Raw genomic sequence first — 57671 nt, 5'->3', positions numbered from 1 at the left:
CACTGTCGCACCGGATCATCGATCCGGCGCCTGAAGCGGCGCTCCTGCTCTTCCTCGCTGACGGTCAGGAAGTATTTCAGCAGAATGACCCCGCTTTCGACGATCGCGGCCTCGAAGCGGGGCGCCAGTTCAAGAAAGCGCAGCGCTTTCTTTTCGCTGGTGAACCCCATGACACGATCGACGCCGGCGCGGTTGTACCAGCTGCGGTCGAATATGACGATTTCGCCGGCCGCAGGCAGATGCGCGATATAGCGCTGCATATAGATCTGGGATTTTTCGCGGTCGGTCGGCGCAGGCAACGCCACGACACGAAAGACCCGCGGGCTGACCTTTTCTGTAATACGCTTGATCATCCCGCCTTTGCCGGCGGCGTCGCGCCCCTCGAAGATGATGACCACCCTCGCGCCGGCTTTCTTGATCCAGGCTTGCAAATGGGCCAATTCCACCTGCAGCCGTCCGATCTCCTTGTCGTAATCCCATGATTTCTTTTTTTTCTTATTGTCCTTTACGACGCGGCCTGCCCCTCCATCCGTCTGTGCGGGCTCGTAATTCTCGTCCATTTTTCTCCCTCCCTTGCGGCTAAGATGATTTGCCGGCCGACATAGCGGCGTCGGTCTCGCCGACAGTTCCGATCAGCGCTCTCAGCGCTTCCTCTCGACCGTTGAAAAGATTCTGGACGCCGATCGCTTTGATGACGCCTGCGCGGTCGAGGATGCCGCGGCTCTCTTCACTCAGGTCGGCTATTGCAAAGACGATATTGCGCTTTGCCAGGACCTCGGCCACCGCATCGAGCGCAGCTGCACCGGTGCTGTCGATATGTGTGACGGCGCTGGCATCGAGCACGAGGCATCTGGTTTCGGCAGGAAGTGCCTTCGCGACCGAGGTCAGCCGCATGCGGACATAGTCGGCGTTGTAAAACAGAATGCTGCCCTGGATAGCGAAGACGGCTGCGCCCTCGACAGGGCGAGCTTCCGGAAAGCGTGCGAGATCGAAAAAGCCGTGCCGTCCTTCGATACGGCCAAGCAGGCCGTCGCGGGGAAACATCGTCTGACGCAGGAGATAGACGAGTGTGGCCGCAACGGCGACAATGACGCCGTTGAGAACACCGAAGCTGATGGCGCCCCACATGGCGATCAGCGCAAAGATGAATTCCATGCGGCTGATGCGCCAGATCTTCTTCAATTCATGAATATCGATGAGGCTGATCGCCGCCGTGGCAAGAATTGCGGCGAGCGCGGGAATGGGAAGGATCCGCAGCGCGCTGTGAAGGAAGACGAGCGCGGCAATGAGGGTCGCAGCCGATACCAGTCCGGCGAGTTGAGAGACGCCGCCGGTCGACAGGTTTATCGCGGTTCGCGAATCCGAGACGCTGACCGGAAACGAGCCGAACAGGCCAGGCGCCAGGTTGGCGGCGCCAAGTCCGATCAACTCCTGATTGGCGTCGACCTCCTCGCCGGTTCGCGACCCGAAGCTCCTTGCCGCGACGATGCCGGCGCCGAAGCTGACCAGGAAGATCGCGGCCGAACCGAGCACGATCTTGTCGAGAGGCATCTGTTGCAATGCAGGCAGGGACAGGCTCGGCAGTCCGCTCGGGATATCGCCGACAACTGCGATGCCGCGGCCTTGGAAATCGAAGATCGCCGAGAGGACGACCGAGAGGACGACCACCAGAACGGGGCCCGGCACTTTGAACCGGAAGGCGCGGACGATCCACAGCAAGGCGAACATGGCGAGGCCGAGGAGGAGCGAAGGCCAGTGGATCAGGCTGCTCTTGGCGAGCATTTCGACCAGCGGCGGGATCAATCCGTCCGACTGGATCTTCACCCCTGTGAAGCGGCCGATCTGTCCGACAAGGATCGAGAGCGACACGCCGGCGAAGAATCCCACCAGAATGGGCCGCGAGAGAAAGCTTGCGAGAACACCGAGCCTCAGCATTTTCGCCGCGATGCAGCAGGCGCCGACGCCAAGCGCAAGAGCCGAGGCGATGGCGATCCTGTCGACACCTGCGGTGCCGGGTTCGGCAGCGATGATGGCGCCCATGGCGGCCGCCAGCACCGTCATGGTGGCGGCATCCGGCCCGACGACCAAAATCCGCGATGGACCAAAGATCGCATAGGCGATCGGCGCGACGATGCTGGCATAAATCCCCGTCTCCGGCGGCAGGCCGGCAATGGCGGGATAAGCGATGGCGCTCGGCAAGCCGACCGCGGCAATCGACAGCCCGGCCGGAATGTCACTGCGGAGCCAGTCTCTGTTGAAACCGGCCAAGCCCCGCAACATCGGAAGACTTCCTATCACCGCGGGCTCCTTATCCTTTGCCGCCGGCCCTGCCCTCCCGTCCTCGGAACACATCAGTGATGGCGCAGGCGGCAGCGGCATCCGCTTTAGTGTTCGAGGAACACGTAGTTCATCCAGCTGCTCATGCGCAGCAGCACCTTGCGTAGAACGGCGACATGGTGCCAATGATGGGTGTAGACCGCGACGTCCGCGACCACGCCGCCCGGCAGTTGATAGTCCTCGGTGCTTTCGAGCAGCTCGATCCGCGCCAGCGTTTGTCCGGGCGAGACGCGTTCGGGCGATTGCGGGTCGATCAGCGCACCGCTCGGCTGCAGTTGGCCTTGGGCCATAACATCGATCACCTCTCCCACCCGCGCCTTGAATATCTTGCCGGGCACGGCCTTGAAGGAGACCTCCGCCTCATCGCCGACACGGACGCGCTGCAGCGAATTCTGGATGAAGGCTGCCGCCAGCATGCGGTCCTGGCTGTCGATGAAGACCATGACCGGCCGCAGCGGCAGAGGATTGGCCATCATTCCGGGTCGGAGGAACACCTGGGTGACATAGCCGTCGCTCGGCGCCCGCACGACCGTCTGGTCCAGCTCGTACTGGGCATTGTTCAACTCGGCCTGCAGCCTTGCAACCGTCGGGTTCGTTCCGTTGATCTCGGACTCGTAGGCGAGTTTTGCCTGCACCGCTTGCGCGCGGGCCGTGTCAACCGTCGCCTCCGACGTCAGGTAGATGCCGCGCCGGTTTTCGACCTCGAGTTCGGAAAAGACCGCACCCCTGCCGCTTGACTTTGCATTCTCGTTCGACTGCTGGAATTTTTCGAAGGCCTGCAAGGACCTGTCCCTGGAGGCTTCGGCGCCGGTGACCGCCGCATTGGCAGCGTCCATGGCCGCTTTCAACTGCAGGACCGACTGCTCGGCTTCGGCGAGCGCGGCCTTCTTCTGATCGACCGAAAACTGATAGGGACGGGGATCGATGCGAAAGAGGATGTCGCCCTTCTTCAAGGGCGCATTCGGCGTCACCGGCACCTCGACGACCTGGCCTCCGACGACCGGAATGACGGGCGCCGAGGTGAAATAGATGCGCCCGTCGCCCGAATAGGGATGATTGTAGCTCATCAGCAGCAGCAACGCGGAGATCAGAAATATCCCGCCGAGGACGGCCGTCGCCAGCGTCCACTGGTTCACCGGGATCCTGAATATCTTGAAGATCGTCCAGCAGATCGCGGCATAGGTCAGAATCAGGAGCAGATCCATCAGGCGGTTTCCTTCTCCGGCGTCTGCGCCTCGAGCTCGGCGATCCGGGCATGCAGACGCGCAATTTCGGCATTCGCTTCGACTTCCGCCGACAGCTTTCCATCCTGCCGGATGCCCCAGCCGCGGTCTTCGCGGTAAAGCGTTGCCCAGATGAACAGGAACGGCCAGATCGCATGAAGCGTGAAGAGGCTGACCCAACCCGCAACATGGATGGCATCCTGATGCGGATGGTTGCGCGCCTTGGCCATCAGATGCGGAATGTCGTGAATGGCAATCACCGCATAGAAAAGCGTGACCACGACGAAGACCAATACGCCCAAGGCAAAATAGTCGAGAAACACGACCCCTCCCTTCCGGCTTGGGCCTGACCCGAGCCGTTGATCGCAAGCGAAGATGGAATAATAGGCCCGTTTCGGCCCAAAGGCCCGTAGCATCGCGTAAGCTCTATCGAGGCGTTGGCAAGGCGATCCGCCCGACGAGATCGCCCGCGGCAAAGGGAAAGGCGCGGGATCGGCAGGTGCATCCAATCGCACGTCTCATGTGCCACATGCGAAGAGCCGTTTGGGAGCCGGATAACGTAGGATCGCGTATTTTACGTCTGCAGACGGCTCGGCTGTTATATAGTTTTTGCATCTGCTGAGCGCAGTTCGGCGGGGGGCGAAGATGGCGTCGGGAGAAAGTGGTTCGACAGATTCGTCCGCCCTTGAAGCGGCAGCGGCTTATTTCCCCGACCAGGCGAAGCTGGTGCAGCGGCTTTTCGACGCCAACGAGGCCTTTCAAAGCATGTGCGAGGATCTCGCTGCCGCGGCGCAGGCATTGGCGCATGTCGAACAGCTGCCCGACGGGGTCAAGGAACTGCGGCGGCTGGAATATGCAGGCCTGGTCGATGCCCTTTTGAAAGAGATGCGGGAGGCGATGTCGCAATCAAAAGTTGTGATGCTCCGGAAACCGCCCGTCGCCGGCCCGAAATCTCCGTGAACGTGTCCGTCATCCGACTGATTCAAGGCCAACTGATTCAAGGGAGGTGCATGTGCGATGAAAGCAATTACCCGCAAACTGCTTGGTGGATTGTCGGCTCTGGCGCTCATTGCGCTGCAGCCGGCCTTGCCCGCGCGAGCACAGGCTGCCGCGCCGGCCGCCGCCCCTGCCCCGGCAGCCGCCGAGCAGCCGGCCTCTGCCCTCCTCTCCGAAGACGAGCTTGAAGTGCTGGTCGCGCGGATCGCGCTCTATCCCGACGAGCTGGTCGCGGCGATTTCGGCCGCCTCGCTCTTTCCCCTGCAGATCATCGAAGCGCAGCGTTTTCTCGAAGCGAAAAAGAAGAATGCCGATCTCAAGCCCAAAAGCGATTGGGACGGCAGCGTCGTTTCGCTGCTCAACTACCCCGACATTGTCAAGATGATGAGCGAGGATCTCGATTGGACCCAATCGCTCGCCGATGCGCTCGCCAATCAACAGAAGGACGTGCTGATCGCCATCCAGCAGCTGCGCGACGAGGCGGTGGCAAAGAACATCATCAAGACCGATGACAAGGTGACGGTTGTCACCGAAAACGACAACATCATCATCCGGCCGACTGACCCCGAGAAGATCTATATCCCGCAATATCCGCCGGAAATGCTCTATGAACCGGACTATGCCGCTGAACCGATCTCCTATTATCCGGATTATTACGACAACTATTACTATCCGGGCGCGGGGTTCTTTGCCGCTGCGGTCACCGGGCTCACCTGGGCGGCCATCGTCAACTGGGACGACTGGGGTGTATGGGGCGGTCGCTGGGACGGCGATATCGACATCGATTGCAACAATTGCCTGAACAATCGCAACTTCAACGGAAAAATGAAGTGGAATGACGTCGACTGGGCGAATGTCGACCGCAGCAAGCTGAGCATCGGCAAGGATCAGCTGGGCAAGCTGGACCGGTCGGCGATCAAGTCAGGACTTCAGGCCGACAATCGCAACCAGCTGCGCAACCAGGCCGCGGACAGGCAGGCCGGCCAGAGGCCCGGCGATCGCGGAACGGCCGCTCGCGCAGACGATATCCGGAAAAGCACGGCGCAGGGGCTGAAGGCCAAACCGCAGGCGGACAGGCCGACGGCGGCCAATCGTCAGAATGCGTCCCGGCCGGAGACCCGTCCCAATCAATCGGCCAATCGCCCCTCGGGCAAACCGGCCCAGAAATCCGTCAAGAAGCCCAGCAAGCCGCAAATGGCTGCCAGGCCCGACAACCGCGGACGCCAGCCGAGCGCGCTCGGCAATGTCCAGTCCGGCCGCCAGCAGACCGTCGCCTCGAAACGAGGTGCGCAAAGCATGGGCGCTCACCGCCCGGCCGCCCGTCCCGTTCAACACTCGCGCCCGATGCCCTCTCGCGGCGGCGGTGGTGGCCGCGGTGGCGGTGGTGGCGGCAGAGGCCGGCGATGACACCCTTTCCGAGCCCATGGAGTTCCATCATGAGACGCCAATCGATCGTAATCCCGCTCATGCTTGCGACCGCGCTTTGCGCAATGCCCGCGACGCCGGCGCTTTCGCAGGGTCAGACGGATCTCACCGAATACAAGACAGCAAAACCGTCTCCGAAATTCGACAGCCCGACACTTGCACTCGATCGACTGAAGTCGGTGCTTGCTTCCAACAATATAGGCGAACTTGCCAATCTGCTCGGTCTGGACGCCGAGAGGCTGCGCGCCAACAACGAGGCGATGATCGCTTATGCATTGATCCGGGAAGGCGCCGGGCGACAGTTGATCCTCAAAGACGCCGAGGGTGCGAAAATCGTTGTGATCGGCGATCGGCTCTGGCCGCTGCCGTTCCCGTTGACGGAGGATAAAGACGGGAAATGGTCCTTCGACACGCAGCGCGGCTTTGAGGAGATCGTCAACCGGCGCATCGGCGAGAACGAACTGGCCACGATCGACACTATGCATGAATATGTGGCGGCGCAGTACCAATATGCATCCGACGACCGCGACGGCGACGGCATTTACGAGTTCGCCAAAAAACTGATCAGCAGTCCGGGCAAGCTGGACGGTCTCTACTGGGATCCGAACGTCTACCCGGAGGAAAGCCCGGCCAGCGCGCTGGTCGAAACGGCCGCCTTCGGCGCCGCCAAACGCGGCGAGGGTTATTTCGGATACCGCTATCGCATCCTGACCGCTCAGGGCGACAACGTGCTGGGCGGCAAGCAAAGCTACGTCATCAATGGTTATATGACCGGCGGCTTCGCGCTGATCGCCTGGCCGGTCAAATACCGGGTGACCGGCGTGCAGACATTTATCGTCAACGGGAGGAGCGCCATCTATCAACGCGATCTCGGGCCGGAGACGGAACAGCGCGCCGCCGCGATCAAGGAATTCAATCCGGATGCCAACTGGACCGTTGTCAGCGAATAGGATCCGGCAGCGCCCCGCGCCCTTTCAGAGGCGCAGGGCGCGGTCTTCAGCCGCCCATTCACGCAGCGATGGCTTGTGTGGGGCAGCCGCCATGGCGCGATTGGAGTAGCGTTTGTTGCCCGTGACCTCTCGCCCAAGCCATTGCGGCAGGGTCGGCAGATCGTCTTCGCTGGCCATTTCGATCTCGGCAAGCGTCAATCCCTCATAAGCGCCGGCAAAAACGTCCACATCCCAGATTCTACCCTCGTGGAGAACCCGGTAGCGCGTCTTTTCAATGACGCGGCCGCTCGCATGGAGCAGCAGCTCCCGTGCCTCCTCGACCGGAATCTCGTATTCAAATTCGTCCTTGGCGAGCTTCGATGTGCGGAATTTGATCGTCAGGCAGGCCGAGCGACCGTCAATCACGCGGATGCGTACCGCATTCTCGTCGCGAGACAGGTAAGCCTGCTGCAGGACATGCGAAATGCCGGCGCAACGGCGCCAGCCATCGTTCCGCACGAGGAACTTGCGTTCGATCTCGGTCGCTTTCAAATCGATCGCTCCCTCCAGCGCCGCCCGTCCGTAAAGACGTGCAGAGGACGCTGCAACATTTTGAATTTCTCTTTGTTCACTGCAGGTCGTTATCCCCGAGCCGCTGTCGGCTGCGGGCGACGTGCAGGCGCTGCTCCTGCCGGTCACTCGACAGGCGGCTCCCAGGTAAGGAAGAAGCCGACGTCTCCGGGCATGCCGTCCGGGAAGTTGATGATCATGGCCTTCAGGCCATATCCCTGCGGCCGGGCGACCTCTTCGAAAAGTTCGAGAAGTTCCTTTGCCTTTCCCTGCAGGGTGTTCTGCCATCCCGACAGGTTGTTGTTGATGGCCCGGCCGCTGTCGGTGCAGAAGCTCGATGGAAAGCTGTAGATCAGCGCCTCGTATTTGCCGTCCGCCGCCGCTTTCATGACCAGCCGCTTGATGACGGCGCGCTCCGTTTCACCGATCTGCTTGCGAAAAAAATCCTCGACGAATTCCGCATGCTTCTTTGCTTCGCGCGCCTTAATCTTTTCGCTGCGCTCCATCTCGAGAAGCTGAAGCTCCAGAGCACGTTTGCGCAGATCCTCTGCGCTTGTCATGGGATGGGACGTAGAGGTCTCAGATGTCATCGCAGCCTCCTTGAGAATACCCCGCGATGATAAGGCGAGCTCCGAAATCAAGGCAGTAAAATACATGTCCGCACCGGTAGAATACGGTATCCTACGCCGGCATTCGGCAAGGTGTGTCTTGCGCCGGCCACGGATATTCATTGCGTTCCTTCACATTGAGCGGCCTATTCGGATGGATGGCATTGCCGTCACGCCTGGCCGGGACTATTGTTTAGGGCAGCATACTGCAGGTTGTTCGCAATCGGGGATCTGGGGGAACCGATGACGAGTGCAGGTATAAACAGGGTCGTCGCCTCACAGGAGGACGTGCAGCAGCAACTCGAGCGCATTCTTTCCAGCCGCGAGTTCCGCCTTCCCGAACGGGCTAGGAGGTTTCTTGAATTCGTGGTGACGGAAACGCTCGCAGGCCGTCGCGACTATCTGAAGGCCTTCACCATCGCGCAGGCGGTGTTTGGCAGAGACGCGAATTTCGATGCGCAACAGGATCCATGTGTCCGTATCGAAGCCGGCCGACTGAGACGGGAACTGGAACATTATTACCTGACCGCCGGTGCCGCCGACCGGATCATCATCACGATCCCCAAGGGCGGCTACGCACCCGTCTTCGACGTCATCGACACCGCCGGCCCCGCGGACATGGAGCTGCCCGAACAGCCCGATCAGCCTGGTCCGTCCGGCGACGACGGCGGAGAGATCAACACGGCTGCGGATACGGTCGGCCGGGAGCAACCGGACCGGCGTCTATCGCGGCCCTTATATTGGCTCCTGGCGGCAGGCGTCGCGATCATCCTTGCCTCGGCAGCAGCGCTGCTTCAACAACTGGAATCGCCAAAGTCGGCGCGCAAGACAGCGACGACAATCGAAAATCGCCCCACCATTCTCGTCGAGCGTTTCGAGAGCGTCTCGGACGGGGGCCTGGCATCCGATATTTCTCGGGGCATAACCGACGATATCATCGAGAAGCTGGTGCGCTTCAACGACATCGTCGTCGTCACTGCCATGCCGCGGATTAAAACCGGCCAAGTTTCGTCGGAACCGCTCTACGCCCTGCAGGGAAGCGTGAGGCTTGAAGGCAGTCAGCTGCGTTCGACGGCGAGGCTGGTGCGACGGGTCGATGCAGCAGTCATCTGGGCGAGCAATTACGATGCCGATATGAAGGTGCAAGGTATCCCGAAAACGCAGGCGAGCCTTGCCGGAGATATCGCTGCGGCGGTCGCGCGTCCTTTCGGCGTCATGTTCCAAACCGACACTGCGGCCATCGCCGGCAATGCGGATGCTTTCTCCTGCGTTCTCTCCTATTACAGCTACCGCAGCGAAATGACGGTGCAGGCGCACGAGGCGGCGAAATCCTGCCTGCAACGGGCCGTGGAAGAAGCGCCGGCCGATTCCAATGTCGCGGCCCTTCTTTCGTTGATCCATCTCGACGAGTTCCGCTTTTCATACCAGCTTCACACGAAATCGACGGCGGCGACGCTCGGCATCGCCAAGGACCTTGCGGTGCGTGCCGTGCAGCTCGATCCGAAGAATGCGCGCGCCCTTCAGGCGCTGATGCTCGCCGACTTTTTCGGCAATGATCCGGCCGAGGCCCTCAGAGCCGGCGCCGCAGCCTATGCCAGCAATCCGAACGATACCGAAGTTGCCGGCGAATACGGCCTGCGCCTGTCGATGTCGGGAGAATGGGACAAGGGCTGCACGCTGATTTCGGAAGCCGTCGGCAAGAATGCCGGCCCACGCGGATATTACCAAGTCGGAATGGCGCTCTGCGCCTTCATGCGGGGCGACACGCAGGCTGCGGAACTTTGGTCGCGCATGTCGGACCTCAATTACAATCCAATGCATCGCCTCGTACTGCTCTCCATTCTCGGGGCGCTTGGAAAACAGCAGGAGGCCAAGGAGCAGCTCGATTGGATCCGGCGCGAATCACCCGCACTGATCCCGAACATCCGACGAGAAGTCGTCAGCCGGTTGGCGCGGCCCCAGGATCAGCAGCGTTTCCTTGCGGGGATAGAGGCTGCCGGTTTGTCGGTGCAGAATGGCGACGCGCCGGGCAATTGAAGTGGTGTGCGCTGAATGCCGGCGCTAGAGAGCACAAGGCCTGAGTGCGCCTGAACTTGCCACGTGAGCTTACGCGCGGGTACTCTCGTAGGCAGTCACCTTTCCATCCTGCTGGCATCTAGAGCCTTTTCCTCGCGAATGCTCTACCTGAAGCCGACTTCAGATATTTCTCGAATGCAAAGGCCTGCGGCTCGTCGGAAAAAGCGACATAAGTCTTGAGAACCCATGGAGCGTATTTCGAAGTATGAGAAACCTCTCCGGCATTGTGCTTTGCGAGCCGCGACCTCAGGTCACCCGTGACGCCGACGTAATAGCGATCCGGAAATTCGTGACTATGGAGAATGTAGACATATTTCATGGAAGGATCACAGCCCGCCTACGTTGCTGCGCAACTTCGGCGCGGCAGCCTCCGCTTTCTTCTCGCCTTCGTCACGTCAAGCCTTCCGGCTTGCCGAGCCGAAGCTCGAAGAGCGTAGGCTGGTGGAGCTAAGCGGGATCGAACCGCTGACCTCTTGCATGCCATGCAAGCGCTCTCCCAGCTGAGCTATAGCCCCATCAAGGTGGTCCGGCAGAGCGCCGGTCCTGGGATATTCCGGAGGGCGTTGCCTCTGGAGTGGCGGCTTATTACTTCCGGTTTTCGGAGATGGCAAGCCTAAAAAAACCGGCCCGGAGAATTTTTTCCTCACCGGGCCGAAATGCAGTCGTCAGACTTCGTCTTCGTCGCCGGTCACGCCGATGATGTCGCTCATGTCGTCATCGTCATCGTCTTCGTCGGGTGTGAGGAAGGTATCGTCGTCGTCGTCGCCTTCGATCTCGACATCGTCGTCGCCCATATCTGGAATGTCGTCGCCGCCGGCGGCGTCATCGGCATCTTCCAGCGAAACCAGTTCGACTTCGGTGTTTTCGGTATCGACTTCCGCGACCTCGTCCTCTTCAGCGGCATCGGCGATCGCCGAGGTTTCCTCGAAGAAGGATAGGGGGTAGGACTTGCCGGTATAAGGAGAAACGATCGGATCCCGGTTCAAATCATAGAACTTCTTGCCGGTTTCCGGATCGGTGCGCTTGGTTCCAAGTTCCGCTTTCGCCACTATAAGCCTCGTGAGAATGGCCGAATCCGCGATTCGGCAAAATGCCGTTCAAGCCGGCGTTCCATCGGAATTTATAAGCCGGTCCCCTTAATCGCTGCGGCTTCCCATGTCAAAGCCAAACTTTACGATCGGAGTGCCGGGTATTTCAGGTTCTGGCGGATGCCCGGCTGGCGGGTCTCTCGCAGCGAGGCGCGGCGGCCGCGGGAACGGGCGGCGGCGGTCGCCGCAAATGGCAGGCTTGCGAAGGAAATGCCGCGCCTTTACAAAGCATTATGCCACGTGTGGCTCCGCTTAGGGGCCCCTAAGCGCCCTGCTCCAGGATGGATCCCATGACGACGAAGACTTTCACCATCGCCATCGACGGCCCGGCGGCGGCCGGCAAGGGGACGCTTTCACGCCGCATCGCCGAGCAATATGGCTTCCACCATCTCGACACCGGCCTGACCTACCGCGCCACCGCCAAGGCGCTGCTCGAGGCCGGCCTACCGCTTGACGACGAGGCGGTGGCGGAAAAGATCGCGCGGGAGGTTGAACTTGGCGGTCTTGATCGCGATATGCTTTCGCAACACGAAATCGGCGAAGCCGCCTCGAAGATCGCCGTCATGCCGGCGGTGCGTCGAGCGCTCGTCGAGGCGCAGCGGCGGTTCTCGGAAAAAGCGCCGGGCACAGTGCTCGACGGGCGTGATATCGGCACGGTTGTCTGCCCGGATGCGCCGGTGAAGCTCTATGTGACGGCGTCGCCGGAGGTGCGCGCAAGGCGCCGTTACGACGAGATCGTCAGCCGAGGTGCGACGGCGGATTTGGACGCGATCTTCGAGGACGTCAAACGGCGCGACGAACGCGACATGGGACGGGCCGACAGCCCGTTGAAACCAGCGGTCGATGCGCACTTGCTTGATACGTCGGAAATGAGTATAGAGGCCGCGTTTCAAGCCGCTCAATCGATCATCGATGCGGTCTTGAGCCGAAATGCCTAAATTGAAGCGATTTTGCGTGCCAAGAGCCCCACGTCGCTTTTAAGACAGCAGCCTGAAATTCCGTCCAAGCGCCGGATTGCCTTCGTGAGAGAGGGCGGACTGGGTTCAGGCCCGTTCAACACGAACCAACCGGCGCGTACGCATCCGGAAAGCCGGATACGCCAGGAGATTTTATGTCAGTAGCAACTCCCTCCCGCGAGGATTTCGCAGCTCTTCTCGAAGAGTCTTTCGCAAAGAACGACCTCGCAGAAGGCTATGTCACCAAGGGCATCGTCACGGGCATCGAGAAGGACGTCGCCGTTGTCGACGTCGGCCTCAAGGTTGAAGGCCGCATCGCGCTCAAGGAATTTGGCGCACGCGCCAAGGACGGTTCGTTGAAGGTCGGCGACGAAGTCGAAGTCTATGTCGAGCGCATCGAAAACGCGCTTGGCGAAGCCGTTCTGTCGCGCGAGAAGGCTCGCCGCGAAGAAAGCTGGATCAAGCTCGAAGCCAAGTTCGAAGCCGGCGAGCGCGTCGAAGGCGTGATCTTCAACCAGGTCAAGGGTGGCTTCACGGTCGACCTCGACGGCGCGATCGCCTTCCTGCCGCGTTCGCAGGTCGATATCCGCCCGATCCGCGACGTTACGCCCCTCATGCACAACCCGCAGCCCTTCGAAATCCTCAAGATGGACAAGCGCCGCGGCAACATCGTGGTTTCGCGCCGTACGGTTCTGGAAGAATCCCGTGCCGAGCAGCGTTCTGAAATCGTTCAGAACCTCGAAGAAGGCCAGGTGGTTGACGGCGTCGTCAAGAACATCACCGATTACGGTGCGTTCGTCGACCTCGGCGGCATCGACGGCCTGCTGCACGTCACCGACATGGCATGGCGCCGTGTGAACCATCCGTCGGAAATCCTGAACATCGGCCAGCAGGTCAAGGTTCAGATCATCCGCATCAACCAGGAAACCCACCGCATCTCGCTCGGCATGAAGCAGCTCGAGTCCGATCCGTGGGATGGCATCCAGGCCAAGTATCCGGAAGGCAAGAAGATTTCCGGTACCGTCACGAATATCACCGACTACGGTGCATTCGTCGAGCTGGAGCCGGGCATCGAAGGCCTGATCCACATCTCGGAAATGTCCTGGACCAAGAAGAACGTTCACCCCGGCAAGATCCTGTCGACCAGCCAGGAAGTCGAAGTCGTCGTTCTCGAAGTCGATCCGTCCAAGCGCCGTATCTCGCTCGGCCTCAAGCAGACGCTGGAAAACCCGTGGGCAGCATTCGCCCGCAGCCATCCGGCCGGCACTGAAGTCGAAGGCGAAGTCAAGAACAAGACCGAATTCGGCCTGTTCATCGGCCTCGACGGCGATGTCGACGGCATGGTGCACCTCTCCGACCTCGACTGGAACCGTCCGGGCGAACAGGTCATCGAGGAGTTCAACAAGGGCGACGTCGTCAAGGCTGTCGTTCTCGACGTCGATGTCGAGAAGGAACGCATCTCGCTCGGCATCAAGCAGCTCGGCAAGGATGCAGTCGGCGACGCTGCTGCTTCGGGCGATCTGCGCAAGAACGCCGTCGTTTCCTGCGAAATCATCGCGATCAACGATGGCGGCGTCGAAGTGAAGCTCGTCAACCACGAGGACATCACTTCCTTCATCCGTCGCGCCGATCTCGCCCGCGACCGCGACGAGCAGCGTCCTGAGCGCTTCTCGGTCGGCCAGGTCGTCGACGCCCGCGTCACCAACTTCTCCAAGAAGGACCGCAAGATCATGCTGTCCATCAAGGCTCTGGAGATTGCGGAAGAGAAGGAAGCCGTTGCTCAGTTCGGTTCGTCCGACTCGGGCGCTTCGCTCGGCGACATCCTGGGCGCAGCCCTGAAGAACCGCGGCGGCGAATAAGCCCCGCATCCTTCGCTAGAATTGAAGAACCCGCCGGAGCGATCCGGCGGGTTCTGCATTTTCAGACGATGAAAAAGGTCATTCCCAGCCGACCATGCGCTGGTAGAGCGCATAGACCGGGTCGGCGACCGCGCCGGCCGGCTGGGGCGCCGGATCGGCATCGATCATGCGCGGCGTCCTTCGGGCTGGTGCGGCGTCGGTCGCCGCGGGATCTGGCTCCGCCTCCTCGCCTGACTGCGCCTTTTGATCTTCCTGCTGCTGATCCTCGGGAGCGTCGTCGCGCTCGTGCTGAGGCTGGTGGTGCGTTTCCCCCGCCGTCTCGTTCGACGGCATGTCCTTGGCGAACTGATAAGGCAGCTGGGTATAGGCAACACCATCCGGCATCCGTGCCGCAAGCGCCACATAGGAGGGTTCAACGGCTTCAGGGACCGGTAGTATTTGCGGCTGCGCGGCGATTTCTTTCGGCTGACGGTCCGCCGCCGCAGCGACCTCGCCCTCCGTCGGCTGAGGATGGAGTGCTGCGGCCTGGCGCAGGTCGGGTTCCTGAACTTCCACCGGCTGCCTCGCCAGGGTCTCGGCCGCGTCGCTGATGACGGCGTCATCGAGGATGGTGTCGATCTCCACTGCCGCCTCGACGGGACCATCCGCCAGTACGATGTCGACGTCCTGCTCGCGGATAATGGTTGCGATCATCTCGGAGACCTCTTCGGTCATCGAGGCGACGATGCCCGTCCAGTTTCTCGGAATGACGGGATCGGCCTTTTCCGAATTCACACGCGGCTGGATGGCCGGCGGCTCCGCTGTTTCCCTGCGGTCGCTGACCGCGGCCGTCTCCATGGATTGCCCGGCTTCGGCCTCCGGGGCGACCGGATTTTCCGGCGCGAGCTCTTCTGCCGTCGCGAGAGCGGAGCGGGCGTTGTTTTCAGGCTGCGGCGTTTTCGGCTCGGCTGCTGCTTCTACGGCTTCGGGGGCGACCGTCGTCGCGTCCGTCATAAGCGGTTCGGCCCCGACATGGGTATCGGCCGGCGCAGGCGCCCTTTCTACCGGCTGGCGCATCGCGGCAGGCAGGCTGCCCTCATGCAGCTGGATTTCAGGGCGGGCATCGGCGCGCATCGGCGAAGCGTCGTTCTGGCCATAGGAACGCACCACGGCGCGGGCGGCGAGATCACGGTCCTTGTAGCGGACGATTTCGAGATAAGCGACGATCCGCGCGGCTTGCGGACCTGTCGGATTTTTCAAGGCTTCGGCGATCATCCTGAGCGGCAGGCTATGGCCCTCACCGCCAAGCTGGCGCTCGACCTCGTCGATGCTGGCGGCCGGCAGGCGCCGGATGGCATCGGCGAGCCGGGAAGCGAAGGCGAGATTTGTTTCGTCGTCGCCGCGATCCAGCGATATGGCCCGGCCGGCTGCATCAAGGACATCCAAAAGGGCTTCGACCATGCGCTCACGCGCGGCAAGGAGCAGAATGTTGAGCTTGCCGGCAATGGCGGAATTGAGGTCTGCAGCTTCGACCGCGTTGACCGGCGCCGGGGCGATCACCGAACGATCGAGGCCGCTGGCGACGATCGCGGCGGTCTGGCCTTGCGACGAAAAGCTCGCATTGGACGCTACACGAACGGGAGTCAACATGGCATGCTCCTTTCGCAAAGTGACGATGAAAGCAGGCTCTATAAAAGGACCGTGCTCATCCGATCCCTCTGCATCCCAGCAGATCCTCCTGTCCGCATGACGCGATTTCGGCGTCATCGAATGCATAAAAATTAATGAGAATTTTAGGAAAGAGACCTTAACGAAATGCTAAAGCGCGTCGCGATCTTTCGAATTCGCTGCGCGCGCTCAGGTGTTCGCCTTGCAGCCGCGGAGGCGCACGGGCTGGTGCCAGCGTTCCCCGGGCCGTTCGCTCAGCTATGGGCGAAGATATCGGCCTCTTCCCAGCCGAGCAGGTCGAGCTTGGCGCGGGTCGGCAGGAATGCGAAGCAAGCGGTGGCATGGTCGAAGCGGCCATCGCGGATCAGGCGGGCGGTCAGCTTGTCGCGCAACGCATGCAGATAAAGTACATCGGAAGCGGCATATTCGAGCTGGGCCGGAGACAGCGTTTCAGCCCCCCAGTCGGACGATTGCTGCGTCTTGGAGATATCGACGTCGAGCATCTCCTTGAGATTGTCCTTCAGGCCATGGCGATCGGTGTAGGTCCGGCTCAGGCGCGAGGCGATCTTGGTGCAGAAGACCGGGGTCGTCGTGACGCCGAAGGTGTGGAACAGCACGGCAATATCGAAGCGGCCATAATGAAAGATCTTCTGGTGGGTCGGATCTTCGAGCAAAGCGACGAGATTGGGCGCCTCTTTCTGGCCGGCGGCGATGCGGATGACGTCGGCGGTGCCGTCACCCGGTGAGAGCTGGACAACGCAGAGCCTATCGCGGCGCGGCACCAGGCCGAGTGTTTCGGTGTCGATGGCGACAGCACCGGTATAACGGGCGGCATCGGCCGCAGATATATCGCCTTCGTGATAACGTATGGTGGCGGCCATGAGACTGTCTTTCATTCGGGACGTCAGGCTGAACCGGCCTGAGATCGTGTTTTAGCCCTATAGCGCAAAGCCGCAATATGCGAAACCGCTTCCTCTGCGGGTACTTCAGAATGTCGGCGGCGTGTTGATCCAGAGGAGCACGGTTTCGCCGTCGTGACGGTTGCGCCAGGAATGGTAGCGGCGGCTTTCGAAATATAGCGAATCGCCCGGACCGAGATCGAAAAACTGATCGCCGTCGAGCACCAGCTCGAGCCGGCCGGACAGAACATGCATGAATTCCTCGCCCTCGTGGCGGTAGGCGCCCTCACTGGCGGCACCCGGCGTCAGCACGAAACGATGGCAGTCCATCATCCTGGGGCCTTCGGCAAGCAGCTGAACGGTGACGCCAGGCGTCGTTTCCGGCCAACTACGCCATTCGCCGGCGCGCACGAGGACCGGCACCTCGCCGCTTTCTTCACCGGAGAGGCGTGAGACGGTGGTGCCGTAATAATCGGCGAGATCGTGCAGCGTCTTGAAGCCGACGCCCTGCGAGGTGCGCTCCAGTGTCGAAAGCGTCGAAGCGGTGATGCCGTTGTCGCCGGCCACCTGTTCCAACGTCTTGCCGGCGGCATGGCGCAGGCTGCGCAGCCGGCGGCCGAGGCCGGAATCCTGGCTTGCTTCGCCCTCAGCCGCGGGATCCTCGCCCTCCAGCGCCTCGCGGATGGCCGCGGGATTGAGGCCTCGCTCGACCCGATACCAAGAAATGCGCTTCAGGCGCGCCACGTCGTCGGCGCTATATTGCCGATGACCGGTTTCGGAGCGGCCGGGAATCACCAGACCCTGGCTTTCCCAAAGGCGCAGCGTCGAGGCGGAAACGCCCGCCAGCCGCGCGGCCTCCGCCACTTTGTAGCGCACAGGCCCGTTATCGTTCATCCGCCACTTTCCCCGATTCTCGTTGCGCGAGCATTGATCAAATCGCCTGATGTTTGAAGCAAAAAATGTCTCTTGTTTTCTTGCAGGAAAAATGTAGGAATTTCCAGAATATCTTGCAGAACTTATGCAAGATAATCCTAAACCCTCGATATGGAGCAGTTCGATGACCGCGACAAGCCTTACGGACCGGAAGAACGCCGCGATTTCGCGCGGCGTCGGCATGACCACCCAGATCTATGCGGACCGGGCAGAGAATGCCGAGATCTGGGACAAGGAGGGGCGCCGCTATATCGATTTCGCCGCCGGCATCGCCGTTCTCAACACCGGCCACCGTCACCCCAAAGTCATCGCGGCGGTTAAGGATCAGCTCGACCATTTCACCCACACCTGCCACCAGGTTGTTCCCTACGAAAGCTATGTCAGCCTTGCCGAACGGTTGAACGCCCTGCTGCCGGGTGACTTCGAGAAGAAGACGATCTTCGTCACGACGGGCGCTGAGGCGGTGGAAAATGCCGTCAAGATCGCGCGTGCGGCAACCGGCCGCTCGGCCGTCATCGCCTTCGGTGGCGGCTTTCACGGCCGCACCTTCATGGGCATGGCGCTGACCGGCAAGGTGGTGCCCTACAAGGTCGGCTTCGGCGCCATGCCGGGCGACGTGTTCCATGTCCCCTTCCCGGTCGAGCTGCATGGCGTCACCGCCGATCAGTCGCTGGCGGCGCTGAAGAAGCTTTTTGCCGCCGATGTCGATCCGCAGCGGGTCGCCGCCATCATCATCGAGCCGGTGCAGGGCGAAGGCGGCTTCTACCCGGCGCCGGCCGCCTTCATGAAGGCGCTGCGCGAGCTCTGCGACCAATATGGGATCCTGCTGATCGCTGACGAGGTGCAGACCGGTTTTGCCCGCACCGGCCGGATGTTCGCGATGGATCATCACGAGGTGGCGGCCGACCTGACGACGATGGCAAAGAGCCTTGCTGGCGGCTTTCCGCTCGCCGCGGTCACCGGCCGCGCCGAGATCATGGACGCGCCCGGACCGGGCGGTCTCGGCGGCACATATGGCGGCAATCCGCTCGGCATCGCCGCTGCGCATGCCGTCCTCGACGTCATCAAGGACGAAGATCTCTGCAATCGCGCCAACCAGCTCGGCGGCCGGCTGAAACAGCGGCTGGAATCGCTGCGCGAGACAGTACCCGAGATCGCCGATATCCGCGGGCCGGGCTTCATGAATGCGGTCGAATTCAACGACCGGACGACCGGCTTGCCGAGTGCCGAATTCGCCAACCGGGTGCGGCTGATCGCGCTCGACAAGGGCCTGATCCTGCTGACCTGCGGCGTCCACGGCAATGTCATCCGCTTCCTCGCGCCGATCACCATCCAGGACGAGGTTCTCGGCGAGGCGCTCGACATTCTCGAGGCTTCGATGCTGGAAGCGAGCGCGGCCAAGTAACCGATCCGGATTTCAATGGCTGCCGGCAGCCGGTAGCCGCTCCCAAGGAGATATGAGATGGCTTTCACCACCGCCCTGACAAGGCACGTTCCCTTCTCTTCGCCGTTCCTGCGCGCCGCCGGCTATATCAACGGCGTCTGGACATCGGGCGATGCCGCCAAGACCTTCGACGTGCTCAATCCAGCAACCGGCGAGCTGCTGGCTTCGCTGCCCGACATGGGGGCAGCCGAGACGCGGGCGGCGATCGATGCCGCCCATGCCGCCCAGCCGGCCTGGGCTGCCCGCCCGGCCAGGGAGCGCAGCGCGATCCTGCGCAAATGGTTCGACCTGATGGTCGCCAATGCCGACGAACTCGCCGCGATCCTGACCGCCGAAATGGGCAAGCCCTTCCCGGAAGCGCGCGGCGAGATCCTGTATGCCGCATCCTACGTCGAATGGTACGCCGAAGAAGCCAAGCGCATCTATGGCGAGACGATCCCCGCGCCCTCGAATGACAAGCGCATGATCGTCATCAAGCAGCCGGTCGGCGTCGTCGGCACGATCACGCCGTGGAATTTCCCGGCGGCGATGATCGCCCGCAAGATCGCGCCGGCGCTGGCCGTCGGCTGTACGGTCGTGTCGAAGCCCGCCGAACAGACGCCGCTGACGGCGATCGCGCTGGCCGTGCTCGCCGAACAGGCCGGTATCCCGGCCGGGGTCTTCAATCTCATCGTCGGCATCGACGGTCCGGCAATCGGCCGCGAGCTCTGCGGCAACGACAAGGTGCGCAAGATCAGCTTCACCGGCTCGACCGAAGTCGGCCGCATCCTGATGCGGCAGTGCGCCGACCAGATCAAGAAGGTCAGCCTGGAGCTCGGCGGCAACGCGCCGTTCATTGTCTTTGATGATGCCGATCTCGATGCCGCCGTAGAGGGCGCGATCGCCTCCAAATACCGCAATGCCGGCCAGACCTGCGTTTGCGCCAACCGCCTCTACATCCAGTCGGCCGTCTATGACGCCTTCGCGGCCAAGCTTGCCGCCAGGGTCGCCACAATGCCGGTCGGTGACGGCTTCACCGCGGGTGTCGAGATCGGGCCGCTGATCGACGAGCAGGGCCTTGCCAAGGTGGAAGATCATGTCAGCGACGCGGTTGCCAAGGGCGCCAAGGTGCTGACCGGCGGCAAACGCATCGACGGCGCCGGCACCTTCTTTGCCCCGACGGTGCTGACCGGCGTTGAGCGCGGCATGAAGGTGGCGCGCGAGGAAACCTTCGGACCGGTGGCGCCGCTCTTCCGTTTCGAGACCGCCGAGGATGTCATCGCTCAAGCCAATGATACGGAATTCGGCCTTGCCGCCTATTTTTATGCCGGCGACCTGAAGAAGGTCTGGCGGGTGGCGGAAGCGCTCGAATATGGCATAATCGGCATCAATACCGGCATCATGTCCTCCGAGACCGCGCCCTTCGGCGGCATCAAGCAATCCGGCCTCGGCCGCGAGGGCTCACGCCACGGCGCCGACGATTATCTGGAACTGAAATATCTCTGCATCGGCGGCGTCTGATCCGCCGTCACACGGAACCAGGCACGCGGCCGAATGCCGCGTGCCGTCAATAATGCGGCGGCCGGGTAATTGCCGGGGCTTCCAGCGACTGCTCCTCCAGCGACAGGAAGCGTTCAGTCAGCCGGTCGAGCTTGGTGCGCATCTGCTCGACGATCTTCCATTGTTCGGCCAGCTGATCGGAAAGCTCCTCAATCGTCTTTGCCTGATAGGCCAGCATTTCCTCCAGCCGGGTGATGCGGTTGGTCTCGTCGGACATCGAACCTCCTTTGCCGACACCGGCAGAACAGATGGTTCTCCCAAAGCGGAAATAGGCCACCTCGTCAATGTTTTCGATGGCCGGCGCAACCGCGCGCAAAACTGAACCGTTTGGTTACTAAAAGACCTTGCCGTGCCCTGTGTTGTGGGATAGGCCCTTTCCCATCAGGGAGGAATACTGATGGATGCAGGAAACGGCTTTCTTCATCCGGACCGGCTCTTTCCGGCCGACCCGGCAACACGGACCATTGCGCGCGACCTCTACGAGACGGTGCGCAATCTTCCGATCGTCAGCCCGCACGGGCATACCGAACCGTCCTGGTTCGCCGACGACAAACCCTTCGAAGATGCGGCTTCGCTGCTGGTCATTCCCGATCATTATCTCTTCCGGATGCTGCACAGCGTCGGCGTTCCCCTGGACGCGCTCGGCGTGCCGCGGCTCGACGGCAAGCCGGTGGCTGCAGGCCGCGCGATCTGGCAGACCTTTGCCAGGCATTACCATCTTTTCCGCGGAACGCCGTCGAGCCTTTGGGTCGACCACGCCATGTCGGCCGTGCTCGGCTGCACCGAGCCGCTGACACCTAACAATGCCGATGCGCTCTACGATCACATCAATGCCCAGCTTGCCCGTCCGGAATTCCGGCCGCGAGCGCTGCATCAGCGATTCGGCATCGAAACGATCGCGACGACTGAGGGCGCGCTCGATTCGTTGGCGCACCACCAGAAGATGGCCGCCGACGGCTGGATCGGCAAGGTGCGCACCACCTACCGGCCGGACAGCGTCACCGACCCCGACTCTGTCGGCTTCCGCGACAATCTCATAAAATTCGGAGAGATCACCGGCGCTGACGTGACGCGCTGGGAGGGCTTGATCGAGGCGCATCGGCGCCGGCGCGCCTATTTCCGCCAGTTCGGCGCCACCGCGACCGATCACGGCGTACCGAGCGCCTTGACCGCCGATCTGCCGCTTGCGGAAAAACAGGCGTTGCTCGACAGGGCATTGAACGGCCCGCTTTCGGCTGCCGAGGCAGAGCTTTTCCGCGGCCAGATGATGACGGAGATGGCCGGGCTTTCGGCCGAGGACGGCATGGTCATGCAGATTCATGCCGGCTCGCGGCGCAATACCGACAGCGGGCTTTTTGCGACCCGCGGCCCGAATATGGGCGCCGATATCCCGACGCGGACGGACTGGGTCGGCGGCCTGAATGCGCTGCTCTCCAAGTATGGCCATGCTCCAGGGCTGCGGGTGCTGCTCTTCACCCTCGACGAGACGACCTATGCCCGGGAACTCGCGCCGATGGCCGGCCATTGGCCCTGCCTGATGATCGGTCCACCTTGGTGGTTCCACGACAGCCCGCTCGGTATTCGCCGCTATCTCGACCAGGTGGTGGAAACGGCCGGCTTCGCCAATATGGCGGGCTTCAACGACGATACGCGGGCGCTGCTTTCGATCCCGGCGCGCCATGATGTCTGGCGCCGCGAAGTCTGCCGCTTCCTCGCCGCGCTCGCGGCCGAGCACCGGATTTCCAAGAGGGACGCCGAGATCGTTGCCGGCGAACTCTCCTATGGCAACGCGAAGAAGGCCTATAAGCTGTGACCGAACGACTGCAGACCCTTTCCGGCCTCGCCCCGACGGCGAAGCTTCCCGCCTATGACCGAAGCCAGCTGAAAAGCGGCATCCTGCATCTGGGCCCCGGCGCCTTTTTTCGCGCCCATTTTGCGCCGTTCACCGATGGCGCGCTTACCGCCGCCGGCGGCGACTGGGGCATCGAGGTGGCGAGCCTGCGCACGCCCGATGTGGCCGACAATCTGAGTGCCCAGGACGGGCTTTATACGACGCTGATCCGCGACACCTCGGGCACGACGGCCGAAGTGATCGGCTCGATCCTGAAGGCGCATGTGGCGCCGCGCGATCCGGCCGGGCTGCTGGGGCGGCTCGAAGATCCCGCGATCCGCATCGTCAGCATGACAGTGACGGAAAAAGCCTATGGTTTCGATCCGGCAACCGGCGGCCTCGACCTGAAACACCCCGATATCGTCGCCGACCTCGCCAACCGGCATGCGCCGCGCGGCGTCATCGGCTACCTCGTCGAAGGCCTTGCGCGCCGCCGGCAGAAGGGCATCGCCCCGTTTACGCCGCTCAGCTGCGACAACCTGCCGAGCAACGGCGCCGTGCTGAAGCGCCTGGTGCTCGAATTCACCTCCCGCATCGATGCCGATCTGCATCGCTGGATCGAAGCGAATGTGCCCTTCCCCTCGACGATGGTCGACCGCATCACGCCGGCGAGCACCGACGCGACCTATGCCGATGCCGCGCGGCTGACGGGCCGCACGGATATGGCGGCGATCGAGACCGAGCCCTTTACGCAATGGGTGATCGAGGACCACTTCGCCAATGGCCGGCCGGCCTGGGAAAAGGTGCGCGGCGCGCTGATGGTCGAAGACGTCTCGGCCTATGAAAAGATGAAGCTCCGGATGTTGAACGGCGCCCATTCGCTGCTCGCTTATCTCGGTTATATCGGCGGCTATGAATTCATCCGCGATGTGATGGACGATGCCGCCCTGGCGGCGCTGGCCTATCGCCACATGCATGCAGCGGCGAGGACGCTCGATCCGGTGCCCGGCATCAACCTCGATGACTATGCCAATGAATTGATAGCGCGCTTTGCAAACAAGGCAATCGCGCATCGCACCTATCAGATCGCCATGGACGGCACGCAGAAGCTGCCGCAGCGGCTGCTGGAACCAGCATGCGAGGCGCTGGCGCATGGCGACAGGGCGGAAACCTATGCAATCGCCGTGGCGGCCTGGATGCGCTATGCGATCGGCGAACACGGCAATGGCGAGCGCTACGAGCTGCGCGATCCCCGAGCCGCGGAAATCGAAGCGCTGATCGCCGATGTTCCACGCACGGGTCCGGCGATTTCGGCGGCGCTTTTCACCCTGCCCGGCCTTTTCCCGAAGACTTTGACGGAACATCGGGCGTGGGCGCAGGATGTGTCGGACAAGCTGGAAATCCTGATCCAGGACGATCGGTTGCCGCTGTTTTGAGGTTTCTCTCTTTCCTCCGACACGCCTTGCTCTTACTTGGGGAGAGATGGCAAGGCGCGTGCTACAGTTCCCTTCTCCCCGGCGGGGAGTAGATGCCGGCAGGCAGATGAGGGGGTGAGCGGCGAAGCCGCGAATGCGCTGAGCGCAAGCGAAGGGCAATGAATGGTGTGCCATGTGGCCCCCTCATCCGACCCTTCGGGCCACCTTCTCCCCGCTGGGGAGAAGAGGGAGCCAAGCCGCGACGGTCCGCTTTGACGCGGAGGCGTAAACCCACGCCACATGGTCACGCCTTCACCCGCGCCATATCAGGATCATAGAGCGGCGCCAGCGACACCTTGCAGGGGATGCGTTCCCTGGCGACGTCGAGCTCATAGCTGCCGGAGAGGATGAAATCCTCCGTCACGCCGTCGGCATTGCGGACATAACCGTAGCCGATCGGTTTGCCGAGCGTGTAGCCGAAGCCGCCGCTCGACAGCCAGCCGACGCGTTTGCCGTTGCGATAGATGGTTTCGCGGCCGAGCAGCACGATATCGGGATCGTCGGGCACGAAGCAGGCAAGGCGCTTCTTCACCCCGCCCGCAAGCTGGCGTTCGATCGCCTCGCGGCCGCGGAAGGGGATGTTCTTCCTGATCTTCACCGCCCAGCCAAGGCCGGCCTCAACAGGTGTGTGGTCGGGGCCGATATCGGAGCCCCAGGCGCGATAGCCCTTCTCCAGGCGGCAGCTTTCGATGGCGCGGTAGCCGGCATTGACAAGCCCGAGCTCACCGCCCGATGCCATCAACGCGTCGTAGACCGCGGTCGCATATTCAATGGGAACATGCAGTTCGTAGCCGAGCTCGCCGACATAGGTGATGCGCAAGGCCCGCACCGGGCAACCCGATATGCCGATGGTTTTGACCTGGCCGAAGGGGATGGCCGTATTCGAGACGTCACTGCCGGTCACTTTCTCCAGCACCGCGCGTGCATTCGGTCCCATCAGCGACAGCACGGAATAGGCCGAGGTGACGTCGATCAGTTCGGCATGCATCTCCGCCGGAATATTGCGGGCGATCCAATCGAAATCGTGGGTGGCGAAACCGGTGCCGGTGACGATGTAATATTCGTTCTCGGCGATGCGGGCGACGGTCAGGTCACATTCGATGCCGCCCTTGTCGTTCAGCATCTGCGTGTAGATGAGCGACCCGACAGGCCTTGCGACATCATTGGCGGCGATCCAGGAGAGGGCCGCCTCGGCATCGCTGCCCTTCAGCACAAATTTGGCGAAGGAGGTCTGGTCGAAGATGACGGCCGCCTCGCGCACTGCCTTGTGCTCGCGGCCGACAGCGTCGAACCAGTTCTGCCTGCCGTAGCTGTAGATATCCTTCGGCTCCTCATTGGCGAAGAGATCGGCAAACCAGTTCGGCCGCTCCCAGCCGAGCTTTTCGCCGAAACAGGCGCCCTGCGCTTTCAGCCGGTCGTAGAGCGGCGATTTGCGGCAGGGGCGGCCGCTCGAATGCTCCTCGAACGGCCAGGCCATGGTGTAGTGTTTGCCATAGGCTTCGAGCGTGCGGGTGCGCACCCAGTCGGTATCGAAGTGCGGACGGCCGAAACGGCGGATATCGACTGGCCAGAGATCATAGGGCGGCTCGCCCTTCGTCACCCATTCGGCGAGCGCCATGCCGGCGCCGCCGGCCGAAGCGATCCCGAAGGCGTTGAAACCGGCGCCGACGAAGAAGTTCTTCAGCTCCGGCGCCTCGCCGAGAATGAAGTTGCCATCCGGCGTGAAACTTTCAGGGCCGTTCAGCAGCTGCTTGACGCCGACATTCTCCAGCGCCGGAACGCGGCCGAGCGCCTGTTCCATGATCTGCTCGAAATGGTCGAAATTGCTGTCCAGCAGTGTGTAGTGGAAACCTTCGGGGATGGCTTTCTCCGCCCAGGGAATTGGATTGGGCTCATAACCGCCCATGACGATGCCGCCGACCTCCTCCTTGTAATAGGTCAGGCGATCGGGATCGCGCAGGGTCGGCAGGTTGGAAGGCACACCGAAAGATTCGGTGATGATATATTGATGCTCCACCGAGACCAGCGGCACGTTGACGCCGAAACGGGCAGCGAAGGCGCGCGTCCATTGGCCGGCGCAGACGACGACGCGCTCGCATTCGATACGGCCCTCAGCGGTAATGACGGCGCGGATCCTGCCCTTGTCGATGTCGAGATCGAGAACTTCGGTATCCTCGAAGATCGAAACGCCCGCCATGCGGGCGCCCTTCGCAAGCGCCTGGGTGATGTCGGAGGGATTGGCCTGGCCGTCTGTGGGAAGGAAGGCGGCGCCGACGAGGTCGTCTATCGTCATCAGCGGCCAGAGATCGAAAGCCTCCTGCGGCGTCAGCAACTGCATTTCGAGGCCGAAGGACTGCGCCGTCGTTGCCTGACGCTTGACCTCCGTCCAGCGCTCCTCGTTGCAGGCAAGCCGCAGGCCGCCATTCATTTTCCAGCCGGTGCCGAGGCCGGTTTCCTCTTCCAGCCGCTTGTAGAGATCGACTGAATAACCGAGCAGCTGGGTGATGTTGGCGCTGCTGCGCAGCTGGCCGACGAGGCCGGCGGCATGGAAGGTGGTGCCCGACGTCAGCTTCTTGCGCTCCAGGAGAACAGTATCGGTCCAGCCGAGCTTGCCGAGATGATAGGCTGTCGAGCAGCCGATGATGCCGCCGCCGATGACCACGGCTTTTGCCGTCTTCGGTAGTTGTTTCGTCATTTATCTTTCCTGTTCAAAGGCCTGATAGGCGCGTTCGAAGCGCCCGAGATTTTCGGCGGTATAGGCGGCATAGTCGAATTGGATGGTGGAATGGATTTCCGAAATCATGCTCCACAGCGTCTCACGCAGCAGCGAGGCGCATTTCATCGCGCCGTAGCGGCAGCTGAGCTCAGCGGTCAGTGGCCGGTCGAAATAGGTCTCGAGCATCATCTGCTCGGTAGCTTGCGAGAACTCGTTGTTGGAAGCCAATCCGCCGAGATCGAATAGCGGCGTGTTGAAGCCGGCATAATCCCAGTCGATCAGCCAGAGCCGCTTGCCGTCATCGAGAAAATTGGCGGCCAGCAGATCGTTATGGCCGAAGGCGATCTCGAACGGGGCTGCCGCTGCTTCCAGCCTCTCGGCCTTGGCGATCAACGCCGGCAGCAGCGGAAGGTGAGGGCTGCCCGATTCCTTCAGACTGGCGGCATAGTCGCGGATGACGTGGAAGACCCAGAAGATCATCGCCGGGCCGCGGAAATGCCGCGCGATGTCATGGTGGCAGGCGCGCACCAGCGGCACGACCCGGGCGAGCATGTCAGGCGTCCTGATATCCTCCGGCGACAGCGTCCGCGCCTCGATATAGTCGAGCACCAGCACGCCGGGCGAATGGTGGATGACGGCAGGCGACAGGCCGGCGGCATGCGCCGCGCGGCTTGCGGCAAGCTCGTTCTGTCTGAGGATGTGGTGGATTGGAATATCGGCGCCGAGTCTCACCACGCAGCGCGCGACGGCATCGCTGACCAGATAGTTCCTGTTGGTGATGCCGCCAGATATCGGCGAAATTTCAATCGGACCCTGCCAGATGCCAAGCGCATGAATCCTATCCTCAGGCGTCATGCTATCCCCCTTGCGGCGCTGGCAAAATGATGGGGCAGAGCGGGATAGGCTGTCAAGCAGCGGCGCGTCCTTCCGGACGCGCAACGGGCGCTGCAGGGTCAGATCGTCTTGCCGGCAGCGTCGAAGACGTGGCAGCGGGCCGGATCGAACAAGGCCTGCACATTGGCGCCAGGCTCGACCTTCTGCTGACCGTCGAGGGCGATCGTCAGCAGCTGACCATCCGGCGTCGTCGTGTAGAGCATGGTGGCGCCGCCGAGATTCTCGACGAGATCGACATTAACGGTCGAAAGCGTGATGGCGCCCTGCGTGAGGGAGAGATGCTCGGGGCGGATGCCGAAGGTGACGGCCTCGCCGGGCTCACTTTTCAGCCGGCGCGGCAGGCGGACGGAATTGCCGCAGACATGAATGCTGGTTTCCGTCTCGCCGACCTCCTCGATGCGGGCCTTGAGAAAATTCATCTTCGGGCTGCCGATAAAGCCGGCGACGAAGCGGTTGGCCGGGTTGTTGTAGAGGTCGAGCGGCGCGCCGACCTGCTCGATGCGGCCGGAGTTGAGCACCACGATCTTGTCGGCCATCGTCATCGCTTCGACCTGGTCATGGGTGACGTAGATCATGGTGTTGCCGAGCTGCCGGTGCAGGCGGGAAATCTCGACGCGCATCTGCACGCGCAGTTCGGCATCGAGATTCGACAGCGGTTCGTCGAACAAGAAGATGCGCGGCTCGCGCACGATGGCGCGACCAATGGCCACGCGCTGGCGCTGACCGCCCGAGAGCGCCTTCGGCTTGCGCTCCAGGAGCTTCTCGATCTGCAGAATTTCGGCGGCGCGTTTGACCTTCGGCTGGATGTCCGCCTTTTTGTAACCCGCCGTCTCCAGGCCGAAGGCGAGGTTCTTGTAGACCGACATATGCGGATAGAGCGCATAGGACTGGAAGACCATGGCGATGCCGCGCTTGGCGGGCGCCACCTCGTTCATGCGCTCGTTGTCCAGCAGCAGCCCGCCGCCCGATATTTCCTCGAGACCGGCGATCATGCGCAGAAGGGTCGATTTTCCGCAGCCCGAGGGACCGACGAAAACGACGAATTCGCCGGGATCGATCGTCAGGTCTATGCCGTGGATCACATCCATCGCGCCGTAGCGCTTCTCGACCTTCTGAAGAACGACACTGGTTGCCATCGTCTCAAACCCCTCTCTTGCCGGTCACTTTGGCCGGTTACCTGGTTCTTGCGCGCCAATCGGCGTATTTCGGACTATCGGGACCGACCGGCAGCGGTACTTCAGCGCCGCTGTCGGAAGACTGGTAGATGGCGGTGACGAGTTCCAGCGCGCGGCGCGCATCCACCGTCGTCACCGGCAGCGGCCCCTGACCGCTGAGGAAGGCGTGGAACTGGCCCATCTGGGTGGTGAACCGCGGCGCGACCGGCTGCCAGTCGGCAATCACCCGGTTGATCTTCTCCCTGATGTCGTCATTGGCGGCAATAATCTTCCAGGGATCCTTGCCTGGTGTGTAGGGCTCATGGCTGCTTTCGAAAGTGACATTCTCGAAGTGCAGCCTCAGCCGGCTCAACTGTTCCTGCGAACCCAGCGTGCAGGACAGCGAGACGAAGGCGCCGCTTTCCATCAGCAGGCTGACGGAGGCGCAATCTTCGACCTCGATATCGTTGACGCGGGTGGCGACGCGGCCGAAGACCCTGGCCGCCGGACCCATCAGATGCATCATCATGTCGTGCAGATGCAGCGCATGGGTGACGAGCACGCCGCCGAGTTCGGTGGCCCATTTGCCGCGCCACGGCACGGCATAATATTCGGGTTTGCGCAGCCAGAAGGTTTCGACCGAAGCCGTATAGGCTTTGCCGGCAATACCGGCGTCGATGATCCGCTTGGCCTTCTGGATGCCGTCGCCGTAGCGATACTGGAAGATCGGCATCAGCACGCCTTTGGCGGCTTTCTCCGCTGCCATGATGGTATCGACGGCGGCAAGCGAGCCGGTCAGCGGCTTTTCGCAAACGACATGTTTCCCGGCGGCAAGGGCAGCCACCACCTGCTCCAGATGCACCCCGGGCGGGGTGCAGATGTCAATGATGTCGATCGTTTCGTCGGCAAGCAGCTCGGCAAAAGAGGTGGTGCGCCGTTCGATGCCGAACTCGTCGCCGACCGCCTGCAGGCGCTCTCCGTTCAAATCGCAGATCGCCACGACCTTGAACTTGTCGGCATGCGGCAGATAGCCCTCGACAATGTGGGAGCGGCCGATGCCGCAACCGACGATCGCAACCGTTTTAACGCTCATGTCACTGCTTCCCGTGACCGCCATTAGCGTTTCATGCCCGTCGTAGCGATGCCCTCGATCAGCAGGCGCTGGAAGAACAGGAAGAAGAAGAAGACCGGCACGAGCGTCAAAGTCGACATGGCGAAGAGACCGCCCCAATCCGAGGCGCTGGTCGAATCCACGAAGGTGCGCAGGCCGAGCTGGATCGTATAGGTGTTCATGTCGTTCAGGTAGATCAGCGGCCCGAAGAAATCGTCCCAGGTCCAAATGAAAGAGAAGATGGCGGCGGTTGCCAGCACCGGCAGCGACAGCGGCAGCATGATCTTCCAATAGATGCGCCAGGCGCTGCAGCCGTCCATCATCGCCGCCTCGTCGAGTTCGCGCGGGATGCCGCGGAAGAACTGCACCATCAGGAAGATGAAAAAGGCGTCGCTTGCCAGGAACTTCGGCACGACAAGCGGCAGGATGGTGTTGACCCAGCCGAGATCGAGGAACAGCACATATTGTGGGATCAGCGTCACGTGATAGGGGATCATCAGCGTGCCGAGCATGATCGCGAACCAGAAATTCCGGCCGGCAAAACGCAGCCGCGCAAAGGCGTAGGCCGTCAGCGAACAGGCGATGACATTGCCGGTCACGACCAGCAGCGAGATGACGAGTGAATTCCAGAAGAAGCGGCCGAAGCTGACATCGAGACCGGTCCAGCCGCGGACATAAGACGAGAAATCGACCGCGGACGGGATCAGCGAGGTCGACGAGAAGATCTCGTTTTCCGGTCGAACCGATGCCGAGACCATCCACAACAGCGGATAGAGCATCAAAAGCGAAGCGGCGATCAGCAGGGCGTGGATGATGAGCGATGCCGGCAGGCTGCGTTTGGTAATGTCCGATGGCGGCCTGGCCGCAGTGACGGAAGCGGTCATCTCAGTCATCGTAATGCACCCAATAACGCGAGGTCAGGAAGGAGAAGGCGGTGAAGATTGCGATGATCACCACCAGGATCCAGGCGAGCGCCGAGGCGTAGCCCATGCGGAAATTGCCGAAGGCTTCCTGATAGAGGTAGAGCGTGTAGAACAGCGTCGAATTGATCGGCCCGCCCGTGCCGCCCGATATGATGAAGGCCGGCGTGAAGGCCTTGAAGGCTTCGATCGTCTGGACGACGGCGTTGAAGAAGATCACCGGCGTCAGCAGCGGCAGCGTGATCTTGTGGAATTGCCGGAATTTCGAGGCGCCGTCGAGGCTTGCTGCCTCATACATGTCCTGCGGAATCTGACGCAGCCCGGCGAGAAAGATGATCATCGGCGAGCCGAACTGCCAGACCGACAGCGCCACCAGCGTGTAGATCGAATAGTTCGGATGCGAGATCCAGCTCGGGCCTTCGATGCCGAAATGCAAGAGCGCGGCATTGACGAGACCGTCGCTGGCGAAAAGCTGACGCCACAGCACGGCGATCGCCACGCTGCCGCCGAGCAGCGACGGCAGGTAGAAGATGGCGCGATAAATCGGCAGCCCGCGCAGACCGCGGTTCAACGCCATGGCGACCAGCAGGGCGAAGGTCAGCTTGAACGGCACCGAGAAGACGACATAGGTCAGGGTGACGTGCATGGCGGCCGAGAATTTCGGATCCGCCGTGGCGATGCGCACGTAATTCGCCGTTCCCACCCAACTCGGCGACCGCAGCATGTCGAAGTCGGTGAAGGAGAGGTAGAGCGAAATCAGGGCCGGCCCGAGCGTCAGCCCGAAAAAGCCGATGAGCCACGGCAGGAGGAAGAGATAGCCGGGCGCATTGGCGTTCCAGAGACGCCGGAAGCGTCCCTCGGCCACGGCCCCCTGATACCTTTCCACTGGTATGGCCCCTGCGGGCGTGCGCATCGCATTGCTCATACGGGATCAGCCTCGTGCGAGAATCTGCGTGATGCCGTCGACAAGCTGTTTGCCGCCGTCAGCAGGAGAGATCTGTCCAAAGGCGATCTGCTCGGCGATGTTGCGCAGAATGAGCGTGCTTTCCCCCGCGCCGGTCGGCGGCGGGGGCGGCAGCGGGCCGGCCAGATCACCGAGGCCTGCGACATAGTCGAGCGGCACCTTGCCCGTTTCGTCGAGCTTGGTTGCGACGACATCGCGCATCGCCTTCGATTCCGGAATGCCGCGCTCGACGTCGAGGATCATCGCGGCATCGGGGTTCTTGACGAAGAAATTGATGTAATCGACCGCCTGATCCATCACTTTCGACTGCGCCGAGACGGAGAAGAACATCGACGGTTTGCGGTAATGGCCGCCCTTCGAATCCGGCGTGATGCGCATGTAGTTGGTCAGAGCCAGCTTGTCCTTGACCATGGCCTGATAGCCGACGAACTGGTTGCTATGCGCGTAATCGCAAGCAGCCTTGCCGAGGGTAAGGGGGCTGGTATCGATCGTATCCTTGTAAAGAGCCTGGATATCCGGCGTCACGCAGGCGCCAGCTTCGCGGAACTTGGCCCACATGTCGAACCATTCCGTCGCTTCCTCAGCACCGAAAGCGATCTTGGCATCTGCCGTGTAGAGCGCCTTTCCGCGCTGGCGGAGATAGTTTTCGAGCGCCGGTTCGACACCGCTGCCGTCGGCAAAGCCGAAATAGCCCTTGCGCTTGCCGGCCTTGGTCATCTCGGCGCCGATCTTGCCGAACTCCTCCCACGTGGTCTTCTGCGTCGGCATGTCGATGCCGGCTTCCTTGAAGGCCGCGCTGTTCAATACGGTTGCGGCCGAGTTGGCGCCAAGGCTGACGCCGTAAAAATGGCCATCAACCTTACCACCTTCGATCTGCGCCGGATCGAAATCATCAAGCTGCAGCTTCGACGGCATATAGGATTCAAGGGGGGCAAGCGCGCCGCGCCGGGCATATTCGACGATGTAGCGGTAGTCCATCTGGATAATGTCTGGGGCATTGCGGCCGGCGACCTGGGTGGCAAGACGCGGCCAGTAATCTGCCCAGCCGAGAAACTCACCGGTGATGGAAGTGCCGGCATTCTTTGTCTTGTAAAGCTCCGACACCTTGTTGGTGCGGTCGGCGCGCGGCTGCGAGCCCCACCACAGGAGACGCAAGCGCGTTTCCTCTGCCAAGGCGCTGGTGCCGAGCGCCGAGAGCGACAGAAGCGCTGCGCTTCCGGCCACGAAATTACGTCTGCTAACACGTAGAGTCATTTTTTCCTCCTCCAAAGGGAAGCGCCTCCACACGCTTCCGATTTAGTTTTGCTTGCGCAAATAACTAATTGGTTACAAGCTACGAGCAAAGCGGCAAGCCTGTCAAGCGGTGTCGGTCAGAGCATGATGTTGAAAGCGTCGGCGGTTTTCGGCGACATCATGCTTTCAGCATCCGTTCCAGCGGGCCGCCCTTCCAAATTCGGTTTTTACAATTTCGCACCGAAGGCTTATGAGCGCAACATATGACGACGGGGGTGGAGCGATGAACGACAGCGGGGGAAGCAGGGACAAGAAACAGACGCGGCGACCGTCTACGGAACGGACGGCGCAACGGGATCCGGAGCGGACACGCGCCGCGATCCTCGAAGCGGCGACCCGGGAATTCGCCGAAAACGGCATGGGCGGCGCCCGCGTCGACGCCATCGCCGAACGGGCCGGCACCAACAAGCGCATGCTCTATCATTATTTCGGCGACAAGGAGCAGCTCTACCTGAAAGTGCTCGAGGAAGCCTATGTCGGCATCCGCACGGCCGAGCGGGCGCTGCATATCGGCGACCGCAGCCCGGAGGAAGGCATCGGCGAGCTGGCGCTTTTCACCTGGCGCTATTTCCTCCAGCACCCGGAATTCCTGAGCCTGCTCGGCACGGAAAACCTGCATCGCGCCCGGTGGCTGCGCCAGTCCGTCCGGCTCAAGGAACTGCATTCGCATCTGATCGGCGAGCTATCCGAGGTGCTTGAGCAGGGGAAGAAACAAGGCGTCTTCGTCGAGACGGCCGATCCGCTGCACGTCTACCTGACGATCGCCTCGCTCGGCTATTTCTATCTCTCCAACCAGTACACGCTTTCGACGATCTTCGGCCGCGACCTGATCGAGCCGGCCAATCTCAATGCCTGGGAAAGCCATATCGTCCACGTCACGCTCGCCTCGATCAAGCGCTGAGTCTCGAAAGTCAGATTCGACTCTTGACAGGCTCGCCGCTCTTCTGTCATCAAGTAACTGTTTAGTTACTGGCTTGGGAGGGCCGGGCTGACATGCCCGCTCCCGCCGAAAAGATTGCAGGGAGGAAAACATGGCACGCTTGGGGATCATCTTGCACGGCGTCACCGGCCGCATGGGTTACAACCAGCACCTGGTGCGGTCGATTCTGGCCTTCCGCGACCAAGGCGGCATCACGCTGAAATCGGGCGAGAAACTCGAAATCGACCCGATCATTGTCGGCCGCAATGGCGCCAAGATGGAAGAGCTGGCGAAGAAGCACAACATCAAGCGCTGGTCGACCGATCTCGATGCCGCGCTCGCCAATCCCGACGACACGATCTTCTTCGACGCCGGCACGACGCTGATGCGCGCCGAGCTTCTGTCCAGGGCACTCGACGCCGGCAAGCACGTCTATTGCGAAAAGCCGATTTCCGACGATCTGCAGGTGGCGATCGATCTCGCCCGCAAGGCGCGCCGCTCCGGCCTCAAGCATGGCGTCGTGCAGGACAAGCTCTTCCTGCCGGGCCTGCGCAAGCTGGCGCTGCTCAAGGATTCCGGTTTCTTCGGCAAAATCCTCTCGGTGCGCGGCGAATTCGGCTACTGGGTGTTCGAAGGCGATTGGGGCGTGCCGGCGCAGCGCCCCTCCTGGAACTACCGCAAGGGCGACGGCGGCGGCATCATCCTCGACATGCTCTGCCACTGGCGCTACGTGCTCGACAATCTGTTCGGCGAGGTCAAGGCCGTCTCCTGCCTCGGCGCCACGCATATTCCGCGCCGCATCGACGAGCAGGGCAAGCCCTATGACTGCGACACCGACGATGCGGCCTATGCCACCTTCGAACTCGAAGGCGGCGTGATCGCGCAGGTCAATTCCTCCTGGGCGGTGCGCGTGCGCCGCGACGATCTCGTCACCTTCCAGGTCGACGGCACGCATGGTTCGGCCGTCGCCGGCCTGACGAAATGCTGGAGCCAGCACCGCGTCAACACGCCGAAGCCGGTGTGGAACCCCGACCAGCCGCAGACGATCGACTTCTACAAGACCTGGGACGAGGTCCCGGATACCCAGGCCTTCGACAACGGCTTCAAGGCGCAGTGGGAAATGTTCATCCGCCATGTCGTCGAAGATGCGCCGTGGCCCTATGGGCTGGAAGCCGGCGCCAAGGGCGTGCAGCTGGCCGAACTCGGCCTGAAATCCTGGGCCGAGCGCCGCTGGCTCGACGTTCCCGTACTGGAGTTCTGAGCCGTGACGACGATCAATCTCCCCCTCGACGGCAAGATTGTCCCCTATACGCTGACCGGCGCGCCGATCGAACTGAAGAAGCGTGACGCCAAGGCCTTTCCGCGCATTGCCTTTGCAGCCGCCCATGTCGTCGCCGATCCGCTCGTCGACAACGACCCCTGGCTGACGCCGGCGATCGACTGGGAGCGGACGCTCGCCTTCCGCCACCGGCTCTGGGATCTCGGTCTCGGGGTCGCCGAAGCCATGGATACGGCGCAGCGCGGCATGGGCCTCGGCTGGCCGGAAGCGCGTGACCTCATCCGCCGGGCGCTTCGCGAAGCGGCCGACCGCAAAGATGCATTGATTGCCTGCGGCGCCGGCACCGACCACCTGATCCCCGGCCCTGAGGTAACCATCGACACCATCATCAAGGCCTACGAAGAGCAGATCGAAACGGTGGAGGCGGCCGGCGGGCGCATCATCCTGATGGCGAGCCGGGCGCTTGCCGTCGCCTCCAAGGGGCCGGACGATTACGGCAGGGTCTATGACCGCATCCTTCGCCAGGTCAAGGAGCCGGTCATCATCCACTGGCTCGGCGAAATGTTCGATCCGGCGCTTCAGGGTTACTGGGGCAATGACGACCATCTGAAAGCGATGGAGACCTGCCTCGAGGTGATCGAGGCCAATGCCGGAAAGGTCGATGGCATCAAGATCTCTCTGCTGTCGAAGGAGAAGGAAGTGACGATGCGCCGCCGGCTGCCGAAGGGCGTGCGCATGTATACCGGCGACGACTTCAACTATGCCGAACTGATCGCCGGCGACGAAGAGGGCCATTCCGACGCGCTGCTCGGCATTTTCGATGCGATCGCGCCGGCAGCCTCGGCTGCGCTCGACGCGCTCGGCCGCAAGAGCAATCATGAATTCTTCGATCTGCTTGAGCCGACCGTGCCGCTGTCGCGCCACATCTTCAAAGCACCGACCCGCTTCTACAAGACCGGCGTCGTTTTCCTCGCCTATCTCAACGGCCTGCAGGACCATTTCGTCATGGTCGGCGGCCAGCAGAGCACGCGCTCGCTCACGCATCTGGTTGAACTCTTCCGTCTGGCCGACAAGGCGCGGGTTCTAACCGATCCGGAACTCGCAACGGCGCGCATGAAGCAAGTGCTGGCCGTCCACGGCGTTCACTGATCTCAGGCATGGCGATGGGAGGAGAATGACATGCAGGTCGAAGGACTTTCGATCAATCTGGCGACGATCCGCGAGCAATGCGGCTTTGCCGAAGCGGTCGATATCTGCCTGAAACACGGCATCACCTCGATCGCGCCCTGGCGCGACCAAGTCGCCAAGGCCGGCCTCGACGAGGCGGTGCGCATCGTCAAATCGAACGGCATCAAGCTGACCGGCCTCTGCCGCGGCGGCTTCTTTCCGGCGGCAAACGAGGCCGACTGGCAGAAGAACCTCGACGACAACAGGCGCGCCATCGACGAAGCGGCCGCGTTTTCCGCCGATTGCCTCGTGCTGGTCGTCGGCGGCTTGCCGGGCGCTTCGAGGGATATCGTCGCGGCCCGCCAGATGGTGTTCGACGGCATTGCCGCCGTGCTGCCGCATGCGCAGGCATCAGGCGTAAAACTCGCTATCGAGCCGCTGCATCCGATGTATGCCGCCGACCGCTCCTGCGTGAACACGCTCGCTCAGGCGCTCGACATGTGCGAACCGCTCGGCGAGGATGTCGGCGTCGCGATCGATGTCTACCATGTCTGGTGGGACCCCGATCTTGCCAACCAGATCGCTCGCGCCGGGCGCATGAAACGGATCTTTGCCCACCACATCTGCGACTGGCTGGTGCCGACCAAAGACATGCTGCTCGACCGCGGCATGATGGGCGATGGCGTCATCGATCTCAAGGGCATAAGACGGATGATCGAGGCGGCCGGCTTCTTCGGGGCGCAGGAGGTGGAGATCTTTTCGGCCGAGACCTGGTGGAAACGCCCGGCCGACCAGGTGATCGCCACCTGCGTCGAGCGCTTCCGGAGCTGCTGCCAGATCTAAGTTTCAATATTCGTTTCATCACGCATGCAGGAGGATCATCGATGGAGAAACGCCGTTTTGCCCTGATCGGCACCGGAAACCGCGGCACCACCATGTGGGGCAAGGATCTGCTGGCCGGCTGGCGTGAACATGTCGACCTCACAGCCATCGTCGAGAAGAATTCGCTGCGCGGCGAGCGCGCCCGCAACATGATCGGCAGCAACGCGCCGCTCTATGAAAACATCGATTCCATGCTCGCCGAGCAGAAGCCGGACCTGGTCATCGTCTGCACACCCGACCAGACGCACGACGATATCATCGTGCGGGCGCTGGAGTCCGGCATCGACGTCATCACCGAAAAGCCGATGACCACCTCGATCGAGAAAATTCGCCGGATTCTCGACGCCGAGAAGCGCACCGGCCGCCGGGTCGACGTCTCCTTCAACTATCGCTATGCGCCGACGGCCGCCAAGATCAAGGAACTGCTCAATGCCGGCGAGATCGGCCGGGTGACCTCGGTCGACTTCCACTGGTACCTCAACACTAAACACGGCGCCGACTACTTCCGCCGCTGGCATGCCTATACGGAAAATTCCGGCAGCCTGTTCGTTCACAAGGCCACCCACCATTTCGATCTTCTGAACTGGTATCTCGACAGCGATCCCGAGGCCGTCACCTCCTTCGCCGATCTGCAGAACTACGGCCGCAAGGGTCCGTTCCGCGGGCCGCGCTGCAAGCTCTGTCCGCACGCGCATGAATGCGATTATTATCTCGATCTCGAAAAAGATCCGTTCCTCGATCAGCTCTACGAGGAGCCTTCGAAGATCGACGGTTATTTCCGCGACGGCTGCGTCTTCCGCGAAGACATCGACATTCCCGATACGATGGTGGTCAGCCTGCGCTACCGCAACAACGTCCATGTCTCCTATTCGCTGAACACCTTCCAGCCGATCGAAGGCCATCACCTTGCCTTCAACGGAACCAAGGGGCGCATCGAAATTCGCCAGTATGAGGCCCAGCCCTGGGAAGAGCCGAAGGAAGACACGATTCTTCTCATCCGCAATTTCCCGAACGGGAAGGAAGCTGTCGAGCGCATCATCGTCCCGCATTTCACCGGCGGCCATTACGGCGGCGACGACCGGATGCGCAATATGATCTTCAAGCCTGACATGGAAGATCGGCTCAGCCAGCGCGCCGGCACACGGGCGGGCGCCATGTCGGTGCTCTGCGGCATCGCCGCGCTGACGAGCTCGCGCACCGGCAAGGTCGTCGACATCGCCGAGCTGATGCCCGAGCTTGCCAATGACGGCTCGCCCAATTCATTGAGAACGCCGCGCTGACGCGTGTCCCTGGACGGGATGCGTCAGGCGATGTTTTCGAGATCCTGGCGGCGGATCTGGTAGAGCAATGGCCGGCCGGTCGTAAAACGCTCGACCTCATCGGCCGCCATCGCGCCGAGACGCGCCCGTTCCAGGCCGATGGCGCCGGCGATGTGCGGTGTCAGGAAAACATTCGGCAGATCGTAGAAGAGCGAGCCCGCCTCCGGAATTTCCGGATCGGTGACATCGATGACGGCGTCGATGCGGCCGGTTTTCAGCTCGGAAAGCAGGGCCGCCTCATCGATGAGGATGCCACGCGCGGTGTTGATAAGCGTCGCGCCGTCCTTCAGCAGCGATAGTCTTGATGCATCGATCATATGCTGCGTCGACGGCAGCGACGGCGCGTGCAGGGAAACGATGTCGGCGCGCCGCATCAACTCGTCGAGCTCGACCTTTTCAGCTCCCAGCCCGGCTGCCTCGGCGGCATCGACCATGGGATCGAACAGCAGCAGCCTGTATTCGAAGGGTTTCAACAGCTCGATCACCCGCCGGCCGATGCGCGAGGCGCCGATAATGCCGAGGGTGCGGCCATAGTTGCCGATCGCCTCGCGCTGCATCGGATAGGTGCGATCGCGGTTGCGGTCGGCGACGTAGAGGTCGCGGAACCGGAAGGCGCGCTTGCCGGCGAAGAGGATCGCGGCAAGGGTGAATTCGGCGACCGGCACGGCATTGGCCTCGGCCGAATGGCTGACTGTTATGCCGGCGTCGAAGATGGCCTCGTCGATGATGCCCTTCACCGTGCCCGCCGCATGGACGATGAGGCGTAGCCGCGGCGCGACAGCGGCAATCTCCGGCCCGACATAGGCTGCGCCCCAACCGGTGATCAGGATTTCGGCTTCGGAAAGCAGTCGTCTTGCGCGTGCGTCGTCGAGGCGCTGCAGCGGCTCGGGATCCAGCAGGCGGCCGATCGTATCGAGCCGGCGCAGGATCGCATCGGGCAGGACATGCTCCGTGCGCGACGGCTCCATGGCAAGGACGATGGCCGGACGGTTCATGGCATCTGACCCGGCGCTTCGACGGCGCTGACGGTCACGCCCTTTTCCCGCACCAGCGCCTCCAGCGCCGCAATATCGGGCGCTTTCGGCGGCCGCGTCCAGGCGGACGCGACGGCGGCGGGATCGTCGAGCGCCAGCACCGCCGTCATCAAGATGGTCTCGCCGGCCCGAATCTGGCCGCGCAGCTGCGGCACGATGGTCTTGGCGACGATCACATTGGTGTTGGGCTGGGCCTTCTGCGCCAGCCCGACGCGTTCGACCGACGAACCCAAGTCGAGAATGCCGCTGAAATCGGCTTCGCCGATCGCATAGGCAGCCCCATCCGACGCCGACAGCGTGTCCAGTTCGAAATCCCGGCGGGCGATGGCAAAGCCGCCTTCGGCGACCCTCAGCGGCCGGGCCGCCCTGATCCGGTGGAGGCGGATATGCCAGGGGGCCGCGGGCGCCAGCCAGCTTTCGACGCTGACATCAGGGAAAGGTGACCATTTCGCGTACAGCACATCACCCGCGAGCTTGGCTTCCTCATTCGTCTCACGCACGCGGTAGTGCAGGCCGTCTTCGCTGAACGCCAGCATCGAATCGAAAGCGGCGAGCGCAAAGCCGCGCTCATCGGATTCGACGCTGAAGCCGTAGCGGGTGGAATAGGCAAATTTCGCGTATTTTTCCGTGCCGAAGCGCATCTGCAGGTTTTCCTGGCCTGATGACAGTGCGACGACATCGCCGCCCGCCCGCATGATCACCATGCCGGGATGGCGCTGCGGGACGACTGCTGGCGTCTGCTCCGGCGCCTTTTCCTCAGTGGTCCAGAAGGGATGATCCTCGGCGATCGCCAGCGGCAGGAAGGCCTTGAACGCCCAATAGGGCGAGCCGGCGGAATTATAGCTCTCCGACATCAAGAGGTTCGGATAGCCGAAACCGATCGACAGCACGCCGTCGCGGTCGGCGATCGGCTTGTCCCTCCACCAGCGCAGATGCTGCAGGCAGAGATGCTTGACCTCGCCCCAAGGCAGCGCCTCGACATCGGCGAAGGCGAGCGCCGACCAGAAGCCGGCACAGGCAAAACGGTAGGTCAGACTGCGGCCGAAGGGGATCGTCGCGCCATCGGTGGCAAACCAGTGGCGGAAATCCCGGGCGAAAAGGATCGCCCGTTCGCGGTAGCGCCTGGCGTAATCGTCGTCGACGAGTTTCGAATAGATCAGCCCGTAAAAATGCATGGCGAAGGGGATGTAGTGGTCGATGCGGCGCACGTTTCCGTCACGATACCAGCCATCGCCGATATAAAAGCCTTCGAGCTCTTCCAGATATTGCCGCGTCAGGCTGCGGTCGAAATCGGCACCGAGGCGATCGAGGGCGATGTCGACGAAAATCCGGAAGAATTTCCAATTGTTGTCGGCATAGTCGAACTGTCTGGCGTGCTTGAGATAGGCGATGACATTGCTGCGGGCGCGCCCATCGAGCGGCTCCCAGATCTTTTCCGGCACCAGCGCCAAGGCAAAACCGAGAGCGGCAAGCTCGACCATCCGCTGATCTCGGCCATTGACCGTTCCCCAATATTCGGGATGGGCGGGATCGGTGCCGTTTGCGAGGCCTTCGGCAAAACGATGCCAATGGGCGAAGTCGCCGCCGCCGGCGCCGAGCGGCGCCAATCCCCAGAGCGGGCGGGCGAAACCTTCGAGATCAGCGGCCGCCCGGTCGAAATGGGCGGCGGCACCGCTCAGCCTGACACGGGCATTGCCTTTCGAAAAACAGGCAAGCAGCGGATCGAAGAGATCAAGCAGGGCGCGGCTCATATCGGCGCGGCTTTCCAGCGGATTGCCGGCGAGCGGATTGGCGCTGGCGGGATCATAGGTCATCGGATCACTCACGGGGTTCGACGTTCACAACGGTCCCTCCCGCAACGGGAATGACAGCCTGGCAGATGTGGCGCGCCGGCGCCGTCCCGTCGCGGAAACGGGACAGCATCAGCGAGACGGCCTCGCGCCCGAGGGCGGCGCGGTCGACGCGCATGGTGGAAAGCTGCGGATTGGTCATCAGCGCACAGGGAAGATCATCGAAGCCGACGATCGCAAAATCCTCCGGCACCCGCAGACCGGCTTCGGTGACGGCCTCGAGCACGCCGACGGCGATGAAATCGTTCATGCAGAAGGCGGCGGTGAAGCCGGCATCCTCGGCGAGGATCGCCGCCGTGCGCTCATGGGCCTCGCGGCTGGCGCTTCCCTGCAGCGTCATGGATACGAAACGACCCTCGGCGCCAGGCACAGCGGCAATCGCCGCCTCGAAACCGCGGATACGCTCACGGATCGTCTGGCGATGAGAGCCGCTCAAATGCAGGATGCGGCGATGGCCGGCCTTTGTCAGCCGGCCGGTCGCCTGGTAGGCGCCGAAGAAATTAGCCGGCGAAACCCCATCGAAACGCATTCCGGGGTCGATGCCATTGACAAGCACGGTCGGCACCATGGTGTCCTGCAGCCAGTCGCGCAGCATCTCGTTCGGATCGATGCCGACGAGAAAGAGACCTTCGGCCGCTGCGGCCTGCATGTACTCGCGCGCGGCGTCCGGCGTGATGCGATCCTCCCGGACCATCCGGACTTCGAACGGCATGCCTGCTTCGGCGGCTCCGGCGCGCAGGCCCTCGACGATCGCCTCGTAAAAGACGCTAAGGCCGCCCGTGACGCCGTCACTGGCGATCAGCGCCAATCCGCCGGCAACGGCCTCGGTCGCAGGCTTGACCGGGTAACCGTGCTCGGCGGCGACCTTCAGGATCTGGCGACGGACGGTTTCGCTGATGCCGGGCTCGTTGGCGAGCACGCGCGACACCGTGGAGACGGAAACGCCGGCCAGTGAGGCTATATCGGCCTGACGCGGCCGTCTGATTTTCTGATCGTTCATGGGCAAAGCTTATGCAAATTACGCAAATTTGCAAGACTATCGTTCCTTCTTGCAATAATTATTTTTTTGCGTAGTCTGTTTGCGAAATGCCCGACAGACGCCGTTGGAGGATGGCAGCGGGCAGATGGGGAAAAGGAGGATATCATGCAGGTCAACCGCCGTTCATTCCTGATGGGTTCAGCCGGTGCTGCCGCCGGCCTGGCCTTCGGCGCGGGAAGCGCCATTCCGGCTTTTGCCGCGGACACGTCGCTGCGCGCCATGTGGTGGGGGTCCAATGACCGCGCCAAGCGCACGCTCGACGTCGCCAAACTCTACCAGTCGAAGACGCCCGGCGTCACGATCGTCGGTGAATCGCTCTCGGGCGACGGCTATTGGACGAAGCTCGCCACGCAGATGGCCGGCCGCTCGATCGCCGACGTCTTCCAGCTCGAGCCGGGAACGATCTCCGACTATTCCAAGCGAGGCGCCTGTATGCCGCTTGACGAGTTCGTTCCTTCGGCATTGAAGGTTCAGTCCTTCGGCGCCGACATGCTGAAACTGACCACCATCGACGGCAAACTTTATGGTGTCGGCCTCGGCCTCAACTCCTTCTCAATGTTCTTCGACACGGTCGAATTCGAAAAGGCAGGCATTCCGCTGCCGACGCCTGATCTCACCTGGGATGAATATGCCAAGCTCGCCGTCGAACTCGCCAAGTCCTCCGGCAAGAGCGGAGGCCCCTATGCGGCCCGCTACGCCTACGTGTTCGACGCCTGGCTGCGCCAGCGCGGCAAGAGCCTCTTTGCGAGGGAAGGTGTCGGGCTCGGTTTCACGGCCGACGATGCCACGGAATGGTTCGATTACTGGGAGAAGCTGCGCAAGGCGGGGGGCACGGTTGCTGCCGACGTCCAGACGCTCGATCAAAACACCATCGACACCAATGCGCTTGGCCTCGGCAAGTCGGTCATCGGCATGGCCTATTCCAACCAGATGATCGGCTACCAGCTGATCATCAAGAACAAGCTCGGCATCACCATGCTGCCCCGCGAAAAGAAAGGTGGGCCTTCGGGCCACTACTATCGCCCGGCGCTGATCTGGAGTGTCGGCGCCACGACGAAGAACGGCGAAGCGGCGGCGAAATTTATCGACTTCTTCGTCAACGACATTGAGGCCGGCAAGATTCTCGGCGTCGAGCGCGGCGTGCCGATGTCGCCGACCGTGCGGGAAGCCATTCTGCCGCAGCTGAACCCGACCGAGCAGGAAACGGTCAAATACGTCAATCTTCTCAAGGATCAGGTCGGCGAATATCCGCCGCCAGTGCCGATGGGTGCGACCCAGTTCGACCAGCGCGTGCTGCGGCCGATCTGCGACGAACTCGCCTTCGAACGGACCTCGCCGGCCGAAGCGGCGGCCCGGCTCATCGAAGAAGGTAAAGCGACGATCAAGGGATGATCGATCGCCTGCCCCAGAACAGGATGATTTCGGGCCTGGTTGGCCTAAAATCTGAATCCTGTTCTCAATTAAAGGGTTAGAGCATGATGTCGTCCGAAAACCGTTCACACTTTTCGGCATCATGCTCTGGAAGGAGAGGCCCGCAAAACCCCGGCGGGCCTTTCTGTTCTCCTGATTGAAGCGCAGTGCGATCTTAAGGATTGGCGCTTCAGATGCTTTCAGTTGGCTGCCAGGCTTTCGACCACGCGCCAGTCCGGCCGGCCGAGATTGAAGGGCCAGGCGTGCACGTCGCGGTCATTGAAATAGACCACCTCCCGAAGGTTCGGGAAGGCGCTTTGTTTCAGTGTCGCGGTTTCGATCCAGGGTCTCATATAGGCGTCGCCGCCTTCGTAGCCGAGCTCGGCGACCCAGATGGGCTTTCCATAGCCGACGACAAGATCATAGCCCTGCTTCAACGCCTCCGAAAAGGTCCGATGTTTCTTATAGGCAAGCTCGTCATAGCGCTGGAGCCCGAAAACCGAGAGACCGACGAGATCGACGTAATCATCGCCGGGATAATAGGCATCAAGGCCAGGCTCCCCCTTCGGCGACCACATGAGTTCGGTGGCGGGCGCCTCGTCGCGAACGATATCCATCATCCGCTTGTAGGCTGCGATGTAATCGGCCGGATTCCAGCCGGACCATGAAAAGCGGCCCGACTTGTCCTCCATCTCCTGGCCCCAACGAAGGATGACGGGACTCTTCAGCTGAGAGATCATCTGCGCGATTGCCCGCATGTTGACGTCGTAATCGCCCCGCAGCACCTTGCGGCGAAGCTGATCGGAGGTCAGCCGCCAGTCGACGTCCCAGGACCACGGCTCGACGGTTATCAGCAGATTGCGGCCTCTGGCCTGCGCATAGGCATCGGCGACACGCAGCGTCTCCAGATCAACGTCTTCCCATGGCAGGAACAGGGCTTCGGTCGTCACATTCGTCTGGGCGCCGAAATCCCCATGCGGGTCATAGGCGCCGAACTTGATGCCGTCGGCATGAACCACCGGACGCTTGTCGATGATCTCTCGCATACTGGATGCCTGATTTGGGGCAATGCCGGCATATTGCACCTCGCTTCGGCCCGGCAGATCCGCGAGGCACACTAGCAGCAGCGCGATCGCGGCGGTCGAGAGGTGGTTTTTCTTTAGCTTCTTCATGGCTCACCCTCCTTTTCGGGCAAGTTCCTGGTCCAACAGGAGCTGCTTCAGATCGTGTGCCTTGGCGCTGACCGTATCCGCCGCAACAAGCTTGCGGAATTCGTCATCCTGATGCACCGATGAATGACGAAAGACGTACCAGTTGCCGTTCGGTTGGCGCCGTTGATAGATCGTGTTGCCGATCTTGCGGTGACCGAAACAGGTGCTGGCGCGCGCGGCACCCTCGGCATTCGTCCAGGTGGCGCGCATGCAGAGCTGACCGAGATCGTCAACGACCCATTTGCCTTCGGCGAAGGACTGTTTGCCCTTGTCGTTCACCCAGGCGACAAACCGCCGCCCATCCTCGATGAAGCGCCCGCCGCCGGTGTCCCAGGTCCAGGTCCTGTCGCCATAGATCCGATAGAGCTCATAGGCGCTGAGCGGCGTCGGCTCATCCTTCTTGGCGATCTCGGCAGCCTGCGCCGCCAATGGCAGGCACAGGCTGAGAGCAAGGGCCGCCCCATATAGTCTCGATCCGATCCGCATGACATCCTCCTCGACACTGGCCGGTTTCCCCGGCTCAAACACCTTGTTCGTCCCGGCCCGTGCGCCCGAACCCATTCCACCTGAGGCGGAACTTCACGATCCGGGTTTTGCCGCCACCGAGACCGGCCCCGGCTACGGCAAATTGCGATTGGCTGAAGCTGATGAACGACTGACCGTGAGAAAGAGCCTCGAGACTGCGCAGACCATGGCCGCCGACCTGCGTGCCGCCGGTGATGCAGATCGCAAGCCCCGTCGCCGTCGCCAGCCACAGGCCGCGTGACTGCGGCAGCAGCGGCAGACCGTTCTCGATTGCGTGGCGAAGGACGATCAGCACCGTCAGCAACAGATAGATCGAGAGATTCATCGCGGCGAAAATATAAAAGCCCTGGGCGGCGGCGACGTCGGTGGCGAACACCATGGCGACGGCGCAAAGGCCGGCGAGGCCGATATAGGGCGCAACGACGCGCAGCGGCAGCGATTGCTGTTGCTGCCTGCCCTTCGGCGTGATGCGAAAGTCGACGAAAGAGCTGGAGACATGGTCGCGAACAGCCGCCAAGCTGCCGGCGAGCGACCAGGGCCAGCGCAGGAAGATGAAGGCAAGTCCCTCCCAGCCGAACAGTTTCGCATCGTGCGGCCTGAAGGTTGCCGTCGCCCGCCAGAAGAAGGCAAACAGCGTCAGCACGATCGAAATCGGCGCGAAATGCAGCAGGAAATCCGGATAGGTTACGTTGACGAAGACATGGCCGGTCAGCAAAGCGGCAACCGGCAGCAGGAACATCACGGCCATGAAGGCGGAAAAAAGCGGATACCACAGTTGCGAAAACACGAACTGGAATTTCAGCCGCCAGGGCAGATGGGTGAGGTAGCGACGGGAATGCTGCAGCAGGATGGTGACGAGGCTGCGCGACCATTGAAATTCCTGGACGGCGAGATCAACGAAGTTCGCCGGACCGTCGCCGTGGGCGATCGCATCGACGGCATGGACGCCGCGCCAGCCGCCGGCATTCATCATCAGCGTCGTCGAGTGATCTTCGGCAAGTTCGGGGCCGAGGCCACCGATCTCACGAAGCGCTGACGTGCGAACCGCATAGTGGGAGCCGATGCAAAGCGGCGCCCAGCCATTGTTGTACCCGATCTGCAGCGAACCGTGCAGACTTGCCTCCGCATAGAGCCTTCCCCGCGCCGCCCAGCTTGCTGCCGCATTCGCATCACAGATGCTGGGCGCGGAGACATAACCGACGTCGGGATCGGCAAAGGGGCGCAGGACTTCCCGCAGATAAGTCGGCGCCGGTACATGATCGGCGTCGAACTGGGCGACGAAGTCGTAACGCGCATAGCCGAAATGGTCGTAGAAATAGGCAAGATTGCCTTCCTTGCACCGGGTCCGGCGCGGCCAGGTCGTGCGGTGATATTCCGCCACGCCCTTTCGGGTGGAGATCAGTACGCCGTGCTCGGCGCACCAGCGTCTGGTTTCCTCGGAAGGATCCTCGTCGGCCAGCCAGACGTCGAACTCGGCGCCGATCTGATCGAGCATCGCCTGCAGCGTGGCGCGGACGACGGCAAAGGGCTCGGACGGCGCCTTGGTGACGACCATCGCCACTCGCCCTTCCGGCGGCCGCACGCGCGAACTGATCGTCCTGGCATCGAGGAAGATCAGAATGAAATAGGCCGGGACGAGCGTGATCCAGGCGAGAACGGCGGTGATGAGCACGAAGGCCGTCCAGGAGATGATGTGGGCGGACTGGCACCACCAGATCCAGAAGAACCCGAGTGCGGCCAGCCAGCAGAGGATGCCGAAACCATAGGCGGCGCGTTTGCGGCCGGTGAAAACAGGATCGAATGCTTGCGTGCCGGTGGCGGCTTTCGCCGGCGCGAGGCCATAGCCGATGTGCGAAGCGTCGCTCATGCCGTCACCTGCAGCCCGAAGGTGGGACCGGCGGTGCGGATGATCGTATCGATATCCGAGAGCGTCGGCGCGAAACCGAGTTCCGCCTTCGCCCTTGCCGTGTTGGCAAAAAGGATCGGCGGGTCGCCGGCACGGCGGGAGCGATAGCGGACCGGCACTTCACGGCCGGTCGTGCGATGGATGGCTGCAAGGATCTCGCGCACCGAGGTGCCCCGGCCGGAACCGAGATTGACGCTGAGCGAGCCGCCGCCTGCCATCAGGTGATTGACGGCGGCCAAATGCGCCTGCGCGAGATCGCTGACATGGATATAGTCGCGAACGCAGGTTCCATCCGCAGTCGAATAATCGGTGCCGAAGATATCGAGCCGCTCCAGCCTGCCGGCGGCGGCGAGAAGGGCGCGAGGAATGAGATGGGTTTCAGGCTCGTGACGCTCGGCAAGCTCGCCATCCGGATCGGCGCCGGCGGCGTTGAAATAACGCAACGCGGCGAAGCGGATGCCATAGGCCGCGGCAAAATCCTCGAGCGCCATCTCGAAGATCAGCTTGGTGCGGCCATAGGGATTGACCGGCTGCTGCGGGGTTTCTTCACGTATCGGCAACGAGGCGGGAACGCCATAGGTGGCGCAAGTGCTCGAAAAGACGATCCGGTCGATATCCTGATCGAGGCAGGCTTCGAGCAGCGTCAGGCTGCCGACGACGTTGTTGCGGTAATATTTCCTCGGCATCTCGACGGATTCGCCGACATAGGCGTTGGCGCCGCAATGGATAACGCAATCGGGCGAAAATTCGGCCATCGTCCGGCGCAGCGCGACCGCATCGCCGAGCTCGCCCCGGATGAGCGGGCCCCAACGGACGCTGTCGGCATGTCCGGTCGACAGGTTGTCGTAGGTCACCGGGGTCATCCCGGCGCGCGACAGCGCTTTGCAGATATGACTGCCTATGAAACCGGCACCACCGGTGACGAGGATGTAGCGGGGCATCTCATACGGCCTCCGCCCTCTCTGTCCGGGCAAGCAGGCCGTCGAAATATTCGACGGTGCGCGCCAGGCCGGCTTCGAGCGCGATTTGAGGCTGCCATCCCAGCTCGGTCATGGCCCGGGTAATATCCGGCCGCCGCTGGCGCGGATCGTCGACGACAGCAGGCAGATGAACGATGCGGGAACGCGAATTCGTGAGATCGCGGATGATTTCCGCCAGGCGCCGGACGGTGAATTCGCCCGGATTGCCGAGATTGATCGGGCCGTGGCATGCGCTGCCGGCTGCCGAGAAACGCAGGAAACCTTCGACCAGGTCGTCGACATAGCAGAAAGAGCGGGTCTGCTGGCCGTCGCCGTAGATCGTCAGGTCGGCGTTGCGCAGCGCCTGCACGATGAAATTGGAGACCACCCGGCCGTCATCCAGACGCATGCGCGGTCCATAGGTGTTGAAAATGCGGCCGACTTTGATGTCGACGCCGTAGGTCCTGTGGTAGTCGAAGAACAGGGTTTCGGCGCTGCGCTTGCCTTCGTCGTAACAGGCGCGCGGCCCGATCGGGTTGACATTCCCGCAATAGGTTTCACGCTGCGGGCTCTGGTTCGGATCGCCATAAACCTCCGACGTCGACGATTGAACGACGATCGCGCCGGTCTTTCGCGTACAGTCCAGGGTGTTGACGGCACCAAGCACATTGGTGAGCAAGGTGCCCACCGGATCCCGCTGATAATCGGGCGGAGAGGCGGGGGAGGCAAAATTGAAGATGAGCGACGCGGCGATATCGAAGGGCTGACGGACATCGTGCTCGATGATCCGGAAGCGGGGGTTCGATTGGAGATGCTCGACATTCACCCGGCGGCCGGTCGAAAAATTATCGAGGCATATGACGCTGTGGCCGCGTAGCAGAAGCCTTTCGCAGAGATGCGAGCCAAGAAAACCGGCCCCGCCATTGACAAGAGCGATGCTCAGATTCTTGAGCACCGGCACGCCTTCTACTTCAGAATAGCCTGCGCCGGGAACGAAACTACGCATTACAAACTCCTTCCCATGTTTTAGTCTTTTGATTTATTCAGGCGCCGACTGCCATAATTATCCAGTTAGATATTCGTCTCCCCGAGTATCTTAACTTGAATAACTTTGTAGTTATTCTTAGGATAACCGAATTACTATTTTAATGATAGGACGATTGTTAGCGTGGTCAACTTTAAAAACAACATCAATCCAAAATAACTACGCATTTGTTCTTGTGAGTAACAAATGATTAATCATTTTCTATATTTTTTCACGTACAACGGGAATCCATACATCACTCAAGCTTTGCTCAATAAAGAACGGATACAAGAGAAATAAGGCTGGCCGCGCGGAACTGTCCGACCGGTCTTGCATCCGGAAGCGCCATATGCGAGGGGTTTGGCCATGTCGAAAAAACAAGCTGCAGCGCGGCCGAAAGGCTGGCGTCTATTTCATTTTGCGATGTTTACTTGGGGAACGACGCTTCTTGCGGTCGGACCGACAGCCTGTGCGGTCGTTGACGACGACATAGTCGCCGTCGCGAAGAAGAATGTCGTCGTCGAGGCGCCACGCGTGTCGAAGGCATACGCCTACCCGGAAAACCGGGCCGTGCGGCCGGCCGCGGCATCTGCGCGCGTCGTCGCCTATCACGGGTCAGCCCCGTATATCTGCTCTCCGAGCGGCTTCGGACAGAAGTCGCGCTGCTTTGCGCGTCCATCGATCTGAAGCAAATCCTTGGAATCGGCTCCGGTGCAAGGATAAGATTATCCCGCGGCTCAACGTGCTGCACCGTCCCTTGCGCGTCTGAGCAGAGGCGCTGCGCTGTCGATCAATTGCGCCAGCGGCTGGACATCTCGTCATCGCCGGCGGGATGTTCATTGAAGAAGCGGGACGCAGCTTCCGTGCGGTTTCGGACGTTCATCTTCTTATAGATGTTGCGCACATGAACCTTCACGGTGTTTTCGGAAAGATGCAGCTTGTCGGCGATGATCTTGTTCTGCGTCCCCTTGCAGATGAGATCGAGGATCTGAACCTCGCGGGTCGTCAAAGCGGAGATGCTGTCGCGTCTCAGCTTGAGCGCATTGTTGCGCGCAACATCGACCGACTTCGTCTGATAGAGTGACGGCTCCAGCTGGGCGCTCTTGTTGGCGAGACGATTAAGAAGCGCCGAAGGAAAATGCTCCCCGCCCTTCATCAGCAGATCCACCGCGGCCATGAAGACATCAAGCCGAAGGTTGAGCGGCAGGACACCGTCGATGATCCTTGCCTCCACTAAACGGCTGACATAGGGTTCCAGCATGTCGATGGCCTCGACGACAAGTCCGATCGAGGCTTCCGGGTGATTTTCCCGTACCGCCTTCAATGCCTCCTGAAGCTCAGGCTGGGGTATGTGATAGAATAAAACGAGCTTCAGATCGCTGGTATCCTTTTCCAGCATCGGATTCGTGTTTGATATGCTTGGCACGTCGCAATTCGGGAATTTCTTTGCCAGCGCTTCTACCATGCATTCTGAAAAAAGATCCGCCTTGGCAACTACAACAATAGTATCTCCGGAAGGGCTAGACTTTCTTGCCTGGTCGGTATTCTCCATTCCTGAGCCTGTCATGAACATATACGCCTCCCCTAGCGTTACACTTTACTCAAACGTGAAGCGATGGCGGGTATAAGATAGTATGAAATGCCGCCCCTATGATGTCACCGCCGCCTTCTTTAGACATTTCTTAATTATGTTAATACGGATTGAGAAGGAAGGAAATGGCCCAAAGTGATTAGTTTTCGGGAGCGAAAAACGATACGTTACTGCTCTTCGGTTGTATTTTGTTAGACCAGATACTGCAGGGTTATATTTGCTCCCACTATAGATAATCAGAGGAATGTAATGTTTCAGTACAAATTGTAATATTTATATCATCTTTACACAACGAGTATGAAGGCGGACAAACCCTCGCAAGTTGTTGTCGACCCCGGCGCCAACTGGCGGAAGCGTCGGCCGAATGCCGAATGCTCTTTGATTTTGAGCTGCAATCGTTGCTAAAAGAGGCGCGAGCCACTTCGTAACTCCTCAGCGAGACGTCATGCAGATCGATGCAGACAGAGCGGAACGGGAACGGCTTCTGGCCGTTCTCGATTTCTGGCACAAGATCGAGTTTTTCATCCCTTACGATCTCTCCAGTCGCCTCGTCCCAGCGGAAGGGCGGACCGTTTTCTGGCTGCATGCAAAAACGCTGTTGCAGGATGGCGCTGCACTCAGCCGCCCTGTCATACCCGAGGAGAAGCAGATTACCGGCTTTACCTTGTTCCTCGGCGTTTTCAGCAAATCCGAAATTGCCGATGTCCGCAGGCATTTCGACCGCGTTGCGGCTGATATTGCTCAATACGAGGATGCCGAACGTAGCGATCTCGATGGCGATACCTGCTTTGCCAGCCTGCAGCTCACTCCCCTGGGACAGCCGATATTCGAAACCTTTGCGGTTTCGACGCTTCCATGGGCTCTCGGCCGCGTGCAGAAATCCGGGCTCGCCTCACTCAGCCATGAGGCATTTGCCGACAGCAAACGGCAGCTGGCGGAATTGCTTCAAAACTTTCGGGCGCAGCGACAGCTGACATCTTCATGCTTCGAGGCCAGCACCGATCAGCCCGTCGATGCCGCCGAAATCCTGGCACTGCACGAATTGCTCTGCGATTGGGCGGGTTTTGTCTCACATCAGGAAAAGCCGATTGCCGCCGTCGAGATACGCTACCGCGACAAAGCGGAGAGACCCGGTCTCATCTCCCTACAGCCGCAACAGGAGGACCATGCCTCCAATGCCGACGACGAGGAAGACGACAGTGCAGACGTTGAAGAAGACATCGGCATCCTGAACAGCTTCTTCGTCGAGGACATCGAACGGGCGATGATCTGCGTCAAGCAGGGCAATGTCCCGGAGCCGCTCAGGCGATATCTCACCCCGCTGGCCCGTGAAAAGCGCATCGACCTCTATTCCCAGGATGGGCGCGCCGCAATCGTTCGGGCCCTGCATCCCGCCAATCTCAACCGCGGACGCTGGCTGAGCGATCCTCACCTCGCAATGAGCCTCATGCAGCAGTTCGCGATCAATTCGGCCATCGGCGACCGGTCGGAAACCGGACTGTTCTCGGTCAACGGTCCGCCTGGCACCGGAAAGACCACCCTGCTGCGCGACATGTTCGCGGATAATATCGTACGGCGCGCCCGGATCTTGGCTCGTCTCGAGACGGCACGCGATGCTTTTGACGGTGCGCCGCGCCGCATCACTTTTGCCGACCGCAGCACAGCATCGATATCGGTGCTGATCCCGGCGCTCGCCGGATTCGAAATGATCGTCGCTTCCTCCAACAATGCCGCCGTCGAGAACATCTCGCGCGACCTTCCCAAGCAGAGTTCGATTTCGAAAACGTCGTCCTTCCACTATCTGCAGACGGTCGCGCATAAAATCGCCTGCCAGAAGGACAATGGGGGCGTGATCAAACTCTCCGACGGCGATCGCCCTTGGGGATTGATCGCCTGTGCGCTCGGCAATTCCAGGAATCGCAGGGCGTTCAAGGAGCGTTTCGCCTTCATGGAAATTCCCGACAGGCCGAAACCCGGCTGGTCGGGCGCCCAGAAGCCGCAGACCATCTGGGAATGGCTGAAGAGCTATGAGGGGCCGACCTTCGCCGAAGCATCGGCCGCCTTTCATGCTGCCGACGACGTGGTTCACGACAAGATCGGTCAATATGCGCGCTATGCCGATCTCCGTGATGAAATCGCGCTGGTTACGCAGGATACATTCTGCCGCGAAACGCTTGAGAAGCTAGCCGCCGCCGCTGACGAACTTCGCCATGCGCAGAACCGGTGCGACGCGGTCGTGGCCGAGATGGGCCGGATCAAGGACAGCTTGTCTTCCTTGAAGGAGGGGGAACAGTTGCTCGACCGCAGCGCTCCGGCGCGATGGAGGAGAATGCTTGCGACCAACCCCGCCCGACAGCATCGGCAAGACGTCGTCGCCAATGCGCGCAAGCAACTGGACCTGCGCAAGGCGCTGGCAGAATGCGAACATCGGCTTGCGAAGGCGGAGAAACCTGCGCTGGAACGCGCTTTACGGGGGCATGACCAAGCCGAACGGGCACTGCGGTCACGACGGAAAATCTGGATTGCGAAGACAGAAGAACTCGCGCGGCTGGGAGAAATTCTCGATCAGCCGGCCGCACCGGAACATCTCACAGACCTCGACAGTGATCAGGTGCAGATCGACGGCCTCTGGCATGGCGACGAGCTGGCGGCTCTGCGTTCGGCATTGTTCGAAGCAGCGTTGACGCTGCATGAAGCGTGGCTGGCTGAGGTCGGCCGGAAGGGAGGAGGTTTCGGTGGAAATATCGTTGCCATCAGCAAGCTGCTTTCCAACAACAATCCCGTCGATGACAAACACATCGCATCGATCTGGCAAAGCCTCTTCATGGTCGTTCCCGTCGTCTCGACGACATTCGCCTCCTTCGCCCGGCAGTTCCGCGGGCTCGACGCCGGCTCGATCGGCTGGGTCTTCATCGATGAAGCCGGCCAGGCCGTGCCGCAGGCGGCCGTCGGGGCCTTGTTGCGGGCGCGCCGCGTCATGGTCATCGGCGACCCCCAGCAGATCGAACCGGTCTTTACCCTTCCAAGCGCGCTGATCGGCGCCGCTTCGGCTCTCTCGCCCCACACGGCGCAAGGCCAATATTCGCCGAACAGGGTGTCGGTGCAGATGCTGGCCGATGCCGCCAATCGCTACGGAACAACGCTTCAGGAGGAGGAAGCAGATGGGCTCTGGATCGGCAGCCCCCTCAGAGTGCATCGACGCTGTATCGATCCGATGTTCAGCCTTGCCAACCAGATCGCTTACCAGAACAAGATGATCTTCGGGCTGGCAGAGCGCCGGCCGGCCGGTGACGCGCCGCCCTTCTATGGCGACAGCGCCTGGATCGACGTCAAGGGCAAGGTGTCGGGCAAACAGGCCGTTGCGGAGCAGACGGACTTCATCGTCGATCTCCTCACCGCGACCTACCGCCGGTCCGGCGCGTTGCCGGACCTCTATATCATCTCGCCCTTCAAGGAAGTGAAGAACAGTCTGAGACGGGCTCTCGCCCAGGCGCGATGGATCGACCAGGACGGATATACGGGCGCCTCTCCGCCGAAACTGCAGAAGTGGCTTCAGGATCGGATAGGCACCGTGCATACGTTCCAAGGCAAGGAAGAGGACATTGTTTTCATGGTGCTCGGCACCGATGCCGATCATCGCGGCGCGGCCGGCTGGGCCGCCTCCAAGCCAAACCTCTTGAACGTGGCGCTCACGCGCGCCAAGCGCCGCTTCTACATCGTCGGCGATCGTGCGCTGTGGCAAACTTTGCCATATTTCAGGGAGGCAGCGAGCGCGCTGGAGACGGTCCGGACCGCGGAATTCCTGGCACGGAATGCACTGGACGCCAGAGATCCGAACCCGGTCCTTTGGGACTGAGTGCTCATTTTGCCGTGTTTTTGGAATCAAAAAAGCCCGCGTTGGGCGGGCTTTGGGCGGATATTGAGATTTGGTTGCGGGGGCAGGATTTGCCCCGTTCGCTACGCTCACCCTTCAGGTTATGGTCCGCAGGACGAGGAGCTACCGTCGCCAGCGAAGATGAAGTCTTCGCGCCCGCGATAACTGCTGTCTGTATTTTCGGAGATATGGGAAGGGAAAGATTGGTTGCGGGGGCAGGATTTGAACCTGCGGCCTTCAGGTTATGAGCCTGACGAGCTACCGGGCTGCTCCACCCCGCGGGATATTGTAACACGAAAGGCCGCTTTATGCGGCCTTTTGTTTCGGCGTTTGCCGTTAGTTTTGCGATGAGAAGATTGTATTTCAAGCAGTTGCGCTTTGCAGACCTGGCAGCGACCTACTCTCCCGCGTCTTAAGACGAAGTACCATGGGCGCAGGGGCGTTTCACGGCCGTGTTCGGAAAGGGAACGGGTGCAGCCACCCCGCCATAACCACCAGGTCGGCAAAGCGCAACTTATTGATTTGAGAAGCTGGCGCAGGCCGAAGGCCTGCTTGTCTAAACACGTCAAAGGCTCAAACCGGACAAACACTAGCGTGTTTGCCGGGCCCGTCGCAAAGGCTGACGCCTTTGCTCTGTCGGGACGAATGCTTTGCATTCGCCCTGAGATGAGCACAGTCAATGAGAACGATCAAGCCGATCGAGCTATTAGTACCGGTAAGCTTCATGCGTTGCCGCACTTCCACACCCGGCCTATCAACGTGGTCGTCTTCCACGGCTCTGATAGGGAACACTCGTTTTCAGGTGGGTTTCCCGCTTAGATGCCTTCAGCGGTTATCCCGTCCATATATAGCTACCCTGCTATGCCCTTGGCAGGACAACAGGTCCACCAGAGATATGTCCATCCCGGTCCTCTCGTACTAGGGACAGATCCTGTCAATATTCCTACACCCACGGCAGATAGGGACCGAACTGTCTCACGACGTTCTGAACCCAGCTCACGTACCGCTTTAATTGGCGAACAGCCAAACCCTTGGGACCTGCTCCAGCCCCAGGATGCGATGAGCCGACATCGAGGTGCCAAACAACCCCGTCGATATGGACTCTTGGGGGTCATCAGCCTGTTATCCCCGGCGTACCTTTTATCCGTTGAGCGATGGCCCTTCCACGCGGGACCACCGGATCACTATGACCGACTTTCGTCTCTGCTCGACTTGTCAGTCTCGCAGTCAGGCGGGCTTATGCCATTGCACTCGACGACCGATTTCCGACCGGTCTGAGCCCACCATCGCGCGCCTCCGTTACTCTTTCGGAGGCGACCGCCCCAGTCAAACTACCCACCATACACTGTCCCGGACCCGGATGACGGGCCGCGGTTAGACATCCATGACGATAAGGGTGGTATTTCAAGGATGGCTCCACGGAAACTGGCGTCCCCGCTTCAAAGCCTACCACCTATCCTACACATGCCGACACGAATGCCAGTGTAAAGCTATAGTAAAGGTGCACGGGGTCTTTCCGTCTGACCGCAGGAACCCCGCATCTTCACGGGGAATTCAATTTCACTGAGTCTATGTTGGAGACAGCGGGGAAGTCGTTACGCCATTCGTGCAGGTCGGAACTTACCCGACAAGGAATTTCGCTACCTTAGGACCGTTATAGTTACGGCCGCCGTTTACTGGGGCTTCGATTCAAAGCTTGCACCTCTCCTCTTAACCTTCCAGCACCGGGCAGGCGTCAGACCCTATACGTCGTCTTGCGACTTCGCAGAGCCCTGTGTTTTTGATAAACAGTCGCTACCCCCTGGTCTGTGCCACCCCATCATAGTTGCCTAAAATGGGGTCACGCTTCTTCCGAAGTTACGCGTGCAATTTGCCGAGTTCCTTCAACATAGTTCTCTCAAGCGCCTTGGTATACTCTACCTGACCACCTGTGTCGGTTTCGGGTACGGTCTATACGGTGGAGCTATTTCCTGGAACCGCTCCGCTGCCCTGATAATCCAATAAACCAGAACAACTTGTGCAATCCGTCACTACCACCAGGCCCACGAATATTAACGTGGTTCCCATCGACTACGCGTGTCCGCCTCGTCTTAGGGGCCGGCTAACCCTGCTCAGATTAACTTTAAGCAGGAACCCTTGGTCTTTCGGCGAGAGGGTCTCTCACCCTCTTTATCGTTACTCATGTCAACATTCGCACTTCCGATACCTCCAGGAGCCCTCACGGGTCTCCCTTCATCAGCTTACGGAACGCTCCGCTACCACGTGTATTGCTACACATCCTCAGCTTCGGTGCATGGCTTCAGCCCCGTTACATTTTCGGCGCAAAGACCCTTATTTAGACCAGTGAGCTGTTACGCTTTCTTTAAATGATGGCTGCTTCTAAGCCAACATCCTGGTTGTTTTGGGATCCTCACATCCTTTCCCACTTAGCCATGACTTGGGGACCTTAGCTGGAGGTTAGGGTTGTTGCCCTTTTCACGACGGACGTTAGCACCCGCCGTGTGTCTGCCGAGTAGTACTCCCCGGTATTCGGAGTTTGGTTAGGATCAGTAAGACGGTGAGTCCCCATAGCCCATCCAGTGCTCTACCCCCGGGGGTATTCGCTCGACGCTCTACCTAAATAGATTTCGCGGAGAACCAGCTATTTCCGAGTTTGATTGGCCTTTCACCCCTAGCCACAAGTCATCCCAATCTATTGCAACAGATGCGGGTTCGGTCCTCCAGTTGGTGTTACCCAACCTTCAACCTGCTCATGGCTAGATCACTCGGTTTCGGGTCTAATGCAACAAACTATA

At 61.3% G+C, this 57671-nt stretch carries 46 protein-coding genes, 2 tRNA genes and 2 rRNA genes (2 of these 50 only partly in view); 18 read left to right on the top strand and 32 right to left on the bottom strand.

Annotation, left to right across the window (positions count from 1 at the left end; translation table 11 throughout):
- The 4 genes from ppk2 to AMC88_RS00560 all read right to left on the bottom strand — a co-directional run.
- On the bottom strand, positions 1-560 hold the 5' portion of the coding sequence (ppk2, locus tag AMC88_RS00575; protein ID WP_004677082.1) for a polyphosphate kinase 2. Its footprint begins 286 nt before the window's first position; only the first 560 of its 846 coding nucleotides appear in the window; it begins with the start codon at positions 558-560; the stop codon falls past the left edge of the window.
- Between the two features lie 19 nt (positions 561-579).
- Positions 580-2280, bottom strand: coding sequence for a SulP family inorganic anion transporter (locus AMC88_RS00570; protein ID WP_185171295.1), 1701 nt, complete (start codon positions 2278-2280; stop codon positions 580-582).
- 104 nt (positions 2281-2384) lie between these two features.
- Positions 2385-3542 (bottom strand): HlyD family secretion protein, encoded by a 1158-nt coding sequence (locus AMC88_RS00565; protein ID WP_064824644.1) that lies wholly within the window; start codon positions 3540-3542, stop codon positions 2385-2387.
- On the bottom strand, positions 3542-3883 hold the full coding sequence (locus AMC88_RS00560) for a DUF3302 domain-containing protein (protein ID WP_016735191.1): 342 nt from the start codon (positions 3881-3883) through the stop codon (positions 3542-3544). The genes AMC88_RS00565 and AMC88_RS00560 overlap by 1 nt, the downstream gene beginning before the upstream one ends.
- Before the next feature lie 322 nt (positions 3884-4205).
- Between AMC88_RS00560 and AMC88_RS00555 the strand changes: the two genes are divergently transcribed.
- Genes AMC88_RS00555 through AMC88_RS00545 form a run of 3 tightly spaced genes read left to right on the top strand, consistent with a single transcriptional unit; the run spans position 4206 to position 6931 of the window.
- Complete coding sequence (locus AMC88_RS00555; RefSeq protein ID WP_010014487.1) at positions 4206-4520, top strand: hypothetical protein; 315 nt, start codon at positions 4206-4208, stop codon at positions 4518-4520.
- Between the two features lie 57 nt (positions 4521-4577).
- Entirely contained in the window at positions 4578-5963 is a 1386-nt protein-coding gene (locus tag AMC88_RS00550) for a DUF3300 domain-containing protein (RefSeq protein ID WP_064824643.1), read from the top strand.
- Between the two features lie 29 nt (positions 5964-5992).
- Positions 5993-6931, top strand: coding sequence for a DUF2950 family protein (locus AMC88_RS00545; protein WP_064824642.1), 939 nt, complete (start codon positions 5993-5995; stop codon positions 6929-6931).
- 24 nt (positions 6932-6955) lie between these two features.
- On the opposite strand, the gene AMC88_RS00540 is transcribed toward AMC88_RS00545, so the two are convergent.
- Both AMC88_RS00540 and AMC88_RS00535 read right to left on the bottom strand, forming a co-directional pair.
- Positions 6956-7462: a CYTH domain-containing protein gene (locus tag AMC88_RS00540; RefSeq protein ID WP_010025507.1), complete on the bottom strand. Its 507-nt coding sequence runs from the start codon at positions 7460-7462 to the stop codon at positions 6956-6958.
- Positions 7463-7605: 143 nt separating this feature from the next.
- The gene (locus AMC88_RS00535) at positions 7606-8070 is read right to left on the bottom strand and encodes a hypothetical protein (protein ID WP_029531695.1); all 465 of its coding nucleotides are present in this window, start codon (positions 8068-8070) and stop codon (positions 7606-7608) included.
- Positions 8071-8331: 261 nt separating this feature from the next.
- Here AMC88_RS00535 and AMC88_RS00530 point away from each other — a divergent pair, with 261 nt between their 5' ends.
- Entirely contained in the window at positions 8332-10125 is a 1794-nt protein-coding gene (locus AMC88_RS00530) for a membrane protein (protein ID WP_041683503.1), read from the top strand.
- Between the two features lie 118 nt (positions 10126-10243).
- On the opposite strand, the gene AMC88_RS00525 is transcribed toward AMC88_RS00530, so the two are convergent.
- The 3 genes from AMC88_RS00525 to AMC88_RS00515 all read right to left on the bottom strand — a co-directional run bounded on the left by AMC88_RS00525 (position 10244) and on the right by AMC88_RS00515 (position 11213).
- Positions 10244-10483, bottom strand: coding sequence for a GIY-YIG nuclease family protein (locus tag AMC88_RS00525; RefSeq protein WP_012482166.1), 240 nt, complete (start codon positions 10481-10483; stop codon positions 10244-10246).
- 120 nt (positions 10484-10603) lie between these two features.
- Positions 10604-10679: transfer RNA gene (locus AMC88_RS00520), tRNA-Ala, on the bottom strand.
- Between the two features lie 150 nt (positions 10680-10829).
- Entirely contained in the window at positions 10830-11213 is a 384-nt protein-coding gene (locus AMC88_RS00515; protein ID WP_012482165.1) for a TIGR02300 family protein, read from the bottom strand.
- A gap of 329 nt (positions 11214-11542) precedes the next feature.
- Here AMC88_RS00515 and cmk point away from each other — a divergent pair, with 329 nt between their 5' ends.
- Both cmk and rpsA read left to right on the top strand, forming a co-directional pair.
- A complete protein-coding gene (cmk, locus tag AMC88_RS00510) occupies positions 11543-12190 on the top strand; it encodes a (d)CMP kinase (RefSeq protein WP_012482164.1) in 648 nt (215 codons plus the stop codon).
- A gap of 173 nt (positions 12191-12363) precedes the next feature.
- Positions 12364-14067 (top strand): 30S ribosomal protein S1, encoded by a 1704-nt coding sequence (rpsA, locus tag AMC88_RS00505; RefSeq protein ID WP_012482163.1) that lies wholly within the window; start codon positions 12364-12366, stop codon positions 14065-14067.
- 78 nt (positions 14068-14145) lie between these two features.
- Here the strand turns inward: rpsA and AMC88_RS00500 are convergent, their stop codons facing one another.
- From AMC88_RS00500 to AMC88_RS00490, 3 genes are all read right to left on the bottom strand, one after another.
- On the bottom strand, positions 14146-15696 hold the full coding sequence (locus AMC88_RS00500; protein ID WP_012482162.1) for a hypothetical protein: 1551 nt from the start codon (positions 15694-15696) through the stop codon (positions 14146-14148).
- 272 nt (positions 15697-15968) lie between these two features.
- Positions 15969-16595 carry a ribonuclease D gene (locus tag AMC88_RS00495; protein WP_012482161.1) on the bottom strand — a complete coding sequence of 209 codons (627 nt, stop codon included), beginning with the start codon at positions 16593-16595 and terminating at the stop codon, positions 15969-15971.
- Between the two features lie 105 nt (positions 16596-16700).
- Entirely contained in the window at positions 16701-17507 is an 807-nt protein-coding gene (locus tag AMC88_RS00490; protein ID WP_012482160.1) for a MerR family transcriptional regulator, read from the bottom strand.
- Positions 17508-17670: 163 nt separating this feature from the next.
- Between AMC88_RS00490 and AMC88_RS00485 the strand changes: the two genes are divergently transcribed.
- Both AMC88_RS00485 and AMC88_RS00480 read left to right on the top strand, forming a co-directional pair.
- Positions 17671-18951 (top strand): 4-aminobutyrate--2-oxoglutarate transaminase, encoded by a 1281-nt coding sequence (locus AMC88_RS00485; protein ID WP_012482159.1) that lies wholly within the window; start codon positions 17671-17673, stop codon positions 18949-18951.
- A 57-nt stretch (positions 18952-19008) separates the two neighbouring features.
- The gene (locus tag AMC88_RS00480) at positions 19009-20490 is read left to right on the top strand and encodes an NAD-dependent succinate-semialdehyde dehydrogenase (protein ID WP_064829848.1); all 1482 of its coding nucleotides are present in this window, start codon (positions 19009-19011) and stop codon (positions 20488-20490) included.
- Between the two features lie 46 nt (positions 20491-20536).
- Here the strand turns inward: AMC88_RS00480 and AMC88_RS00475 are convergent, their stop codons facing one another.
- Positions 20537-20746 carry a SlyX family protein gene (locus AMC88_RS00475; protein ID WP_041683816.1) on the bottom strand — a complete coding sequence of 70 codons (210 nt, stop codon included), beginning with the start codon at positions 20744-20746 and terminating at the stop codon, positions 20537-20539.
- Positions 20747-20926: 180 nt separating this feature from the next.
- Here AMC88_RS00475 and uxaC point away from each other — a divergent pair, with 180 nt between their 5' ends.
- Positions 20927-22342 (top strand): glucuronate isomerase, encoded by a 1416-nt coding sequence (gene uxaC / locus AMC88_RS00470; RefSeq protein WP_012482156.1) that lies wholly within the window; start codon positions 20927-20929, stop codon positions 22340-22342.
- Positions 22339-23796 (top strand): mannitol dehydrogenase family protein, encoded by a 1458-nt coding sequence (locus AMC88_RS00465; RefSeq protein ID WP_064824641.1) that lies wholly within the window; start codon positions 22339-22341, stop codon positions 23794-23796. The genes uxaC and AMC88_RS00465 overlap by 4 nt, the downstream gene beginning before the upstream one ends.
- A gap of 283 nt (positions 23797-24079) precedes the next feature.
- Here the strand turns inward: AMC88_RS00465 and AMC88_RS00460 are convergent, their stop codons facing one another.
- From AMC88_RS00460 to AMC88_RS00430, 7 genes are all read right to left on the bottom strand, one after another.
- On the bottom strand, positions 24080-26530 hold the full coding sequence (locus AMC88_RS00460; protein ID WP_064824640.1) for a GcvT family protein: 2451 nt from the start codon (positions 26528-26530) through the stop codon (positions 24080-24082).
- On the bottom strand, positions 26531-27406 hold the full coding sequence (locus tag AMC88_RS00455) for a choline/ethanolamine kinase family protein (protein WP_064824639.1): 876 nt from the start codon (positions 27404-27406) through the stop codon (positions 26531-26533). It abuts the gene before it with no gap.
- Positions 27407-27504: 98 nt separating this feature from the next.
- The gene (locus AMC88_RS00450; protein ID WP_012482152.1) at positions 27505-28581 is read right to left on the bottom strand and encodes an ABC transporter ATP-binding protein; all 1077 of its coding nucleotides are present in this window, start codon (positions 28579-28581) and stop codon (positions 27505-27507) included.
- 37 nt (positions 28582-28618) lie between these two features.
- A complete protein-coding gene (locus AMC88_RS00445) occupies positions 28619-29716 on the bottom strand; it encodes a Gfo/Idh/MocA family protein (RefSeq protein WP_170960000.1) in 1098 nt (365 codons plus the stop codon).
- The gene (locus AMC88_RS00440; RefSeq protein WP_012482150.1) at positions 29716-30603 is read right to left on the bottom strand and encodes a carbohydrate ABC transporter permease; all 888 of its coding nucleotides are present in this window, start codon (positions 30601-30603) and stop codon (positions 29716-29718) included. The genes AMC88_RS00445 and AMC88_RS00440 overlap by 1 nt, the downstream gene beginning before the upstream one ends.
- Positions 30596-31555, bottom strand: coding sequence for a carbohydrate ABC transporter permease (locus AMC88_RS00435; protein WP_004677598.1), 960 nt, complete (start codon positions 31553-31555; stop codon positions 30596-30598). Before AMC88_RS00435 ends, AMC88_RS00440 begins: the two co-directional genes overlap by 8 nt.
- Before the next feature lie 6 nt (positions 31556-31561).
- Positions 31562-32848, bottom strand: coding sequence for an ABC transporter substrate-binding protein (locus AMC88_RS00430; RefSeq protein WP_012482149.1), 1287 nt, complete (start codon positions 32846-32848; stop codon positions 31562-31564).
- A gap of 262 nt (positions 32849-33110) precedes the next feature.
- Here AMC88_RS00430 and AMC88_RS00425 point away from each other — a divergent pair, with 262 nt between their 5' ends.
- The 5 genes from AMC88_RS00425 (at position 33111) to AMC88_RS00405 (ending at position 38414) form a co-directional block, all read left to right on the top strand.
- A complete protein-coding gene (locus AMC88_RS00425; RefSeq protein ID WP_012482148.1) occupies positions 33111-33788 on the top strand; it encodes a TetR/AcrR family transcriptional regulator in 678 nt (225 codons plus the stop codon).
- Between the two features lie 130 nt (positions 33789-33918).
- On the top strand, positions 33919-35067 hold the full coding sequence (locus AMC88_RS00420; RefSeq protein WP_064829847.1) for a Gfo/Idh/MocA family protein: 1149 nt from the start codon (positions 33919-33921) through the stop codon (positions 35065-35067).
- Positions 35068-35070: 3 nt separating this feature from the next.
- Entirely contained in the window at positions 35071-36234 is a 1164-nt protein-coding gene (locus tag AMC88_RS00415; protein WP_012482146.1) for a dihydrodipicolinate synthase family protein, read from the top strand.
- A gap of 30 nt (positions 36235-36264) precedes the next feature.
- Positions 36265-37095: a sugar phosphate isomerase/epimerase family protein gene (locus AMC88_RS00410; RefSeq protein ID WP_012482145.1), complete on the top strand. Its 831-nt coding sequence runs from the start codon at positions 36265-36267 to the stop codon at positions 37093-37095.
- Positions 37096-37136: 41 nt separating this feature from the next.
- Positions 37137-38414 carry a Gfo/Idh/MocA family protein gene (locus tag AMC88_RS00405; RefSeq protein ID WP_012482144.1) on the top strand — a complete coding sequence of 426 codons (1278 nt, stop codon included), beginning with the start codon at positions 37137-37139 and terminating at the stop codon, positions 38412-38414.
- Positions 38415-38437: 23 nt separating this feature from the next.
- Here the strand turns inward: AMC88_RS00405 and AMC88_RS00400 are convergent, their stop codons facing one another.
- The 3 genes from AMC88_RS00400 to AMC88_RS00390 are packed head-to-tail and all read right to left on the bottom strand — an operon-like array spanning position 38438 to position 42337.
- Positions 38438-39448 (bottom strand): hydroxyacid dehydrogenase, encoded by a 1011-nt coding sequence (locus AMC88_RS00400; protein ID WP_012482143.1) that lies wholly within the window; start codon positions 39446-39448, stop codon positions 38438-38440.
- Positions 39445-41301, bottom strand: a complete 1857-nt coding sequence (locus tag AMC88_RS00395; RefSeq protein WP_064824638.1) for a DUF2264 domain-containing protein — start codon at positions 41299-41301, stop codon at positions 39445-39447. The genes AMC88_RS00400 and AMC88_RS00395 overlap by 4 nt, the downstream gene beginning before the upstream one ends.
- Positions 41302-41305: 4 nt before the next feature.
- Positions 41306-42337 carry a LacI family DNA-binding transcriptional regulator gene (locus AMC88_RS00390; RefSeq protein WP_064824637.1) on the bottom strand — a complete coding sequence of 344 codons (1032 nt, stop codon included), beginning with the start codon at positions 42335-42337 and terminating at the stop codon, positions 41306-41308.
- 144 nt (positions 42338-42481) lie between these two features.
- On the opposite strand from AMC88_RS00390, the gene AMC88_RS00385 reads away from it, so the two are divergent.
- Positions 42482-43768 (top strand): ABC transporter substrate-binding protein, encoded by a 1287-nt coding sequence (locus tag AMC88_RS00385; RefSeq protein WP_064824636.1) that lies wholly within the window; start codon positions 42482-42484, stop codon positions 43766-43768.
- Between the two features lie 218 nt (positions 43769-43986).
- On the opposite strand, the gene AMC88_RS00380 is transcribed toward AMC88_RS00385, so the two are convergent.
- The 5 genes from AMC88_RS00380 to AMC88_RS00360 are packed head-to-tail and all read right to left on the bottom strand — an operon-like array spanning position 43987 to position 49393.
- Positions 43987-44958: a glycoside hydrolase family 26 protein gene (locus tag AMC88_RS00380; RefSeq protein WP_064824635.1), complete on the bottom strand. Its 972-nt coding sequence runs from the start codon at positions 44956-44958 to the stop codon at positions 43987-43989.
- Positions 44959-44961: 3 nt separating this feature from the next.
- Complete coding sequence (locus tag AMC88_RS00375) at positions 44962-45483, bottom strand: DUF995 domain-containing protein (RefSeq protein WP_064824634.1); 522 nt, start codon at positions 45481-45483, stop codon at positions 44962-44964.
- A gap of 34 nt (positions 45484-45517) precedes the next feature.
- A complete protein-coding gene (locus AMC88_RS00370) occupies positions 45518-47389 on the bottom strand; it encodes a glycosyltransferase family 2 protein (protein WP_064824633.1) in 1872 nt (623 codons plus the stop codon).
- On the bottom strand, positions 47386-48369 hold the full coding sequence (gene galE / locus AMC88_RS00365) for a UDP-glucose 4-epimerase GalE (RefSeq protein ID WP_064824632.1): 984 nt from the start codon (positions 48367-48369) through the stop codon (positions 47386-47388). Before galE ends, AMC88_RS00370 begins: the two co-directional genes overlap by 4 nt.
- Position 48370: 1 nt before the next feature.
- A complete protein-coding gene (locus AMC88_RS00360; protein ID WP_064829846.1) occupies positions 48371-49393 on the bottom strand; it encodes a UDP-glucuronic acid decarboxylase family protein in 1023 nt (340 codons plus the stop codon).
- A gap of 384 nt (positions 49394-49777) precedes the next feature.
- On the opposite strand from AMC88_RS00360, the gene AMC88_RS00355 reads away from it, so the two are divergent.
- Positions 49778-50098 carry a hypothetical protein gene (locus tag AMC88_RS00355; RefSeq protein WP_064824630.1) on the top strand — a complete coding sequence of 107 codons (321 nt, stop codon included), beginning with the start codon at positions 49778-49780 and terminating at the stop codon, positions 50096-50098.
- A gap of 103 nt (positions 50099-50201) precedes the next feature.
- Here the strand turns inward: AMC88_RS00355 and AMC88_RS00350 are convergent, their stop codons facing one another.
- Positions 50202-50984 carry a helix-turn-helix transcriptional regulator gene (locus AMC88_RS00350; RefSeq protein WP_064824629.1) on the bottom strand — a complete coding sequence of 261 codons (783 nt, stop codon included), beginning with the start codon at positions 50982-50984 and terminating at the stop codon, positions 50202-50204.
- 463 nt (positions 50985-51447) lie between these two features.
- On the opposite strand from AMC88_RS00350, the gene AMC88_RS00345 reads away from it, so the two are divergent.
- The gene (locus AMC88_RS00345) at positions 51448-54858 is read left to right on the top strand and encodes a DEAD/DEAH box helicase (RefSeq protein ID WP_064829845.1); all 3411 of its coding nucleotides are present in this window, start codon (positions 51448-51450) and stop codon (positions 54856-54858) included.
- Between the two features lie 222 nt (positions 54859-55080).
- Here AMC88_RS00345 and AMC88_RS00340 read toward each other — a convergent pair.
- From AMC88_RS00340 to AMC88_RS00330, 3 genes are all read right to left on the bottom strand, one after another.
- Positions 55081-55157, bottom strand: a tRNA-Met gene (locus tag AMC88_RS00340).
- 103 nt (positions 55158-55260) lie between these two features.
- A 5S ribosomal RNA gene (gene rrf / locus AMC88_RS00335) occupies positions 55261-55375 on the bottom strand.
- Between the two features lie 186 nt (positions 55376-55561).
- Positions 55562-57671 (bottom strand): 23S ribosomal RNA (locus AMC88_RS00330); it runs 769 nt beyond the window's last position.

Source organism: Rhizobium phaseoli (assembly GCF_001664385.1).
Lineage (GTDB): Bacteria > Pseudomonadota > Alphaproteobacteria > Rhizobiales > Rhizobiaceae > Rhizobium > Rhizobium phaseoli.
Note: the sequence above shows the minus strand (reverse complement) of the source record. Positions and strands in the feature narration are given on the sequence as shown.

Coding starts and splice junctions, on each gene's coding strand:
- AMC88_RS00570 (WP_185171295.1), bottom strand. CDS start 2,280: ATGTTGCGGGGCTTGGCCGGTTTCAACAGAGACTGGCTCCGCAGTGAC.
- AMC88_RS00565 (WP_064824644.1), bottom strand. CDS start 3,542: ATGGATCTGCTCCTGATTCTGACCTATGCCGCGATCTGCTGGACGATC.
- AMC88_RS00555 (WP_010014487.1), top strand. CDS start 4,206: ATGGCGTCGGGAGAAAGTGGTTCGACAGATTCGTCCGCCCTTGAAGCG.
- AMC88_RS00550 (WP_064824643.1), top strand. CDS start 4,578: ATGAAAGCAATTACCCGCAAACTGCTTGGTGGATTGTCGGCTCTGGCG.
- AMC88_RS00545 (WP_064824642.1), top strand. CDS start 5,993: ATGAGACGCCAATCGATCGTAATCCCGCTCATGCTTGCGACCGCGCTT.
- AMC88_RS00535 (WP_029531695.1), bottom strand. CDS start 8,070: ATGACATCTGAGACCTCTACGTCCCATCCCATGACAAGCGCAGAGGAT.
- AMC88_RS00530 (WP_041683503.1), top strand. CDS start 8,332: ATGACGAGTGCAGGTATAAACAGGGTCGTCGCCTCACAGGAGGACGTG.
- AMC88_RS00525 (WP_012482166.1), bottom strand. CDS start 10,483: ATGAAATATGTCTACATTCTCCATAGTCACGAATTTCCGGATCGCTAT.
- cmk (WP_012482164.1), top strand. CDS start 11,543: ATGACGACGAAGACTTTCACCATCGCCATCGACGGCCCGGCGGCGGCC.
- rpsA (WP_012482163.1), top strand. CDS start 12,364: ATGTCAGTAGCAACTCCCTCCCGCGAGGATTTCGCAGCTCTTCTCGAA.
- AMC88_RS00500 (WP_012482162.1), bottom strand. CDS start 15,696: ATGTTGACTCCCGTTCGTGTAGCGTCCAATGCGAGCTTTTCGTCGCAA.
- AMC88_RS00495 (WP_012482161.1), bottom strand. CDS start 16,595: ATGGCCGCCACCATACGTTATCACGAAGGCGATATATCTGCGGCCGAT.
- AMC88_RS00490 (WP_012482160.1), bottom strand. CDS start 17,507: ATGAACGATAACGGGCCTGTGCGCTACAAAGTGGCGGAGGCCGCGCGG.
- AMC88_RS00485 (WP_012482159.1), top strand. CDS start 17,671: ATGACCGCGACAAGCCTTACGGACCGGAAGAACGCCGCGATTTCGCGC.
- AMC88_RS00480 (WP_064829848.1), top strand. CDS start 19,009: ATGGCTTTCACCACCGCCCTGACAAGGCACGTTCCCTTCTCTTCGCCG.
- AMC88_RS00475 (WP_041683816.1), bottom strand. CDS start 20,746: ATGTCCGACGAGACCAACCGCATCACCCGGCTGGAGGAAATGCTGGCC.
- uxaC (WP_012482156.1), top strand. CDS start 20,927: ATGGATGCAGGAAACGGCTTTCTTCATCCGGACCGGCTCTTTCCGGCC.
- AMC88_RS00460 (WP_064824640.1), bottom strand. CDS start 26,530: ATGACGAAACAACTACCGAAGACGGCAAAAGCCGTGGTCATCGGCGGC.
- AMC88_RS00455 (WP_064824639.1), bottom strand. CDS start 27,406: ATGACGCCTGAGGATAGGATTCATGCGCTTGGCATCTGGCAGGGTCCG.
- AMC88_RS00450 (WP_012482152.1), bottom strand. CDS start 28,581: ATGGCAACCAGTGTCGTTCTTCAGAAGGTCGAGAAGCGCTACGGCGCG.
- AMC88_RS00445 (WP_170960000.1), bottom strand. CDS start 29,716: ATGGCGGTCACGGGAAGCAGTGACATGAGCGTTAAAACGGTTGCGATC.
- AMC88_RS00440 (WP_012482150.1), bottom strand. CDS start 30,603: ATGACTGAGATGACCGCTTCCGTCACTGCGGCCAGGCCGCCATCGGAC.
- AMC88_RS00435 (WP_004677598.1), bottom strand. CDS start 31,555: ATGAGCAATGCGATGCGCACGCCCGCAGGGGCCATACCAGTGGAAAGG.
- AMC88_RS00430 (WP_012482149.1), bottom strand. CDS start 32,848: ATGACTCTACGTGTTAGCAGACGTAATTTCGTGGCCGGAAGCGCAGCG.
- AMC88_RS00425 (WP_012482148.1), top strand. CDS start 33,111: ATGAACGACAGCGGGGGAAGCAGGGACAAGAAACAGACGCGGCGACCG.
- AMC88_RS00420 (WP_064829847.1), top strand. CDS start 33,919: ATGGCACGCTTGGGGATCATCTTGCACGGCGTCACCGGCCGCATGGGT.
- AMC88_RS00410 (WP_012482145.1), top strand. CDS start 36,265: ATGCAGGTCGAAGGACTTTCGATCAATCTGGCGACGATCCGCGAGCAA.
- AMC88_RS00405 (WP_012482144.1), top strand. CDS start 37,137: ATGGAGAAACGCCGTTTTGCCCTGATCGGCACCGGAAACCGCGGCACC.
- AMC88_RS00400 (WP_012482143.1), bottom strand. CDS start 39,448: ATGAACCGTCCGGCCATCGTCCTTGCCATGGAGCCGTCGCGCACGGAG.
- AMC88_RS00395 (WP_064824638.1), bottom strand. CDS start 41,301: ATGACCTATGATCCCGCCAGCGCCAATCCGCTCGCCGGCAATCCGCTG.
- AMC88_RS00390 (WP_064824637.1), bottom strand. CDS start 42,337: ATGAACGATCAGAAAATCAGACGGCCGCGTCAGGCCGATATAGCCTCA.
- AMC88_RS00385 (WP_064824636.1), top strand. CDS start 42,482: ATGCAGGTCAACCGCCGTTCATTCCTGATGGGTTCAGCCGGTGCTGCC.
- AMC88_RS00380 (WP_064824635.1), bottom strand. CDS start 44,958: ATGAAGAAGCTAAAGAAAAACCACCTCTCGACCGCCGCGATCGCGCTG.
- AMC88_RS00375 (WP_064824634.1), bottom strand. CDS start 45,483: ATGCGGATCGGATCGAGACTATATGGGGCGGCCCTTGCTCTCAGCCTG.
- AMC88_RS00370 (WP_064824633.1), bottom strand. CDS start 47,389: ATGAGCGACGCTTCGCACATCGGCTATGGCCTCGCGCCGGCGAAAGCC.
- galE (WP_064824632.1), bottom strand. CDS start 48,369: ATGCCCCGCTACATCCTCGTCACCGGTGGTGCCGGTTTCATAGGCAGT.
- AMC88_RS00360 (WP_064829846.1), bottom strand. CDS start 49,393: ATGCGTAGTTTCGTTCCCGGCGCAGGCTATTCTGAAGTAGAAGGCGTG.
- AMC88_RS00355 (WP_064824630.1), top strand. CDS start 49,778: ATGTCGAAAAAACAAGCTGCAGCGCGGCCGAAAGGCTGGCGTCTATTT.
- AMC88_RS00350 (WP_064824629.1), bottom strand. CDS start 50,984: ATGTTCATGACAGGCTCAGGAATGGAGAATACCGACCAGGCAAGAAAG.
- AMC88_RS00345 (WP_064829845.1), top strand. CDS start 51,448: ATGCAGATCGATGCAGACAGAGCGGAACGGGAACGGCTTCTGGCCGTT.